Origin of the sequence: Streptomyces rubellus (assembly GCF_036323805.1) — a bacterium.
In the GTDB taxonomy this organism is placed as follows: Bacteria; Actinomycetota; Actinomycetes; order Streptomycetales; family Streptomycetaceae; genus Streptomyces.
In genome coordinates, this window is sequence record NZ_JAZDCX010000029.1 from 1 (window position 1) to 56,154 (window position 56,154).

Sequence of the window (56,154 nt, forward strand, 5' to 3'; positions counted from 1 at the left end):
CGCGGGTGGGTGGCGGCCGGCCGCGCCGCGCCGGTCTCAGGCGGCGGCGCGGCCGGCGGAGAAGGGGCCGTCGGCGAAGGCCAGGGCGGCGAAGCGCTCGCCGATGCGGCGGTGGGCGGCGGCGTCCGGGTGGAGCCCGTCGGGCAGCGGCAGCTCGGCGAAGTCGGCCTCGCCGTAGAGGTCGAGACCGTCGAGGTAGTGCAGATGGGGGTCCTCGGCCGCCCGCTGCCGCACGATCCGGGCCAGTTCCTCCCGGATGACGCGCAGGGTCAGCTTCCCGGCGGCGCGCTCGGCGGGATCGCCGGTGGCCCGGAACCGCAGCTTCCCCTCGCCGAGCGCGTCGAGATCGAAGGCGAGCGGGCCCGGGGTGTCCTCGTGGAGCGGGCAGTGGACGGGCGAGACGACCAGCAGCGGCGCGGTGGGATGGCCCTCGCGGAGGGTGTCGAGGAAGCCGTGTACGGCCGGGGTGAAGGCGCGCAGCCGCATCACGTCGCCGTTGACCAGGTTGATGCCGATCTTGACGCTGATCAGGTCGGCGGGGGTGTCGCGCATCGCGCGGGCGGTGAACGGGTCGAGCAGGGCACTGCCGCCCAGACCGAGGTTGACCAGCTCCACCCCGCCGCGGGCGGCGGCGAGCGCGGGCCAGGTGGCGGTGGGGCTCGCGGCGTCGGAGCCGTGGCTGATCGAACTGCCGTGGTGCAGCCACACCCGGCGGCCCCGGTCCGGCGCGGGCTCGACGGGGGCGTCGGTGCGCAGGGCGAGAAGCTCGGTGGTCTCGTTGTGCGGCAGCCAGATCTCGACGTCCTTGTCGCCGCCGGGCAGATCGGTGAAGCGCAGGGTGCCGGCCGGGCCGGGGCGGTGCTCGACGGCTCCGGTGGCCATGTCGACGGTCACGGTGTCGCCGCCGGAGACGGTGGCCTGGCCGGTCAGGCGGCCGTCGACGAGCAGGTCGTACACGCCGTCGGGGCGGGGCGGGGCGCCGGCGTAGACCCGCTTGGTGGGCCGGGTGTCCAGCTCGACGGCGGTGGCCCGGGTGCGGAAGGCCAGCCGTACGCCGGAGGGCTGGGACTCGGCCATGGCGAGCTGCCCGTCGGCGCACTGGGCGCGGGCCCTGGCGGGCAGCCGGTGCGGCAGCAGACCGTGCTCGGTGCGCTCCAGGTCGAGGGCGCCGCGCAGGAGTCCGGCGGTGATGGGCGTGGTGATCCAGTGGTGCTCGGGGTGCATGGTCCCAACCTGTCGATGAGGTGTCGGTCGCTGGGGGCGGGCCGCCCGGTCCCGTCCGCGCGGGGCCGGCGGGGTGCCGGTGCGGGTCAGGGCGCGGGCCAGTTCCGCAGCAGGGCGTCGAGGGCGTCCAGGATCCGTGTCCAGGTCTCCTGGGTGTCGGGCGCGCTGTGGCTGAACCCGCCGCCCAGTTCCAGGCTGACGTAGCCGTGGAAGACGCTGCCCAGCAGCCGGACCGCGTGCGTCTGGTCCGGTTCGGCCAGGTCGTAGCCGCGCAGGAGGGCCCGCGTCATCCGCGCGTGCCGGACGCCGGCGCTGGTGGCCGCCGTCTCGGGGTCGAGCCGGAGCTGGGCCGCGGCGTAGCGGCCGGGGTGCTCCCGGGCGTAGTCGCGGTAGACGTTCGCCAGGGCGGTCAGGGCGTCCTTGCCGGCCCGCCCGGCCAGGGCGTCGGCGGCCCGGTCGGCGAGCTCCTCCAGGGCGAGCAGGGCGATCCTGGTCCGCAGGTCATGGGAGCTTCTCAGGTGCGAGTACAGGCTCGCGACCTTGACGTCGAACCGTCTGGCGAGCGCCGAGACGGTCACCTGGTCGAAGCCGACCTCGTCGGCCAGTTCCGCTCCCGCCCGGGTCAGACGTTCCGCGGTCAGTCCCGCGCGTGTCATGGCCGTCCTCTCGTTCGCCTTACCTGATTATGCATTTACCTAAAAGTGTTAGGCAAATCGGTGTGACTCTTCGCCGGATCGTTTGTGGTTGTGGAGAGGAAGCAGAGACGGCCCGCGCCGAGCGGGGCCGGCGGGCCGCCACCGCGTCCTGCCGCCGAAACGCCGAGGCCCGGCGCTCGCGCGCCGGGCCGCAAACGTTTGCGGTCCGGGTGCCGGAGGCGACCGGGCATGAGCGCTCCCGCCGACTCCGGCGACCGGCTCCGGACCCTCGGGAGCGGGAAGGATCCCCTGGGCGCTCCGGCGGGCCGCGACGGCCGAGCCGCCCATGAACCCGGCGCAAGCCCTTGCTGCGGCGGAACCGGCTCGTTAGCTTCCGCTTTGTCGCTTCGGCCCTCGTGCGACGCGGGGGCCGTCCCCACAGGCGAGGGATGCACGCATGACACGGATACGGAGAAGGATCTCCGACGCCCTGACGACGGCGTTCTCGTCGGCCGGCCCGCGGCCCGGCGGCGGCGCGGCGACGGCCGACGCGCCGGACGCGCACCCGCCCGATGACACGGACACCGTCCCGGACACGCCCGGCTTCGAGTCACCGGGCGTCACCGGCGACGGCCTCCCGGCCTGCCACGAGCGGCTCAGAGCCGAGCTGACCTTCCCGCTCGCCTGGGGCACCTCCCCGATCCGCGACTTCCGCACCTGGCGCCAGGTCGCCCGCACCAAGGTGGAGGAGCACCTCTTCCAGCCGAGGGACGACACCCCCTTCCACGCGGAGGTGCTCGACGAGCGGGTGGCGGAGGGCGTCCGCCACCGGATCGTCCTGTTCAACGTGACCCGCTTCAGCCGGGTACGGGCGACGGTGCTGCTGCCGCGGGGGAGGGGGCCGTTCCCGGCAGTGCTCCTGCTGCACGACCACGGTTCGAGGTTCGACATCGGCAAGGAGAAACTCGTACGGCCCTGGTACGACGAGACGCGGCTGTCCTCGGCACGGGACTGGGCGGAGAAACGCTTCGGCGGGCGCTTCGTGGGCGACGAACTCGCCCGGCGGGGCTACGCGGTCCTCGCCGTCGACGCCCCGGGCTGGGGCGACCGCTGCGGCCTGGCCTACGAGGGGCAGCAGGCGCTGGCGGCCAACCTGTTCCACCTCGGCGCCTCACCGGCCGGCCTGCTGGCCCGCGAGGACGAGCGCGCGGCGGCCTTCCTCGCCCGTCTCCCCGAGGTGGACGGCGAGCGCGTCGCGGCGCTGGGCTTCTCGATGGGCGCCTACCGGGCCTGGCAGGTGGCCGCGCTCTCGGACCATGTCGGCGCGGCGGTGGCCGCCTGCTGGATGACGGGCCTGAAGGAGCTGACGGTGCCGGGGAGCAACACCCTGCGCGGCCAGTCCGCCTACTTCATGCTCCACCCCGGTCTCCCGCGCCATCTGGACATCCCCGACGTGGCGAGCATCGCCGCCCCCGGACCGATGCTGTTCCTGGCCGGGGAGCGGGACCCGCTGTTCACACCCGAGGGAGTGGAGACGGCGTACCGGAAGCTGCGCGCCGTCTGGCGCTCCCAGAACGCGGACGAGCGGCTGCGGACGGAGCTCTGGCCGGGCCTCGGCCATGTCTTCGCCGCGGCGATGCAGGACGCGGCGTTCGCCTGGCTGGACGAGTGGGTGGGCAGGACCGCCCCCGGCCCGGGACCGCGGCGGTGAGCAGGCGGGCGGAGGAGCCCGGGGAGTCCGGGGACTGCCCGGACTCCCCGGCGGGGCCCGGCGCGCGGGGAGGACGCCCGGGGCCCGGCACCGGTCCGCCCGTACCGCGCCGCGCTACGGGCGGGGGCCGACGGAGAACGCGTAGAACGTCCTGCTCGAGTCGGCCCCGCGGACCCGGGCGTAGCCGTTGCCCCAGTAGACCGTCCCGCCGGTGACCGCCGGGCCGGACATGGAGGCGCCCTCGCCCTCGAAGTCCCACAGCAGTTCGCCGGTGGCGGCGTCGAACGCGTACATGTGGTTGTTCAGGGACCCGGCGTACAGGACGCCGTTGGCCACGCTCACCGCCGCGATCGCGGTACCCCCGTGCGGTTCGGGCACCTGCCAGATCACCTCTCCGGTGGCCGGGTCGAGCGCGCCGAAGGAGCTGTGGTCGATGACCTCCCCGCTCGGCAGCTCGTGCTCCATGCCGTTCACGTTGCTCTCGGCGAAGTAGATGCGCTCACCGTCGCTCGCGGTGCCCCACTGGATCCCGCCCAGTTCCGAACCCGGGCCGACGGCCGAGCTCCACAGCACCTCGCCGGTGGTCGCGTCGAGCATCCAGTACTCGCCGCTCTTCTGCCCGGCGCCGACGGCCTTGCGCGCCTCGCCGTGCGCGCCGCCGGAGAGGGTGAACAGATGGGCGCCGTCGGCGAAGTCGTGGTCCGGGCCCGGGATCGGGCAGTTGTCCGGCGGGAAGCCCGGCAGGCAGTTGATGTTCCAGGAGTCGAAGCGGTCCTGACCGGTGGACCACTTGATCTCACCGGTCTTCATGTCCAGGGCGATGAAGGAGTTGATCCGGTTCTCCGGCGGCAGGCACTCGGACGGCTTGCCGCCCGCCTCCTGGCACTCGGTCACGCTCCGCGGGACGGTGTAGTTGTTGCCCGAGGTGACGTAGACCGTCCCGCTCTCCGGGTCGACCGCCGGGCTCCCGCTCCAGATCGCCGCGCCGCTGAAGCCGTCGGCCGGGTCCTCCTGCTCGGGGATGGCGTACGTCTTCCACAGCACCTCGCCGGTCCCGGCGTCGGCGGCCACCACGTTGCCCCGGAAGGTGCAGCACGGGTAGTCGGGGTCCGCCGCGGCGGGTTCCTCGTCGGAGGAGACGCTCTGGTACACCACTCCGCCGTACACCGTCGGCGACTGGGTGAGGATCGCGCGCGGGTGGTCGTCCACCGGGGTGCTCCAGCGCAGGTCGCCGGTGGCCGTGTCGACGGCGAGGAGCCGGGCGCCCTGCTGGGTGCCGAGGTAGACGGTGTCGCCGACGACGGCGGGGCTGCTGCGCGAGACGGCGCCCTCGATGCCGGTGTACTCGGCGACGCTGCGGGACCAGATCACTTCCCCGGTCTCCGCGTCGACCTTCCAGAACCTCCCGCCCCAGTCGGGGTAGTAGACCGCGCCGTCCACCACGGCGGGTGTCGCGGAGACGTCGCCCTCGGTGGTCGCGGTCCACTTCACCGCGAGGTCACCGGCGTTCGACGGCTTCAGGTGCCGCTCGAACGGGTTGGAGCGCGAGTTGGCGAGGTCGTGTCCGCCCATCGGCCACTGGTCCGGCCCGCCGGGGCGGCCGGGGTCGGCGGCGGTCGCCCCGTCCGGCGCGGTGTCCGGGGGCGCTGCGGCGGCGGCGGGCGAGCCCGCCGTACCGACCAGGACCGCCAGGAACAGGGACAGAGCCGGGGATAACAGGCACCTTTTGCGTCGCATGGTCACCGTCCTGCCCCCTCCGACGGGGGCGCGAGATACCGATACTGACGACTACTGACGACTACTGACGACTTCCGACGGCGGGGAAGCTAGTGCGGAAGGGGGGAGTCCACAACGGCCGGTCCGCCGGTCAAGGCGCGCCGCGGCCATTCCCGGCGGGCCGCGCCCGGGCGCTCCCGCCGCCGGGACCGCGGGCCGTGGACCAGCGCGGACCCCGCGGCGGTACGGAGGACGCCCGCCGTCCCCGCGCGCCGGGCATCCTGGCGGTGTGGCCGACACCCCGCCGTAACCCCGAAGCCGCCCGCCCGCCGCCGGGGCGTCACCCCCGGCGGCTCCCGCCCGTTCCGCCCCGCCCCGAAACTGGCCGGGTGCCGCCCGTCGCCGTACCGCGCCCGGTACGGCGACGGGCGGCACCCGGCCCTACGGGTGTCCCGTGACCAGAGCCGCACGGCCACCACGCGGTCGCCGCACAGCTCGCGCATGTCGTCCTCGTCGGAGGCGAAGACGGTGACCGGTCCGGGCTGCCGCAGGGCGACGGCGGCGTCGATGGCGTACTTGTGACCGTGCAGGCCCGTCTCCTTGAGCAGTTCGACGGCCCCCTTGGCGAGGTCTTCGGGCGCCGGCTCGATGTGGATGCGGGACAGTGCCCACTGCCAGGCGGGTTTGTGTCGTGTCGGGTCGTACGCCTCGATCATGGTCATGGAGGTGGTCATCACCCGGATGCCTTGACGTTCGGCTTTCTTGATCCGCAGACCCGTGCGACGGTCGCCGCGCACCCACTGGGACAGGCCCTCGCTGTCGAGCAGGTGGGCATGCTCTCTGACCGTGGTCATGCGGCATCCTGATCCAGGTGGGGTGCCTGTCCGGCATCGGCCTGTCGTTCGCGGGCCAGCTCGGCGTGTTTGCGCTCGATCTCCCGGTACTCGGCTTCGGCCTCGGCCATCAAAGATGAAAGATCACCCTATTGGGTGCGCCCTGTTGCCGACGCCCGTGTGGCGGCCGCGCCCCGGCCCGCTCCCGGACCCGTCGGACCCCGGCAGGACACACCTTCACCCGGCCGTTCACAGCTCCAGCAGCATCCCGTCCGCGGCCACCTCGGCGCCCGCCCGCTCCACGGCCCGCCGCTGCGGGGAGTCCTCCACCAGGACCGGGTTGGTGTTGTTGAGATGGGTGTACAGCCAGCGGGCGGACGGATACGCCGCGCGCCGCGCCAGGCTGTCGGAGATCGGCAGATGCCCCATGGCCAGGGCCGTGGGACCGGCGCCGGTCCGCTCGGTCATCTCGTCGTCGGTGAAGAACGAGCCGTCCAGCAGGACGCAGCCGGCCCCCTCGGCCGCCGCCGCGAGCGCGGGCGACCAGGCGGCCAGACACGGTGCGTAGACGAGCACCCCGCCGGTGCGGGGGTCGGTGAGGCGGTACGCCACCACCCAGTCGCCGGCGTCCGGCGCTCCGGCGGCGTACCGGGGCCGCTTGCGGCCCACGGGGACCGCCCGGACGGTCAGCCCGCCCGCCAGCTCCAGCTCCGTGTTCCCGACCGGGCTCCACCGGAAGCCGCCGTACGGGTCGATGACGCCGCGCACCGGCAGCGCCTCCAGCACGGCCGCCGTGCCGTGCACCGTGAAGTCCCGCGCCTCCCGCAGCGCGGCCAGCCCCAGGGTGTGGTCGAGCTCGGCGCTGGTGAGGAGGGCGCCGCGCAGGGGCGTCCGCCGCCGGGCCGGGCCGGGCACCAGCTCGGGCGCGGCGAGAATCTGGCTACGGATGTCCGGCGAGGCGTTGACCAGCCACCACGCCGTGCCGTCGCCGCTGACGGCGAGGCAGTCCTGGGTGCGCCCGGTGGCGGCGGCCCGTGCCGCGCCGCACACCTCGCAGGCGCAGTTCCACTGCGGCAGCCCGCCCCCGGCCGCCGTACCGAGCACCCGTACCCGCATGTCAGCCGCCACCGCCCGGACGGCGCGGCACCGGGCGACGGGCCCCGTCACCGGTGCGGGCCTCGGTGAGCGCCGCCGCCACCAGGCCGTGGTGCGGCGACAGTTCGCACACCGGGTCGGTGGCCGCCGCGTCGCCGGTGAGCTGGAACGCCTGGCAGCGGCAGCCGCCGAGGTCCTCCTCCTTCAGCGGGCAGCTCCGGCACGGCTCCCGCATCCACCCCGTGCCCCGGAAGCGGTCGAACGCCTCCGACCGGTACCAGGCGTCCGCCAGCGAACCGGTGCGCACACCGGGCGGCTCCAGGCCCGGGAGCTGCGCTGCGGCCAGACACGGCAGGACGTCGCCGTTCGGCGCGATCACGAACATCCGGCTGCCCCAACCCGCCATGCACGCCTTCGGCCGGGCCAGATGGTGGTCCGGGACGACGTAGACGATCTGCATCCGGTCGCCGTACCGCTCCCGGGCCTCGGCGGCGTCGCGCTCCGCGGTGGCGATCTGCTCCTCGGTGGGCATCAGCACCGCGCGGTTGCGCAGTCCCCAGCCGTAGTACTGGGTGTGCGCGAGTTCCAGGCGGTCGGCGCCCAGTTCCGCGGCCAGCCGGGTGATGTCGAGCAGCCGGGTGACGTTCCCGCGGTGCAGCACCGCGTTGACGGTCAGCGGCAGGCCCGCGGCGGTGACCGCGGCGGCCACCTCCGTCTTGCGCGTGTGCGCCGGCATGCCGGCGACGGCGTCGGCCGGACCGGCCACCGCGTCCTGGAAGGAGAGCTGGACGTGGTCCAGCCCGGCGGCGGCCAGCTCGGCCAGCCGCCCGGCGTCCATCGGGATGCCGCTGGTGACCAGGTTCGTGTAGGCGCCCAGCCGGTGCGCCTCGCCGACGAGGTCCGCCAGATCGCGGCGGAGCGCGGGCTCGCCGCCGGAGAAGTGCACCTGGAGCACTCCCAGGCTGCGGGCCTCGCCGAGCACGCGGAGCCAGTCGCCGGTGCCGAGCTCGTCGCGGTAGGGGCGCATGTCGACCGGGTTGGAGCAGTACGGGCAGTGCAGCGGGCACCGGTACGTCAGCTCGGCCACCATGCCGATCGGGGCCGGATCCGGCGGTGGGTCCGGCGGCGGCCCGCCCGCCGGGGCGCCCGCTCCGGCGGGCGGAGCGACCGGTACGGGCGCCGGCGGGTCGAAGTCCACCAGGTGCCGGCCGGCGACCTCCGCCACCACCGCCGCGACGTCCCCGGCGGCGACCCCGTCGTACTCGGCGGCCAGATCACCGGCGATGGCGTCGACCGTCCGGGTGCCGTCGCACCGGGTGAGCACCGCGGCGGCCGACTCGTTGAGCAGCAGCACGCCCTCGGGGTAGAGCAGCGCCGGCCGGCCGCGCACCCCGTCGTACGCCAGGCGCACCCCGCGGCCCAGCGCCGGGCGGCCGCCGGGCGGGACCGGCACCGGCGGCGTCACCGTACGCCCGCCGGCCGGCCCGCCGCGTACTCGACGGCGTCCAGCACGCCGCGCAGCACGTCGCACTTGAAGCCGAGCGCGGCGACGGCGCGGTCCTGCTGCTCGCGGGTGGCGCAGTGGTCCAGCACCAGGCCGAGGGTGTACTCGGCGTCCCCCTCCACCACCGGGATCCGGGTGGCGAAGTAGGCGTAGCCCTCGGGTTTGATCCAGGGGTAGTGGCGCTGCCAGGCGGCGATCCGGTCCGCCATGTGGCCGGGGGCGAACAGTTCCGTCAGACCGGCCGCGACGCCCTCGATCCACGGCCGCGTCCGGCAGAAGTGGACGTAGGAGTCGACGGCGAACCGCACCCCGGGCAGTACGTGCCGCTCCTCGCGGACCTCCTCCCGGGACAGGCCGACGGCCTCGGCGAGGACGAGCCAGTCCTCCAGCCCGCCCTCACCGTCGTCGCGGCCGTCCTGGAACAGGATGCGTTCCGCCCACCGCCGCCGCACCGCGGGAAGCGGGCAGTTGGCGATGATCGCCCCGTTCTTCTGTGACAGGCACCGCTGGTAGTACCAGCGGTTGGCGACCCAGGAGCGGACCTCGTCCTGGGTGCACCGGCCCTCGTGCAGCCGGAGCTGGAACGGGTGGGTGTCCCAGTACCGCACGGACAGCCCGCGCAGGGCCGCCGTGAAGCCGGCCCGGGTCAGCGCTTCGGCCACGCGGGACGGGCCCCGGCGTAGGCGGTCACCTCGGCGCGCACCTCGCGGCACTCGACCACCGGGGGCTGCCAGGTGCGGCGGGCGGTGGCGGGCGGCGGCGCGGTGGCCGGCTTCTCGGTGCTCACGGGGATGTTCATGGGGGTCACCTTCCGATGCTCGGCGGAGTTCTCCGCACGCCGGTGGATCCGGAATACGGAAACCGTTGCGGGTTTGACGGAGTCAGCTGCGCGTCAAGCGTTCGGCACGTGCCGAATGGGAACGTATGTTTCCGCTGATCCACCGTCAAGGTCGAGAATCGGCCGCCGGGCGCCGGGGCTTCCCGGCCGGGCGGCGGGCGCCCTCCGGGCCTGCCCGGCCTACTTGGACTCGATCCGTCCGAGCGGGTCCGGGTCGGCCGCCAGCGCCTCGCGGGCCGTCCGCCAGGCGGGGTCCCCGGGGTGGAGCGCGCTGCGGAGGTAGGCCCAGGTGAGCCGCTGGACCACGGCCACCCGCTCGGGGTTCTCGTCCGTGGTCTCGGCGACGTCGTAGCCGGAGACGCCGCCGAGCCCGTGCTCCGCGCCGAACAGGGTGAGCAGGGACTTGGGACCGGGGGAGAGGACGTACGGGTCGGCGTGCCAGTCCGGGCCGCTGACCGTCAGATGGGCGGAGGCGTCCTTGTCGCCGGCGACCACGAGCGTGGGGGCCGTCATCGTGGAGAAGTCGGTGCTCAGGAGGAAGGGACAGCTCTCGGCCATGGCCGGGACGAGGGCGTCGCCGCCCCTGCCGGTCGAGGCGAGCAGCACACCCGCCGTGATCCGGGGCTCGGTGAGGTCGACTTCCGTTCCGTCGTGCGGATCGGTGAGCCGGGCGCCCAGCAGCAGGCTCGCGGTGTGCCCGCCCATCGAGTGCCCGGCCACGGCGATCCTGCCGTGGTCCAGGCGCCCGGCGAGCCCGGGGACGGCGGCCTCGATCTCGTCGAGCCGGTCGAGGACGCGCCTCATGTCCTCGGCCCGTGACCGCCAGTGCTGCGGCGCACCGGCGGCGCCGGTGGCCGGGACGAGCGTCCTCAGCGTCGCCGAGTCCAGATGGGTGGGCTGGATCACGACGAAGCCGTGCGCCGCCCAGAAGTCGGCGAGCGGGGCGTAACCGTGCAGCGAGGAGAGGTGGTTGGAGAGCCCCAGCCCGTGGGAGAGGAGGACGACGGGCAGGCCGCTCCCGGCCACGGGTGCGGAGACCTTCACCTCCAGGTCCACGGCGCGGTCGGGGGCCGGCAGCACCACCGGGCCGACCGAGAGGACGGGAGTGGGCGCACCGGCGGTGCCGGCTGCGGGAGTCGATTCGCTCATGGTGAGTGCTTTCCTTCGAGGAGTTTCCGCCACCGGCTCCACCAGGGCGGCAACCGGACGGAGGTCGGACGGCAGTCGGCCGGGACCGGCGGCGGACGGGGCGGTCGGGAACGCCCGGTTTCGGCCGCGCCGAAAGCGGAACGTCGTTCCGATCAACATACGGATCAGTGTTCCGTTTTGTCAAAGGGTGTCGGCGGGGCGGCGCGGCACCCGCCGCGGGCCGGGAGAACAGGGGGTGCCGGAACGAGAACCGGCGCTGGGCCGCCCGTGTGCGCGAGAGCGCTCTGATCTGGCCTCAAGCGGTGGTGCATACGGCGATTCACGCGGGGGCGGAGCCCGCGGCGGCCGGGACGGCCACCGGCCGCGGGGAGGCCCGGGGCGCCGGCCGGGTCCCTGCCCCGGCGGTCCGGAAGGAGGCGCGGGAACCGTCCCGCCGACCGGCGGTCGGCGGGCACGTCAAGGGCGCGTCAGCGGGGCGGGAGCGACACGGGAGGGCGCGGGAAGCTCACAGCCGGGTGGCCGTGCGGACCAGCTTGGCGAGGGCGAGGGAGCGGCTGTGCGCGGGCCAGGCGATGTGGGTGACGACGGGGCGCGCGTCGGTCAGGGGGACGGCGGTGTGCTCGGCCCACAGCCAGGCGCGGGCGGACTCGGGGAAGACCGCCACGGTGCGGCCGAGCGCGATCAGCTGGGCGAGCTGTGTCTGGTCGTGGATCTCGGGACCCGGCCCGGGCGGATACGTGCCGTTGCGCGCCCAGCGGGCGAGCGGAAGATCGGGGATGTCGGTGACGTCGGCCAGGGACAGGGCCCGGTGCGCGGCGAGCGGGTGCCCGGCGGGCAGGATGGCGATCTGCCCCTCGGTGGCCAGCTCCTCGCTGTCGAACCCGGCGAGGGAGTTGAACGGCTTGTGCATGAGCGCCACGTCGGCGCGGCCGTCGCGCAGCATCTCCCCCTGCTCGCACGTGCCGCTCGGCAGCACCTCGACCTCGGCGGCGCCGGGCTCGGCCGCGTAGGCGTCGAGCAGCTTGTGCAGCAACTCGTGGGACGCGCCGGCCTTCACCGCCAGCACCAGGCGTTCCCGGGGGCCGCCCGGACCGCCGGCGCCACCGGCGCGCCGGGTGCGGCGGACGGCGGCGGTGACCGCGTCGAGGGCCGCGCGGCCCTCGCTCAGCAGCACCTCCCCGGCGCCGGTCAGGGCGACACCGCGGCGGTCGCGTTCCAGCAGGGTGACGCCGAGGCGCCGCTCGAGCTGCCGGATCGCCCGGGACAGCGGTGGCTGGGCCATGCCGAGGCGTTCGGCGGCGCGGCCGAAGTGCAGCTCCTCGGCGACGGCCACGAAGTACCTCAGCTCGCGGGTCTCCACGGTGTCCATGTCACCAGCGTACGTCGGTGATACCCGCGGGGTATGACAGAGCGCCGTACCGGTATTGGATGCGCACCCGGTCCGCGGGCGAGCATCGACGGCATGGGCGAAACGCGGATCGCGCCGGTGACGAACGGCGGACCGAGTGACAAGCAGCCCTCCGCGGTATCCGGTTCAGCAGGAAAGGCACAGCCATGAACACCCCCTCCGCATCGCTGCCCGGCGGCACCTGGACCCTGGGCGGTCTGACCGTCACCCGCTTCGGCTACGGCGCCATGCAGCTCGCCGGCCCCGGGGTCATGGGCCCGCCCGCCGACCGCGACGGCGCGCTCGCCGTGCTGCGCGAGGCCGTCGCACTCGGGATCACCCATATCGACACCGCCGGTGTGTACGGGCCACGGGTCACCAACCAGCTGATCCGGGAGGCGCTGCGCCCCTACCCCGAATCGCTGCACATCGTGACCAAGGTCGGCGCCGAGCGCGACCAGCAGGGCGGCTGGCCCCCGGCCCGCAAGCCCGAGGACCTGCGGCGCGCCGTCCACGAGAACCTGGCGGACCTCGGCCTCGACGTGCTCGACGTGGTCAACCTCCGGCTCGGCGACGCCCAGGGTCCCCAGCCCGGCTCGCTCGCCGAGCCCTTCGAGGCCCTCGTCGAACTCCAGCGGCAGGGCCTGATCCGGCACCTCGGGGTGAGCAACGCGACGGCGGAACAGGTCGCCGAGGCGCAGCAGATCGCGCCGATCGTGTGCGTGCAGAACATGTACAACCTCGCCCACCGCCAGGACGACGGGCTGATCGACGAACTCGCCGGCAAGGGCATCGCCTACGTGCCCTTCTTCCCGCTCGGCGGCTTCACCCCGCTGCAGTCCACGGCCCTGTCCGCCGTGGCCGACCGGCTGGACGCGACGCCGATGTCGGTCGCCCTGGCCTGGCTGCTGCGGCGGTCGCCGAACATCCTGCTCATCCCCGGGACCTCGTCGGTGGCGCACCTGCGCGAGAACGCCGCGGGAGCGGGACTCCAGCTCTCCGACGAGGACCTCGCCGAGCTGGACGAGATCGGCCGCTAGCGGGACGCGGCCCGGTCCCGCGGCCGCCCCGGCGCCGAGCAAGCGAGCAAGCGGCAGGCGGGCGGTCCGGGCCCGGCCGCACGACGCGCCGCCGACGAGGGGGCCTGCCGCCGCGCCTCCGGCCGCCGCCCGCTCCCGCTCCCGCACCGGCGGACCGCCGTCAGCCGTGTACGGCCCCGTCGCCGTGGCCGGTGACACCGCCGGTGACGCGGAGCGCGCCGCCGGTGTCCAGACCCAGGCGGGCGGCCAGGGCGAGGGCGTCCTCGAAGGTCACGCCGTCCCCGGCCGGGTCCCCGGCCAGCCGGACGGCGGCCAGGGCGGGCGGGACCGCGCGGCGGTCGAGCAGCGCGTCCCACTGCCGCCGGGCGAGGGCGAGGTAGCGCAGCCCCGCCAGACCGGCCAGGACGGCCAGGTCAGGGGTCTCGGCCCCGGAGAGGTCGAGACCGTGCAGGTGGGGGACGGTGCTCAGCGGGGTGAGGTCGACCGGGGCGGTGGTGCGCAGGGTGAGGGCGGCGAGCCGGGGGTGCCCCGCGAGCGGGGTGAGATCGCCGCCGTCGAGGGCGGCCCGGAGGGACTCGACGGGCAGGCCGCGCACGGGCGACAGGTCGGCGGTGGTGGAGCGGTTGAGGTTCAGCAGGCGCAGGCCGGGCGCGGCGGTGAGCGGGCCGAGGCCGACGAGGCCGGCGGCGTCGTTGATGTGGATGGCCTGGAGGGTGGGCGGGACCTCCGCCGGGATGCCGCCGACGATCTCCCGGGTGCCCGGGGCGCGGGCGGGCCCGCCCAGGAAGATGCGGCCGTCCTCCTCCTCGTAGGAGCCGTGCTCCAGCAGCTCCAGATGCTGCCGGAGCAGGGAGGAGACGGAGTCGGCGACGTACTCGGGGCCTTCGTCGTGGTCGCGGCCGGTGGCGATGACCTGGCCGGGCCGCCCGTCGCGGGCGGGGGCCGTGTCCACGGCGAGGTGGTTGCCGCCCCCGTCGGCGGCGAACCGGATCCAGCCGGGGTGGTCTCCGCAGCGGCGGACGGTGTCGGCGGGCGTGGCGTCGAAGACCACCGCGTTCCACTCCAGGTCCCAGCCGAGCCAGGGGCGGTCCTGCCACTCGCGCCACTCGGTGTTCTCGGCGACCAGGCTCTCCAGGGACAGCCAGGCGTGGCCCCCGATGAGATGGCGGTGCCGGTGCCCGATGCCGTCCCCGTCGGCGATCAGGTACAGCGCCCGCAGATCGGCGGGCAGCGGGCGGCCGATGCGGCGTTCGGCCTCGTCGAGCGCCGCGGTGGTGGCGGGCGGGGGCAGCTCCTCGGGGTGGCCGAGGACGGCGGCGCGCCGTTCGAGGTACGCGCGGAACCTCGTCGCGGCCGACTCCGGGTCACCGGCCGGGGCGGCGGTGCCCGCCGCCTGCCGCAGCCCGGGCTGCGGCAGGCGGTAACCGGGAGCCAGGACGATCTCGTACCCGCCGCCCTGCCCGGACACGCGGCCGACGGCGTCCGTGAACACGGTGAGCCGGTACTCACCAGAGGACCGGCAGTCCATCTCCCAGCTGACGGGCTCCCAGCCGCGGTCCTCGCGCACCGCCTCCGCGAGCTCCTTCAGCAGGGAGTGCATGTCGGACGGCAGTGCGGAGGCGCGGACACCGGGGACCGTGTAGCCGCCGGTCATGCTGCTTCCGCCGCCGCCCGCCCGGCCCGAGAGGACGGCACGTGCCCAGCCCTCCGGCGCGTCGGTGACGGTCTTCCCGGCCATGCGGCGGGCCACCTGCTCGACCATGTGCTGCTGCTCCCCGTCGTGTCGGCGACACCGGCCATCCTGGCAGGCACCCCTGACACGGCCCCGCCGCCCACCCCACGGCTACGGCGACGGCGGCGGCGATGCGGCGCCCCCGGAAACCGCGGGCGCCGGGGGCGACGGCACTGCCGCCACCCCCGGCGCCCGGCCCGGGAACCGGGCCCGTCTCCGTCCCCGTCCTACGGGCGGCGCGGGGCGGAGAACGCGTAGAACGTCCGGCTCGGGTCGCCCAGGCCGATCCGGGCGTAGCCGTTGCCCCAGTACACCGTCCCGCCGGTGATCGCCGGACCGGCCGCCGAGGCGCCCTCGCCCTCGAAGTCCCACAGCAGCTCGCCGGTGGCGGCGTCGAACGCGTACATGTGGTTGTTCAGCGAGCTCGCGTACAGGACGCCGTTGGCCACGCTCACCGCCGCGGTCGCGGTGCCCTGGTGCGGCTCGGGCACCTGCCACAGGATCTCCCCGGTGGCCGGGTCGAGCGCCCCGAAGGAGCTGTGGTCGATGGTCTGGCCGTCCGGCAGTTCGTACGGCAGACCGTTGATGTTGGTCTCGGTGAAGTAGATGCGCTCCCCGTCGGTGGCGGTGCCCCACTGGATGCCGCCGAACTCGCCTCCCGGGCCGACGGCCGAACTCCACAGCACCTCGCCGGTGGTCGCGTCGAGCATCCAGTACTCGCCGCTCTTCTGCCCGGCCCCCACCGCCTTGCGGCCCTCGCCGTGCTCGCCGCCGGACAGCGTGAACAGGTGCGCGCCGTCACCGAAGTCGTGGTCCGGGCCGGGGATGATCGGGCAGTTGTTGGGCGGGAACTGCGGCAGGCAGCCGGTGTTCCAGGAGTCGAAGCGGTCCTGACCGGTGGACCACTTCACCTCGCCCGTCTTCATGTCGAAGGCGATGAACGAGTTGATCATGTTCTCCGGCGGCAGGCACTCGGTCGCCGTACCGCCCGCCTCCTGGCAGTCGGTGACGCTCTGCGGGACGGTGTAGTTGTTGCCGGTGGTGATGTAGACCGTCCCGCTCTCCGGATCGATCGCCGGGGTGCCGCTCCAGGTCGCGGCGCCGGAGAAGCCGTCGGCCGGGTCCTCCCCCTCGGGAGTCGTGTACGTCTTCCACAGCACCTCGCCGGTCCCGGCGTCGGTCGCCACCACGCTGCCCCGGAAGGTGCAGCACGGGTAGTCCGGGTCGCCCGCGGCGGTCTCCTCGTCGGAGGAGACACCCTGGTACACCACTCCGCCGTACACCGCCGGGGACTGGGTGAGGATCGCGTACGGGTGGTCGTCCACCGGCGTGCTCCAGCGCAGCTCGCCCGTGGCCGTGTCGACCGCCAGCAACCGGGCGCCCTGCTGGGTGCCGATGAAGACGGTGTCACCCACCACGGCGGGGCTGCTGCGCGAGACGGCGCCCTCGATCCCGGTGTACTCGGCGACGCTGCGGGACCAGAACACCTTCCCGGTACGGGCGTCGACCTTCCAGAACCTCCCACCCCAGTCGGGGTAGTAGACCGCGCCGCCCACCACGGCCGGGGTCGCCGAGACGTCCCCCTCGGCGGTCGCCGTCCACTTCACCGCGAGCTCACCGGCGTTGGACGGCCCCAGCCGCCGCTCGGACGGATTGGAGCGAGAGTTGGCGAGATCGTGCCCGCCCATCGCCCACCGGTCCGGCCCACCGGGCCGGCCGGGCCCGGTGCCGGACGTACCGTCCGGCACGGCGACGGCGGTCGAGCCCGCCACTCCGACCAGGACGGCCAGCAGGAACGATAAGGAAGCCAGCAGGTACCGCTTGTGCCGCATGGACATGCCCCACCCCGCCCGTCCGGGCGCTCGGAGAACCGGCTTGACGGCGAGAAAGCTAATGTCCACCCGGAGAAACCACAACGGGGCGATCCGGGCATCCGGCCCCGCCCCGTGGCCGGTTCCCGAGGGTGTGCCCACGGCGGAGCGGCGGAGTTCCCAGGACGGTCCCTCCGAGGCCCCGCCCCGGCTGCGATCAGAGGTGACCGACCAGCGCCGCCCCGAAGTTCTCGACCGCGAGGTACGGGTTGAGGTGGGGGTGGCGGCTGCCGACGGCGACATCCCGCCAGTACCTCTGGAGCGCGTTGGAGGTGTCGAACCCACTCGCGCCGTGCAGGTCGAGCATGAGCTCCACCGCGGCCCGGCAGTCCCGTCCGGCGTCCGCGAGATCCATGTGCAGACGGGGCCTGTCGGCAGCGGACAGGTCGTTCGTCTCCGCCTCCCGGGCGACCGCGAACATGGTCCGCTCGGCGCGTCCCACCAGATGGGTCGCCTCCGCCAGCCACTGCCTGGCCGCAGGGGACTCACCCATCCGGGAGTAGTCGCTCATGAACGGCTTCCGGTCCGAGGCGAACATCTCGCCGATCGCGTCGAGCGCACCTCTGGCCGCCCCCACGACCGGGCCCAGCGTGGTGATCGCGTACAGCAGGAGGTCCTTGAGCGGGAAGGGCTCCACTGCCGCGACACGCTCGGCCGTCACCAGCAGGTCCGCTGCGACCGGGGTGTGGCTTCCGGTGCCGCGCATACCGGCCGTGTGCCAGGTCCGCTCGACGGTCAGGTCGGCCACCGGTATCACGGCGAGCGAGAAAGTGCCTTCCACCAGCACGGCGAGCACGGCCCAGGCCGCGTCCTCGCAGCCCGAGACGTTCGGCCAGCGGCCACTGACGCGTACGCCGTCGGCCACCCGCTCGCCGCGGCCCGCGGGAAGGCCCGATCCGCAGGCGAGCGCGTCCGGATCGGCGAAGAAGTCCCGCACCGACGCCTCCGGGAAGGACATCGCGACAAGGTTCTTCGCGGTCGCGCAGGTCCCGGCGACCCAGGCCGTGGACGGGCAGGCCCGGCCGAGAGCGGTCAGACAGCGGGCCACGCTGCTCACGTCCGCCCAGGCGCCTCCGGATTCCCGCGGCGTCCGCAGGGCGAAGACCCCTTCACCACGCAGTGCGGCCAGGCTTTCCGGGGCCGGGCGGTCGGCCGCCTCCGCCTGCTGGGCGTGAGCGCGGAGGGTCTTGCTCGTCGTGTTGTCCGTCAGGTAATCGATCACGACGTCGACCCAATCACCCGCCGCCGGTGGCCGGACATGTCCGAGCGGTACCGGCTCATACGAGGTTGGCCGCCCGCGCCGATACGATCGCCCGCATGGACCTGGTGAGCGAAGTGATCCGCACGGTGCGCGTCGGGCGTCCGGGCGGCCGCGTCATCAGGCAGTCGAATTCCCGGGGGCTTCGGTTTCCCGCCTTCGCCGGTACCGGGTTCCACATCATCCTGCGGGGCACCTGCTGGCTGATCACCGCGGACGAGGAACCGGTGCCGCTGCGTCCGGGCGACGTCGTGCTCACCGCCACCGGTGCCGAGCACGGCCTCAACCGGGTCCCCTGCGCCCTCGAGGACCTGCCGCCGGCCGTGATGGGGCGGATCCCGCCGGCGCCGGGACCGTTCGACTTCGAGTTCCTGTGCGGGGTCTACCGCCTCGAGCACGGCTCCGCCCCGCAGTACCTCAGCACCCTGCCCCCCTTGGTGACGGTGTCGCCGGACTACGACCGCCTCCCCCACCTGCGGACGCTGACCGAACTCCTCAGCACCGACGTGTCCGGCACGCAGCCGGGCACAGCGGCGACACTGCCCGCGTTGCTGGACCTGATCCTCGTCCACGTGCTCCGCCAGTGGCACGAGCAGCAGGGCGCGGCCGCATGGCCGGAGATGGACGATCCGGCCGTCGCCGCCGCTCTCCGGGTGATCCACGAGAACCCGCGGAGGCAGTGGTCGGTGGCCCGGCTGAGCGAGGCGGCAGGGCTGCCCCGGGCGGCGTTCACCAGGCGCTTCACCGCGGCGGTGGGCCGGCCGCCGATGGCCTACCTGATCAGCTGGCGGCTGAGCCGTGGCGCACGGCTGCTCCGGGAGACCGACGCCACGCTGGCCACGATCGCCCGCGAGGTCGGGTACTCCACGGAGTTCGCCTTCTCGGCGGCGTTCAGACGCGAGTACGGGGTGTCGCCGGGGCGTTTCCGCCGCACTCCGGCGGACTCCTTCATCTCCGACGGCGCTTGCCCCGGACCCGGGAACGCGCGCTGAGGGCCTGCCGAACGAGCGACCCTGTCCCACGTTCGGCGGTGACGGAGAGCCATGGCGGCGACGGAGCGGCTGCCGATCACGGACCCGCAGGTCCGCGCAGCACAACGGTCGTCCTCTGGGGGCCGGCCGATCGGCTCGGCGTCCGTCCGTGGGAGATCCGGCGCGACAGGCTCAGCGACCCCGGTGCGCTGCCGACCGCGTCGAGAGGCGGGGCCGGCGGTCAGCTTCGAAGGTGCTGTAGGCCGACCGTTGGCAGGGGCCCCGGCTGATCTCGGGCGGCAGTACGAGGCCGAACTCCCGCTCCAACGCCAGCAGCGCCGTCTCGGATGCAGACCACTCGTCGGATTCTTCGTTCTCTTCCCGAAAGAACCCGACGGCTGCGAGGGCACTGTTCAGCCGGGCGGGGTCGGCGCCCTTCGCGGGCTCGAACATCCAGTCGTCGTAGTGGGCTGTGAGTTCTCCGTTACTCGCTCGAGCGATCAGGGTCGTGCTGTCGGGGAGCTTCCGGATGGAGACGGCCCCGGCGCCCGTTGGCCACGAGCGTCGCGTCACCGATTCGCGCCCCACCTGGGCAGTACCGGGGGCCAGCGTAGCTGCGGACATCGGTGAACAGCATGTAGTCCGTCGGGTGTCTCCCCGGTGCGACGCTCACGATCCCTCCGCGAGCCCGCTGTCGGCTTGATCGCCGGCACCCCCGGCCGTCAGGCAGGTGGCCAGCTCCGCAGGGCCATGTCGGCCACCCGCTGGAGGTCGTCGCGGGTGGCGCCACCGGCGGCCTGGACGGCGATGCCGTTCGCCACGGTCATGAGATAGCGGGCGAGCAGCCCGGGATCGGTGCCGGGGGGCAGGTCACCTTCGTCGACGGCCTGCCGGAACCGGTCGCGGAGAAGGGAGAGGTGCCCGTTGCGCCAGGCGACGAGGGTGTCGCGGGCACCGGCTCCCGGATCGCCGGCGGCGAGGGACCCCTGGACGCCGAGGCATCCGGCCGGGCAGCCGGGGCGGGTGGTGGCCCGGACGGAGCCGTTGAGGAACGCGGTGGCCACCTGCCGGGCGGTCGGCTCCCGCAGGGCCCGGGCCCCGTACGAGGCGGGGCCTTCGGTGTAGCGCTCCAGGGCCTTGCGGAACAGCTCCTCCTTGTTGCCGAAGGCCGCGTACATGCTGGTGCGGGTGATGCCCATGGCGTCGGTCAGGTCGCTGAGGCTGGCGCCTTCGTAGCCCTGTTCCCAGAAGACCCGCATGGCGCGTTCGAGGGCCTCGTCGGTGTCGAACCCCCTCGGCCGGCCGACCGGTGTCTTCCGCCGTGTCTCCATGCCATCGATCATACCTCTTCCGTACCGATCGGTGCAGATGTGCTACGGTCTCTTTAAGTATCGATCGGTACTTAATTTTCTGGAGGTCATCGACATGGGACAGTTCGAAGGCAAGACCGCCGTCGTCACCGGCGGCAGCACCGGGATCGGCCTGGCCACCGCCGTCCGGCTGGCAGCCGAGGGCGCGCACGTGTTCGTCACCGGCCGGCGCAAGGCCGTGCTGGACGCGGCGGTCGAGACCATCGGCCCGGCGAGCGCCACCGCGGTGGTGGGTGACATCTCCGACCTGGCCGACCTGGACCGGCTGTACGACACGGTCCGCGCCCGGGGCCGGGGTCTGGACGTGCTGTTCGCCAACGCCGGCGCCGCGTCGTTCGCGACGCTGGAGCAGATCACCGAGGAACACCTCGAGGAGATCTTCGGCGTCAACGTCCGGGGCACGGTGTTCACGGTGCAGAAGGCGCTGCCGCTGCTCAACGACGGCGCGTCGGTGATCCTGAACTCCTCGGTGCGCGCCGACGACGGTGTCGCGGCGTTCGGCACGTACGCGGCTTCCAAGGCGGCGGTCCGGTCCTTCGCCCGGACCTGGGCCAACGAACTCAAGGACCGCGGCATCCGGGTCAACGCGATCTCCCCGGGCACCATCGACACTCCCGCACTCGACGCCGTGGCCGCGGGAGACGGGCCCGTCACCAAGGCACAGTTCGCCGCGGGTGTCCCACTGGGCCGGATCGGTCGCCCGGAGGAGGTCGCCAACGTGGCGGCCTTCCTCGCCTCCGAGCAGAGCAGCTTCATCCTCGGCGCCAATCTGTACGCCGACGGCGGCGAGAACCAGCTATGACCGCGCGGACGGCATCCGTCGCGTGATCACCGGCGGTGCCCGGCCCCGTTCCTCCTCCGGTCCGGGGCGGCAGGGGCGCCGCCGCCCCGCCCGCTCGACGCGCCCCTCCGGCCGGCCTCGCCCACCACCGGGCGGGGACTGGGCCGCAGCCTGGGACCGCTCATTCCCCCACCGGCTTCCCGGGCGTCCGGGGTCGCCGTACGGGATCGGGCATCTGTCTTTCCGGCCGGACCGTTCCACACGAGCGGCATGGTCGTGAGTGACTCCGAGGGACCCGAGGACACCCATCGCTAACGGCCTTTCCCAGGTGGCCGGGCTGACTCACGGCATCACTACTTCTCCTGCGTCCAGGCGAGCTTGATGCGCATGTCGTCGAACCGCCAGCCCGCCGGGGTCCGTACGGCGGTGCCCGTGGTGCGCAGACCGCTCGTCCGGTAGGGGGGTTCGCCGTCGCGGTGGAAGTACACGACCTGGTTCGCGGTGGCCTCCGCACGGTCACCGTCGACGTGCACCAGCACGTCCCCGTGCATGTGGAAGGTGTGCTCCCGCTCGACCTGGATCCGCCCGAGATGGGCGATCACCTCGTCGAGACCGTGCAGCTCGCCTCCCGGCGAGTGCACCACGACGTCGCGGTGGTAGACGGCGGCGGCGTCCTCGGGGCGGTGCTCGTCCAGCAGGTTGGCCAGGCGGGCGAACAGTCCGGCGATCTCGGCTCGGTCGGTGGTCCGGGTGGTGACGGGCATGACGACTCCTTTGACGGTCGCTCCAATGTTGGTGCAACCAACACTACAGGCAGAGTGTTGGTCGCACCAACACTCGCGCGGATAGGATGGCCGCCATGGACGAGACCCCCGAGCGCCTGACGGCGAAGCCGAGTTGGCTGATCACCCAGTTGGCCGTGCACGCCCGCCGGCTGGTGTTCGACGGCTTCGCCGCCGCCGGGGCGCGCGGGTACCACTACCGCGTCCTGGCGGCACTGCACGAGTTCGGTCCCGCGAGCCAGGCGGAGATCGGCCGCCGGTGCCGCATCGACCGCAGCGACGTCGTGGCGGCCGTCAACGAACTGGTCGAGCAGGGTTTCGCCGACCGGACACCGGACCCGGACCACGGACGGCGCAACAGAGTGACGCTCACCGGGGACGGGCTCCGGCAGTTGCGACGCATGGACGGCGTACTCGACCAGGTGCAGGACGACCTGCTCAAGTCGCTGTCGGCCGAGGAGCGGCAGACTCTGACCCGCCTGCTCGGCCGAGTCCTCGCCCAGCACGAGCCGGAGTGACCACCGCCCCCGCCCGGCTCAGGGCACCAGCACCACCCTGCCGAACACCTCCCCTGCGTCCATCTGGTGGTGGGCCGACGCCGCCTGGTCCAGCGGCAGCACTTCGTGAACGACCGTGCGCAGGTCCCCGTGCGCGGCAGCGGCGAACTGGGACGACCGCACGGCCTGCCGGTCGGGGCCGGGCACGGTGTCGGAGCTGAACGTGGCGAACGACAACGACCTGCGGAAGGCGTCCATCAGCCGCATGCCGAAGTCCGCCGGCGGCTGCCCGCCGACCGTGCCGACGGCCACGTACCGTCCGTTGGAGTTCAGCCTGTCCAGGAAGAGGGGGAGCCGGGGGCCTCCCACGACATCGATCACCACGTCGAAGCCCGCCGGTGCGTCCGGGCCGCCCTCGCCGGAGCGGTCGAGGACATGGGTCGCGCCCAGCTCCCGAAGGCGGGCGCCACGCTCTGCCGAAGAGGTGGTGACCGCCACCGTGCCCGCGCCGCCCCCGGTCGCGAGCTGGACCGCCGTGATCCCGATGCTGCCCGCCGCACCGCGCACGAGCACCGTCTCGCCGGGTGTGAGACGGGCCCGGTCCAGGGCGAAGTGGGCGACTGTGCCGGAGCCGCCGAGGGTCACCGCGTCGGCGGCGGTCAGGCCGTCGGGCAGCGCGAGGACGTCCTCGACCGCGGCGACGGCCTGCTCGGCATACCCGCCGGACAGACCGGTGAACGCCCACACCCGGCGCCCGGTCCACGAGGCGTCCACGCCCTCTCCCACCGCGGTGACCCTTCCCGCGACCTCGCTGCCGAGGAGATGGCCCTCCCGGAAGCCGTGGGCGGCAAGCGTTCCCCGGCGGATCACGGCGTCCACGCCGCCCACCCCGATCGCCTCCGTGGTGATCCGCACCTGCCCCGGGGCGGGAACGGGCACGGGCACATCGACGACCTCCAGGCCGTCGGGGGCTCCGAAGGTCCTGATCACGACGGCTTTCATCTCTGCTCCTCGGGCCGGGGGAGGGACCGATCGCGGCCGCCGCGGCCGTGGGAGCCGAGCCGGCCCCACGGCCGGGGCATCGCCTGCGAAGTGCCGGGACAAGGCGGCGGCACCGCCATCGGACCGTAACGGACGCCCCCGTCCGTTTGGCTAAAGTGAGGGACGATGACCAGCCATCTGCCTCGGACCGTGCGCTCCGACGCCCGCGACAACCGGGCCCGCGTCCTGGACGCCGCCCGCGCGGTGTTCGGCGAAGAGGGCCTGAACGCGCCCATGCGCGAGGTCGCCCGGCAGGCGGGGGTCGGCCCCGCCACGCTGTACCGGCACTTCCCGACCAAGCAGGCACTGATCGCGGAGACCTTCGCCGAGCAGCGGCGGGCCTGCCAGGCCGCCGTCCGCGACGCCCTCGCGGACCCGGACCCGTGGCACGGATTCCGGAGCCTGGTCGAGCGGATCTGCGAACTCCACGCGCACAGCCGGGGATTCGCCGACGCCTTCATGACGGCCTTCCCCGGGGCCATGGACTTCGCCGCCGACCGGGAGCGGACGCTGCGCGCGGTCGGCGAACTGGCCCGCCGCGCCCAGGAGACCGGCCGGCTGCGCCCCGGCTTCGTCGTCGACGACCTGGTCCTCATGCTCCTGGCCCACCGGGGCATCCAGGACACGCCGCGTGCCGTCCGGCTCACGGCCTCCCGCCGCTTCGCCGCCTACGTGATCGAGGCGTTCCGCGCCGCACCGGAGACGGGAGCGCCCACGCCACTGCCGCCGGCACCACACCTGCCGCTCACGCACTCGCCCGGCAGGCCGTAGACCCACCATCCGGAGGGCTGTCCCGCCTTGCGCCCGACAGCCTTTGTTCCCGGCTCCGGGCCGCAGCCAGGTCGGAAAGGACTCCCTGTTCCTCCTCCGACGCCGGGGCGGCAGGGGCGTCACTGGTACAGGCCGCGTTGTGCGGGTGGGTGGTGCGGACTGGGTTGGTCACATGGTGTGACGATGACCGGCTTGTTGCGTTGAGCGGTGAGGAAGGTGCGCCATGTGACGCGCAGAGGTACGGGGAGGCGGCTGCCATGAGGGCGGACAACGACGACGGTGCCAGGAACAGCGGCAGTGGGGCGCAGGGCCGTCCGAGCGGTGAGGCGGAGCTGTCGGACAGCCTCAGGACGTTCGGCGCGGTGCTGAAGGTGCTGCGGGAGGAGGCGAATCTGACGCAGGAGGAACTCGCCCCGCGGGTGCGGTACTCGGCGCACTACATCGCCAAGATCGAGCAGGGCAAGCGGTACCCGCCGAAGGACCTGCCCGCCCGTGCGGAGGAGCCTCTGGGTTACGTCGCCTCCCGCGTCCTGACGGCGGCCTACCGCAGCCTGACCCGCCGCACGGGGCTGGCGTCCTGGTTCCAGTACTGGGCGACCGTCGAGGAGGAGGCGCTGTCGCTGTACGCGTACGAGTGCCGGGCGATTCCCGGCCTGCTGCAGCCCGAGCCGTACATCCGGGCGATCTTCGAGCGTCGCCTTCCTCCCATGACCGAGGAGCAGATCGAACGGCAGGTGGTTGCGCGCCTGGCCAGACAGCAGCTCCTGAACGAACGGCCGAACACCACCTTCTGCTTCCTGATCGAGCAAGCCCTGCTGGAGCGGCGCCTGGGAGGTGCCGACGTCACACGGGCGCTCCTCGACCACTTGCTGGAGGAGGGAAGTCGCCGCAACGTGGAGATCCAGATCATGCCGTTGCGGCAGGAGAAACACTACGGCTTCGAAGGGCCCTTGTACCTCGCCGAGATGCCCAATAACCAGTGGGTCGGGTACTACGAGTGCCAAGAGGACAGTGCTCTCGTCAGTGCCCCAAAAGCAGTCAGTGCGATGCTTCAGCGTTATGGAAAAATGCGCTCGCAGGCTCTCAGTCCAGAGGCGTCCGCAGGCCTGCTGAAGGAGATGCGAGGAGCGCTATGAGCACTACCGAACTGCACTGGTTCAAGAGTAGCTACAGCGGCGGCGGGGGCGACAACTGTGTCGAGGTGGCCATACGTCCCGAGGTCGTTCTCGTCCGCGACTCGAAGGACACCCGGCGGCAGCCGCTGTCCGTGTCCTCGGCCGCCTGGGCGGACTTCCTCGGCCACGCCGCCCGCTGACGCGTAGGTGCGTGCTGTCCGTGCGGCAGGGTCGAGCCCTGCCGCACGGGCCGGTCCGGGCCGTGTGCCCTCCACGTGACCGCCCGGGGCCGAGTGGCAGGATGGCGGGCATGGGCACCGGCACCTTCTCCCTCTCCCGCGGCGACGTGATCGAGCTCGTGGACGAGCCCGGCCGCACCGTCGCCCTGACCTTCGACGACGGTCCCAACCCGCCCGACACGACCGCGCTCCTGGACGTGCTCGCCCGTGAGCGGGTGCGGGCGGTGTTCTGCCTGGTCGGCGCCCAGGTGGAGGCCCACCCCGAGCTCGCGCGGCGGATCGTCGCCGAGGGGCACCTGCTGGGCAACCACTCCTTCCACCACGACGACCTCGAGGAGTGGGAGCCCGAGGCGGTCCGCGCCGATCTGGAGCGGACGCTCGCCGCCATCGAGGCCGCGGTGCCCGGGGCCGAGGTCCCGTTCTTCCGGGCCCCCTACGGGCACTGGGGCCGGACGATCCGCGTCGCCGGGGAGCTCGGCATGCGGCCCCTCGGCTGGCAGCTCTCCGTCTGGGACTGGGAGCCGCCGGGCGCCGACGAGCTCGTCCGCCGGATGAGCGGCGTGGTCCTGCGCGGGATCATCCTGCTGCACGACGGCGGCGGCGACCGCAGCCAGACGGTCGAGGCGGTCGCCACCCTCATCCCGCGCCTGCGGGCCGAGGGCTGGACCTTCACCGTCCCGGGGCAGTGGCGCGGTGGCGGCGCGGCCGGGCCCGCCGACGGGCGTTGATCGGACGTTGATGGATCGTTGATCGGCGGCGGGCAGGCTGCCGCGCATGGCAATCGATTACTCCGGCCCGGTGAGGCAGCTGCCCGGATGGTGGGAGCGCGCCCTGTGCGCGCAGATCGGGTCCGAGCCCTTCTTCCCGGAGCCGGGCAGGACGCCCGTCGAGGCCAAGAGGATCTGCCAGTCCTGCGAGGGACGTGTCGAGTGCCTCGAGTACGCCCTCACCCACGACGAGCGCTACGGCGTGTGGGGCGGTCTGTCGGAGGAGGAGCGCCGCCGCCTCAGGCGCGGCGAGCGGCGGGACCGCTACGGGGACGGCGTGCCCAGATCGGCCTGACGGGAGTGCGGGGGAACGCGGTGGGCGGGCACGCGGTAGCCGTCCACCGCGTCCGCGTACGGCCGCACCGGGGAGTGCCCGGGAGGGCGACACGGAGGCACGGCCCCGTTGCCCGGCCGGGGGCGGGCCGGTAGGAAGGGGCCATGGTCTCTCTCGGCGTGGTGTTCCGCCCCCAGCTGCCCCCCGAACGGCTGCGTTCGGTCGCCCGCGCCGCGGAGGAGGCGGGTCTGGAACAGCTGTGGCTGTGGGAGGACTGCTTCCTGGAGAGCGGCATCGCCGCCGCGTCCGCCGCCCTGGCCTGGACGGAGCGGCTGCGCGTCGGGGTCGGACTGCTGCCGGTGCCGCTGCGGAACGTCGCGCTGACCGCGATGGAGGCCGCCACCGTGCACCGGATGTTCCCCGGGCGGGCCGTCCTCGCCGTCGGCCACGGGGTGCAGGACTGGATGGGGCAGGTCGGGGCGCGGGCGGAGTCGCCCCTGACGCTGCTGCGCGAGTACACCGACGCGCTGCGGGGCCTGCTGCGGGGCGAGCGGCTCACCGTGGACGGCCGCTACGTCCGGCTGGACGGCGTGGCGCTGGGCTGGCCGCCGCCGCAGGCGCCCGCCGTGCTCGGCGGGGCGAGCGGCCCCCGCTCGCTGCGGCTGGTCGCCGAGGCGGCCGACGGCGCCGTCCTCACCGCCGGCAACCCGCCCGAGGCGGTACGGCGGATGCGCCGCATGCTGGACGGGACCCCGCCGCCCGAGGGCGGCGGGGTCCGGCGCGAGCTGGTCGTCTACCTCCACGCGGCGACCGGCCCGGACGCGGACGCGCGCATGCGGGCCGAGCTCGAGGCCTTCGGCGACGCCCCGGAGACCGCCGCCACCGGCGACGCGGCGACGGTCGCGGCGGCCGTGCGGCGGCTGGCGGCGGCCGGGGCGGACACCGTGGTCCTCCAGCCCGCCGCCGACGAGCCGGACGTGGAGGGGTTCATCCGCTTCGCGGCCGGGGAGGTCCGCCCGCTGGTCGGCTGACCCCGCGGGCGGTCCGTCACCGTGGCGTCCCCCGGGTGAGCCGGGCCAGGCAGGCGTCCAGCGGCTGGACGTAGCCGGGCAGCGGTTCGGCCAGGTCCCACCAGCACACGGCTGCGATCTCCCCGTCGTGCTCCCCGTCGGTCTCCCCGCCGCGCTGCTCCGCCGGCCGGAACGGGCGGGGCGCCGCGGTGCACCCCGTGAACAGCGCCCCGTACTCGGCCCGGCGCTCCGGGCCGAGCCGGAAGGCCGCCCAGCCGGCGAACCGCGGCGGCCGGTCGGGCCGCTGCCCGCTCTCCTCCCGCAGTTCGCGCAGCGCCGCCGCGCGCGGACTCTCCCCGGGCTCGATCAGCCCGCCCGGCAGCTCCCACCACCGCCGCGCCCGGCTGAACACCATCAGCACCCGGCCGCCGTGCCACAGGGCGGTCAGCGCCAGCGGCAGCGGCGCGTCGGCCGGGGGCGCGTCCTCGGTGCCGCGCACCAGGGACAGCAGGACGTTCCCGCGGTCGTCGGCGGCGAGCGGCCGCATCAGTCGCAGGGCTCCCCGCCGACCTGGAAGGAGCCGCCGCGGTGCCGGGGGATCAGCTCCACCTGGACCCGGTGGACGGCGTCCCGGCTCACCCCGCCGCCCAGGTCGGCCGTCACCACGCCGATGCGCAGCCCCGCCCTGCCGGTGCCCTCGCGGCGCACCTGGACGGCCACCTCCAGATGGACCCGGTCCACGGCGAAGCGCAGGCCCCCCGCGCTGCCGTCGCCCTCGCGCTGTGCCGCCGTCAGGTCCTCCCGGACCTGACGGATCACGTCGTCCAGTCCGATGTCCGGACCGGTGCCGCCCGTACCGCCGGAGTTCGCCACCGCTCGGCCCCCTGCCTCTCTCACAGCTCGACACCAAGAGGCTACAGAGAGAAGCCGTTCGCGCGTATGCTGCCGACGCATGGGGGACGGCAGTGCGGACACGACTGCGGGTGACACCGCGCAGGGGGTCGACGGCACCACCGCGCGGCGGTCGGGAGGCAGCGCCGGCCGCGCCGGACGGGCGGCGTGGCGGGCGCGCATCCGCTCGTCCCGGACGGGGAAGGTCATCGGGTCGGGCGTGCTGCTCGGCGGCGACACGGTGCTGACCTGCGCCCACGTACCCGCCGACCGGAACTCCGCCGTCACCGTGGAGTTCCCCGAGATCGCGGGGGCGGAGGCGTCCACCGCCACCGTCCTCGACGGGTGCTGGGTGCCCGCCCAGGGCCGGAACGGCGACCGCGGCGACCTGGCCCTGCTCCGGGTGCACCGGCCGCCGCCGGGCGGCCACTCCGCGCCGCTGCGGCGGGCGTCGCTGCGCAACGCCCGGGTGGAGATCTGCGGCTACGCCGAGTCGGTCCGGCACGCCCAGGGCGCGGCGCTCCAGGCCACGGTGAGCATGAACTTCGGCGAGCGCGTGCAACTCCACGTACAGCCGGCCCACCTGCCGCGCAGCGGCTTCAGCGGCGGGCCGGTGCTCGACATGAACGACCCGCCCAGCGTCCTGGGCATCACGGTCACCGGGTACTTCGACTCCGCGGGGGTGGAGCCGCTCACCCTGGCGCACATGATCCCCGTCGAGACGATCGTCAGGTACCTGCCCCGGGTGCGGGACTGGGGGGTCAGCGGCCGCCGGGGCGTGGAGCCGCCCCTCGCCTCCCGGGCCGGCCGGCTGAGGGCGACACCCGAGGTCGAGTACGCCGAGCGGCTCGCCTCCTGGTTACGGGGCGAGGACGGCTCCCCGGTCTACGTCACCGAGGTGCGGCCCGACTCCGGCCGCGACCACACCCTCCAGCGCGCCCTGGCCCTCGCCGACCGCGAGATATCGGCGCGGGCCACGACCGTGCTGTCCACCGACCCCCTCGGCACCGTGCCCCCGGTCGGCAGCCTCGACCTGGCCGTCGACGTCCGCGGCGCGACGGTCGGGGAGGTGGTCGTCCAGGTGGCCGAGCGCATGAACCTCAAGGAGTCCGACCCCGGCCGGGCGCTGGAACGGCTGCGCGGCGAGCACCTGCCGCTGACCGTCGCGCTGCTGGGGGTGGACCGGGCCGCCGATCCGGAAGGGCTGGTCGGGCTGTGCGGCGAGTTCGCCGACCGGGGCTGCCGCCAGCTGCTGGTCCACTACGGTCCCGGCCCCCGGATCGACCAGGAGGAGCTGGCCCTGCGGCACCGCATGGGCGAACTGGCCGGACGGCTCGGTGCCCTCGACGAGCGGCTGCGGGAGCTGATACCGGCCGCGCACCGGCTGGCCGGCGTGTCCCCGCCGCACCGTGCCGTGACCCGGCTGCACATGGACCTGGCGCTGCTGCGGCACGCCCACCGCGGCGGCGACGGCCCGCCGCCGCGGCAGGTCCATGCCGCGCTGGAGGCCCTGGAGCGGCGGGCACGGCGGGCGGAGAGCGACGCCGCCGAGACCCGCGAGCGGGCCGAGCGGGGCTACGAGCGGCGGGCCGTGCTCCGCGGGGAGCTGCGGACCTACCGCCAGCTGGCCGTCCGGCACGGCCGCATCGAGGACGTCGACCTGGACCGCGAGTACCGCACGGCCCACCGGGCGCTCCACACCGGCCGGTTCGAGGAGCAGGGGGCCGCGGCGGCGGTCGCCCGCTATGTGGCCGTCGTCCGCCGCGCGCTGGGCTGGCCGCCGCAGGACGCGGAACCGGCGCGGGACACCGACCCGGCGGGGGCGGCGGCCCCGGCGGCCCCGGTGGCCCCGGCGGAGCAGGCCCCGGAGCGTGCCGGGGCGGAGGGCACGGGTGCGGAGGGGGAGCGGTGAACCGGGGACCGGTGCCGGACAGCGCGCCGTCCGGTGTGCCGGGCGGCACGGAGACCGGCACCGCCGCGGAGGGCCGCGGACTGCTGGCCCTGCCCGGACTCCCGCCGCCCGCCGACCCGTTCGCCCTCGTCCGGACGGACCCGGCCCCGCCGCGCCAGGGGCGCCCCTGCGGGAACCGGTCGTGCCGCCTGCCGGTCGGCCGGCACTACCCGGGGACGGTGGTCCGGTACGAGGGCTACTGCGCGGAGTGCGGCACCCCGTACTCCCTGCTGCCCCAGCTCAGACCGGGGGAGCCGCTGGACGGCGGGCGCTACGAGGTGCGCGGTCCGCTGGCGCACGGCGGTCTGGGCTGGGTCTACCTGGCGGTCGACACCCGGCTGCGGGACCGTCCGATCGTCCTCAAGGGCGTGCTCAACCCGCACGACGCCGAGGCGCGGGAGCGCATGCTGGAGGAGCGGAACCAGCTGATCGCCCTCAGCCACGAGTCCGTCGTCCGCATCTACGACTACGTGCCCCACCGGCCCGAGGACGGCCGGATCGCCGCCGACTACATCGTGATGGAGTACGTCGGCGGGAAGTCGCTGCGGACGGTCCTGGAGGACACGGAGCGCGGCCGGCCGCCCTTCGGCCCCGGCCGGCCGCTGACCCTGGAGCACGTCGCCCGCTACGGCTGTCAGATCCTGGCCGCGCTGGCGTTCCTGCACGACCGGGGGCTGGTCTACTCCGACATGAAGCCCGACAACGTCATACACCGCGGCACCGGGGTGGTGCTCATCGACCTGGGCGGGGTGCAGCGGCTGGACGACGGCCGTACCCCCGTCACCACCGAGCGCTACGCGGCCCCCGAGACCGGCCCGGGCCGGGGGGCGCCCACCGTCGCGCACGATCTGTACACCGTCGGCCGCACCCTGGAGGAGCTGGCCGGGGCGGCCGTCGACGGACACGCCGAGTACGCCGGGGACGCCGGGGGCGGAGCCGGGGACGACATCGGCCGCGGGCTGGGCCACCACTCCTTCCGTCTGCTGGTGGAGCGCGCCACCCACCGCGACCCCGGACGCCGGTTCGCCTCCGCCGCCGGGATGGCCGAGCAACTGGAGGGGGTGCTGCGGGAGTTGCTCTCGCTGCGGACGAAGCGCCAGTACACCCGGCCGTCCGAGGTCTTCGAGCCCACCCCCGCCCTGCTGGACGCCGGACTGGGCGGCATCCCCGGCCCGCCGCACTGGCGGGACCGCGCGGCCCGGGGGTACCGGGGGAGACTCACCGCCCCCGTCCTGCACCCCGGCTGCCCCACCCCCTCCAGGGTCGCCGTGGGGCTGCCGGTCCCGCTGCCCCACCGCGGCGACCCGGCCGCCGTCCAGCTGCGGCTGCCCGCGCCGCCGGACCCGCGGGCGGCCGTACGGCAGATGGAACGGCTCCTGGAGGCCGAGGCGGAGTCGGAGGCAGAGGCGGGGACCGTCCCCGGGACGGCCGGCCCGGGGACGGACCGGCGGAGTGTGGAGGTACGGCTGCGGCTGTGCCGCGCCCATCTGCACATCCGGGAGGAACTGCCCGTCGGCCACCGCGACCGGGTCCGGGAACTGTCCCGCGCGGAGGGGCGGCTGCAGGACGCGGAGGAGGTCCTCGGCACCGACCGGGAGGACCGGCCCGCCCCCGACTGGCGGCTGGCCTGGCACCGCGGCCTGCTCCGGCTCGCCCGGGGCGACGCGGAGACGGCCGAGGGGCACTTCGAGGAGGTCTACGAGGCCCTGCCGGGGGAGTACGCGCCCAAACTGGTCCTCGGCTACTGCGCCGAGTGGCGCGGCGACCTGGACCGGGCCCGGCGCCTGTACAACGCGGTGTGGCGGCGCAACACCCAGCAGGGCAGCGCCGCCTTCGGCCTGGCCCGCGTCCATCTCGTCCGGGGCGAGCGCCGGGCGGCGGCCGAGGTGCTCGGCCGGGTGTCCGCCGTGTCCCGGCACTACGACGCGGCCCGGATCGCCGCGGTGCGGATCCGGGCCGCGCGGCTGCCGGACCCCGGCGGCCTGCCCACCTGGCGCGACCTGGCGGCCGTACAGCGGGAGCTGCCCCGGCTGGTGCTCGACGGCGGGGCGTCCACCGGCCCCGAACGCGACCGGCTGACCGCCGAGCTGCGCGAGTGGGCGCTGGACTGGGTCCAGCGGACCGCCGGCGACGGGACACACACCGGGGACCAGGCGCGCCGGGAGGACCGGGCGCACCTGGCGGACCTGGCCGGCGACCTGTACGGCGGGCGGCGCGGCGAGCCGGTCGCCGAGCGGGAGCTGCGGACCCTGCTGGCCCGGTCCCTCGGTGCGCTCGCCCGGCTGCCCGGCACCACCCGGGCGGAGAGCGAGCACCTCGTGGACTGCGCCAACGCGGTGCTGCCCCGCACCTGGTTCGTCCTCCCGGGCCGGGAGGCGGCCCGGTGAACCGCCCGCCGCCCCGCCCGGCCCCTCCGCCGCCCGCCGGCCCGGTGCCCGGCCGGTCCCGGCTGGAGCTGAACGTGTCGTCCTCCACCCACGAGCTCTACGCCGGGCACGACGGCCGGGGCGCGCCGGGCGACCACGAGGTGCATGTGATCGTGGAGGTCCGGGCGGCGGGCCTGGGCACGGTGCCGCGCCGGCCGGCCGAGCACTGCGAGATCGTGGTCATCGACTGCTCGGGCTCCATGGCCCATCCCACCCTCGACAAGATCGCGGCGGCCCGGAGAGCCGCCGCCGAGGCCGTCGGGATGCTGCCGGACGGCACCCACTTCGCCCTGGTGGAGGGCACGGACACGGCGCGCGTCGCCTACCCCTGGGGAGATCCGTCGGCTCCCGCCACCGTCGCCGCCTCACCCGCCACCCGCGCCGAGGGCAGCCGTACGGCCCGGGTGCTGGACGCCCACGGCGGCACCCGGATATCGGCCTGGCTGGATCTGGCCCGGCGGCTGTTCACCGCCCGGCCCGAGGCGGTCTTCCGGCACGTCCTGCTGCTCACCGACGGCCGTGACGAGCACGGCCGGGCCGAGGAGCTGCGGCGCGTCCTGGACGACTGCGCGGGCGAGTTCAGCTGTGACGCCCTGGGCATCGGCGACGACTGGGACGCCGCCCAGCTCCAGATGGTCGCCGACCGGCTGCACGGCCGGGCCGAGGCCGTCGTCGCCGGCGGCCCCGGGGCCGCCGGCGAGACGGGCGCCCAGCTCACCCGGCTGTTCCGGGAGCTGGTCGGGGCGGCCACCCGCCGGACGCTGCCCAGGCTGGTGGTGGGGGTGCGCGTCGGGCCGTATCTGACGGTCACCCTCTTCCGGCAGGTCTACCCGACGGTGGCGGACCTGACGGACACCGCCGTCCAGGACGGTGACCGGCTGCGCGTCGGCACCGGGGCGTGGGGCGACGAGACCCGCTGGTACGAGCTGCGGCTGCGCGTCGACCCCGACCACGCCGGACCGCCGGGCGCGGGCACGGGCGCGGTACGGATCGCCTCCCTGTGGCTGGAGGCCGAGGGGGAGGCGGCCGGGGGAGTGGAGCTGCCGGAGGAGGTCCCCGTCACCGTCCGGTGGACCGACGAGCCCCCGCCCCTGACCGACCCCGGCGGCGCCGGCTGGCACTTCCTGCGCCACGCCGAGCTGGGGGAGGCGTCCCGGGCCGGTTCCGCCGCCCTCGTCCGGGGTGACGTGGCCACCGCCGAACGGGAGCTGGGCCGGGCCGTGCGGCTGGCGGACGAACTCGGCGACACCGAACAGCTCGCCCGGCTGGGCGCCCTGGTGGTCGTCGAGAACGCCGCCACCGGCCAGGTGCGGATCCGGGACGCCGTCGAGCCGGGGAACATCCAGGCCGTCATCGCCGGAAGCACCCACACCACGACCCCGCCCCCCGTCCTCCCGCCGGCCGGCAGGAAGTCCGCCGGCGGGAGGACGGGGGGCGGCGGGCCGTCCGCCGGCCGGCGGCCCGCCGACGGACGACCCGTCACCTGCCCGTGGTGCGCCGAGGTCGTACAGCCCGGCAGGTACTGCGTGAGCTGCGGACGTCCCCTGCGGAAGGAGGAGTGATGGGTACCCGGCGGCTGCTGGTGCGCCGGCTGCGCGAGCTGCTGGTGCTGGCCGCGCTCGCCACGGCGGCGCTGGCCTGGGCGTACGACGACATCCACCGGCACCCGGAGGAGGTGCGCGACCGGACCGCGCCGGCCGTCCTGGAGGTCGCCGCCGCCCGCAGCGCCCTGATGAGCGCCCATCTGGCCGCGCGGAGGTACCTGGACTCCGGCCTGGCCGACGGGACGGGCACCGACGAGGAGTACCGCATCCAGATCACGGCGGCGGTGCAGAACCTCTCGCAGATCGCCGACCGGCAGGTCGCGGGCGAGAACGGCAGACGCACCCTGAGCACCGTCAACGCCCTGCTCGCCGTCTACCAGGAGGCGATCGGCCAGGCGGTGGAGCACGCGGACGGCCTCACGGCACTGAGCGGATCGTGGTTCCTGCGCGCCGAGGACGTCCTCTACCGGCAGGAGACCGGCATCCTGTTCCGCCTCCAGGAACTCCAGCAGGCGCAGCGCCACAGGCTGGCCGAGCAGACGGTCTTCACCGGCGGCCGGTGGACGCCCTGGGCGCTGACCGGGACGGCGCTGCTGGTCCTCGCGGCGGCGCTGGCCGTGACCCAGCGCCAGCTCCACCACCGCTTTCCGCAGCGGCTGAACCCCTGGCTGCTGGCGGTCTGCGCGCTCCTGCTGGCGTCCGCGCTGCCCGCCTGGTGGGCCTGGCAGACCCAGATCCGGCTGGACGAGGCCCGCAGGGAGCTGACGGCGGTGATCGCCGCCCAGCAGCGGGCCGTGGCGGACGACAAGGCGGGCCGGGAACTGACCGCCCGGCAGATGGTGGCCCTGGTGGACAGGACGGCCGTGGCCCGTGAACGGGTCCGGCGCGGCATGGGCGCCACGTCCGGAGGTACGGGACGGGCCGTGCTGATCCCGGCCGGCGGTGCCGTGGCCGCGGCACTGTCCTGGGCCGGGCTGCAGCGGCATCTGGTCCAGTACAGGTTCCGGCCGTGAGGCGGGGACCCGGCGCGCGGAGCGCGCGTGTGGTCCGGGGCGCGCGGGGCGCGCGTGCCGTCCGTACGGCCCTGCTCGGGCTGCTGTGCCTGCTCCTGGCCCCGGCCGGACTTGCGGGCTGCGTCCGGGAGGTCGGCGGGGCCCGCCACACCCTGGTCGTCCTGGGCTCCTGGACGGGCAGGGAGCAGGAGGCGTTCGGGGAACTGCTGGACCGGTTCGAGGAGCGGCAGCGGCGGGAGGGCGTCCACGTCGAGGTCAGGTACCAGGGCACCACCGCGAACCGGGAGGTGCTGCTCTCCGACGTGCTGGCCGGGGATCCCCCGGACATCGTGGTGCTGCCGTCCCTCGGCGATCTGATCGACTACCGGCAGCGGGGCCGGCTCGAACCCCTCCGCCGGGACGTCGACGTCCGGGGCGCCTACGACCGGGGCCCCTGGCTGGCCCGGCCCCAGGGCATGGGGAAGCGCTACTGGCTGCCGGTGCGGGCCGATCTGAAGAGCATCGTGTGGTACACGGGCCGCGAACCGGACGCCTCCGACGCGGCCGTGGACAGCTGGTGCGTCGGCATGGGCTCCGACGCGACCTCCGGCTGGCCCGGCAGCGACTGGATCGAGGACATCCTCCTGCAGCAGTCCGGCCCCGAGGCATACGAGCGGTGGGCGAACGGGGAGCTGGCCTGGGACTCGGAGCCCGTCGTCAGGGCCTGGAACACCTGGGCCGACTTCATGTCCGGCGACGGCGGACGCGCGGCCCGGGCCGCCCTGGACTCCGACCACCGCGGCCCGGAGGGCGGCAGCGGACTGCTCTTCGACCCCGCCCGGGACTGCCGGCTCGAACACCAGGGCAGTTTCGCCCGGCACCTGTACGGCGAGCGGTTCCGCGACGCCGACTTCGTGCCCGCCCCGCGGCTGCTGCCCGGGATCACGAACCGCGGGAGCCGCGACCGGGAGGTGTCCGGTGACTTCGCGGCGATGTTCCAGTACAGCCCGCGGGCCGAGGAGCTGATGCACTTCCTGGTCTCCCTGGAGGCCCAGCTGCTGTGGACGAAGCACGACACCGCCTGGCAGCGCGGCGAGATCCCCTTCTTCTCCGCCCACCAGGGCATCGGGCAGGAGGCGTACCCGGAACGGGACGTGGTCGGCCGCCGTGTCGTACGGGAGCTGGAGGAGGCCGGGTACCTCTGCCTGGACGCCTCGGACACCATGCCGCCCGCGGTCCGCGGGATCTTCCACCAGAAGATCCTGGAGTTCCTCGCCGACCCCCGGCAGGAGCACCTCGCCGAGACCGGTCCCCGGCAGCGGCGCCTGGTGCCGCTGCGGCAGATCCAGGAGGTGCAGGAGCAGTACCCGCGGAGGAGCGGGCCGCTGGACGTGTGCGCGGCCCGGGCCACCGGGATGCCGTGACCGGGGGTGGCGGGCGCCGCCACTCCCACCGCCTCTCACCGCCCGTACGCGGCGTCCGGCCGGACGGGAGCGCCGGACCGGCCCGATCCCGTCCGGGACGCCCCGGGACTTCTGTTCGAGGTCGCCGCAGAAAGGGCACAAGGGGCGAACCGTTCCATCGCAATCCAGCCGTTTTCCGGGTGGGCGTGTTCCGGATCGCCGGTGCCGTACCGCCGGTACGGCAAAGTCGGGCAAATGGAGTAGACCAGAAACCGTGCAGCGTGCCGGAAGGTGGCGGTGTTTGCGGCGCGTACGGCGGCGCACGGTCCGGCCGTTACGCTCCGGTGAATTCCGGTCACTGTGCGGCGAACAGCTGTCGGCTTCTCGGCGGCGGGACGTTCCCGGCGGCCGGGAACGGCGCACTATTAGGGCTGGGTGCCCGACAGGCCGGATGCTGCGGATTCCAGCGGATTCCAGCGGGACCGGCCGCCGCCGGGTGTCTGCGGTGACCGCCGTGCGGCAGTCGGGGAGGGGAGCCCCGCGTACGCCGGCCACCACTGCCAGGGGAGAGCAGTCAGTGCGGCCGTGCCCGGTCCGGGCACCCGTGCTGCAACACCGGACGGTGCCGCCCGATCGTCACGCGCGCCGTCCTGGGGGGAGAAACGGACGATGAAGCACGTGTTCCGTGCTGCCGCGGCCTGTCTGGCCACGGCCGTACTGGTGGCCCTGACGCCGGCCGGCCCGGCCGCTGCGGACCCCGATCCCGCACCGCGCGTCGACCTGCGCGTCCTGGTCGTCGACGACGGCGGCCCCGCCGTCGGCGCGATCACCGCCGCACTGGACGGCGCGGGCACCCCGTACACCGCGCTCGAGCTGTCCGACGCCGGACGGCCCACCGTCGACGAGGACTTCCTGTCCGACACCGTGGACGGCCGGCCGCGCGCCAAGTTCCAGGGCGTGGTGCTGCCCAACGAGAACCCCTTCGGGGCCGGCTCGGCGGAGATGGCCGCCCTCGCCGCGTACGAGACGGAGTTCGGCATCCGGCAGGTGGACGCCTACACCTACGCCAGTCCCGCCGTCGGCCTCGACTGGGCGCAGGATCCCGGCTACATGGGCACCCTCGACGGGACGACCGCCGAGGTCACCGCCGCGGGGAAGGCCGGACCGTTCGGGTACCTCGACGGCGAGGTGCCCTTCGAGGACAACGACCCGCAGATCGGCGAGAGCTACGGCTACCTGGCCGTGCCGCTGGCCGACCCGCCGGGTGACGCCGTCTTCACCTCCTACGTGGACGCGCCCATCCCGGGCAGCTCCGCGCGCGGCTCGCTGGTCGGCGAGTACGCCCACGACGGCCGCGGCGAACTGGTCGTCACCTTCGTCTACAACCAGCACCAGCGGCAGTACCGGCTGCTGGCCCGCGGCATCGTGGCCTGGCTGACCCAGGACGTGCACCTGGGCGTCGACCGCAACCACTTCGCCGTCCACGTCGACGACGTCTTCGCCGCCGACGACCGCTGGAACACCGAGCTGAACTGCACTCCCGGCGACGTGGACTGCGGCGGTTCGGACGCCGGACTGGAGCCCGACCCCGTCCGGATGACCGCCGCGGACGCCCAGTACGCCGCGCAGTGGTCCGACCAGCACGACTTCACCCTGGACATGGCCTTCAACGGCGGCGGCAGCGTCACCCACCGCGCCGGGAACGGCGGCGCCGACCCGCTCGCCGACCGGCTCCTGGCCGACCAGGCCGCCTACCGCTGGATCAACCACACCTACGACCACCCGTTCCTGGGCTGCGTCCAGGACACCACCGTGGTGCCCTGGCGGTGCGAGACCGACGCCCAGGGGGACACCGTGTGGGCGAGCCGGGCCCTCATCGCGGCCCAGATCCAGGACAACCTCGACTGGGCGAGCGCCAACGACCTGACCCTGGAGGACCCCGCCGAACTGGTCACCGGTGAGCACTCCGGGCTGGTCACCCTGCCGCAGCAGCCCACCGACAACCCCGACCTCGGCCCCGCGCTGGGCGACACCGGGGTCACCTGGCTGGCCGGCGACTCCTCCCGTGAGAGCGGACAGCGCGCCCTCGGCCCGGCCCTGACCGTGCCCCGCTACCCGATGAACATCTTCTACAACGCGGGCCGCACCGAGGAGCAGGTCGACGAGTACAACTGGATCTACACCCGCGCCGCCGACGGCGGCAGCGGCATCTGCGAGACCTCGGCCAACACCACCTGCCTGGACGCCCCGCTGGATCCCCGGACCGGCTACGAGTCCTACATCGTGCCGCTGGAGGCCCGGATCGCCCTGCGCCACGCCCTGGCCAACGACCCGCGTCCGCACTTCATCCACCAGTCGAACCTGGCCGAGGACCGCATCGCCTACCCGGCCCTGGAGAAGGTCCTGGCCGACTACGCGGACCTGTTCGCCGACGACGCCCCGCTGGTCAACCTCTCCATGAGGGACATCGGGGAGGAGATGCGGCGGCGCGCGGCCTGGCGGATGGCCGTGGACGCCGGGGAGGTCACCGCCCACCGGATCGGCGACACCGTCACCGTCACCGCCCCCGACGGGACGCACGTCCCCCTCACCGCGCCGCAGGGCACCACCCGGCAGGTGAACGGCACCGGCCAGGAGTTCGGCGGCCCCTACGCAGGGCTGCGCTCCGGCTGGTCCGGGCCCGCCGGGCCGGGGCAGCCGGTGGTCTTCGACCTGGCCGGCACCCCGCAGGCCCCGCAGCCGCCCGAGGACCCGGGCACCGGGGGCTACCAGTGCCTGCCCGAACTGCTGAGCCTCCTGGACCTCCTCGGCCTGCTGGAGGCCGTGTGCGGAGTGCTGGACCAGAGCGCGGAGACCGAGGTGCCCGACGGGGTCGCCGAGCCGGTGCCGTACGGCCCGGGAGACACCGTCGCCGACGCGGACACCGGCGCGGAACCCGCCGCCACCGCCGCCGACTAGGCCCCGGTCCAGCCCGGACGATCCCGCTCTGCGCACAGGAGACAGAGAACCGCCATGCACGGACCGCTGGCCGAGCCATGCCTCGGCACCCCCTCGGTGACCCTGCTCACCGAGGGGACCTATCCCCACCACCACGGCGGTGTCAGCGTGTGGTGCGACCAGTTGGTGACCGGCATGCCGGACATCGACTTCCGCGTCGTCGCCGTCACCGCCACCGGACGGGAGAGGCCCGTCTGGGAGCCGCCCGCCCACGTCCGCGAGATCCGCACCGCCCCGATGTGGGGCCCGCCCCCGCCCGGGCGCGCCCCGCGCGGCAGCCGGCTGCGCCGTTTCCGCACCGAGCTGGAGGCCTTTCTGACCGGTCTGCTCGACCCCGGGCAGGAGGAGCTCTTCCCCGCGTGCCTGTACGCCCTGGCCGAGTACGCCGAGCGCGGCGAACTCTCGCCCGCGCTGCGCTCGGAGGACGCCGTACGGGTCCTCGCCCGGCTGTGGAACCGGCCCGCGCTGGCCACCGCCGCCGCCCGGCCCACCCTGCGCGACGCGCTGACCGCCGTCGACCTGCTGGAGCACGCGCTGCGCCCGCTGGCCGTGCCCCCGGCGACCGACGGGGTCACCCACGCCGTCAGCGGCGGGCTGGCCACCCTGCCCGGCCTGGTGGCCCACCACCGGCACCAGGTGCCGTTCCTGCTCACCGAGCACGGCGTCTACCTGCGCGAACGCTATCTGGGCAGCCGTGCGGAGCCGTACCGGTGGCCGGTGAAGGCCCTGCTGCTGGGCTTCTTCCGGCTGCTGGCGGAGGAGGGCTACCGCAGCGCCGCGCTGGTCACCCCCGGCAACCGCTACAACCGCCGCTGGGAGGAGCACGGCGGCACCCCGCCGGAGCGAATACGCACCGTCTACAACGGCGTCGACCCCGCCGCGTTCCCGCCCGCCGGACCGGAACCGGAGACCCCGACGCTCAGCTGGGCCGGCCGCGTCGACCCGATAAAGGACCTGGCCACCCTCGTCCGCGCCTTCGCGCTGGTCCGCGAGCAACTGCCCGGCGCCCGGCTGCGGATCTTCGGCGGCACCCCGCGCGGCGCGGAGTCGTACCGCACCGGACTGGAGAAGCTCGCCGCCGAGCTGGGCGTGGCCGAGGGCGTCACCTTCGAGGGACGGGTGGAGGACATCCGCGACGCCTACGCGGCCGGGAACGTGGTGATGCTCTCCAGTGTCAGCGAGGGCTTCCCGTTCACCCTGATAGAGGCCATGTCCTGCGGACGCGCCACCGTCTCCACCGATGTGGGCGGGGTCCGGGAGGCGGTGGGGGAGACCGGGCTGGTGGTGCCGCCCCGCGACCCGGCGGCCATGGCGCGGGCCGCGCTGCGCCTGCTGAACGACCCGGCCGAACGGGCCCGGACGGGGGAGGGCGCCCGGCTGCGGGTGATCGAGCAGTTCACGCTCCGGCAGACCATCAGCGCCTTCCGGGACATATACCACGAGCTCGCCGAGTCCACCGGGCACAGCGGTGGGCACGGCGGCGGGGAGCACGGCGGGCGGCCTGCGGCGGCACTGGCGGCGGGAGGAGACGGATGAGCGGGACGCTCAGACTCGTTCCCGGCGCACCGGCCCCCCGGGCTCCGGGGCCCCGCGCCCGGCACCGGCCCGCCTGGGCCACCGACCCGCTGGACGCGCTGGCCGGAGAGCTGGCCGAGGTGTGCGCCGCGGCCGTCCACCCGGACGAGATCGCCGCCCACCTGGAGGCCGGCGGGCTGACGAGCGAGCAGATCCAGCGCCGCTACGGGCGGCGCGACACCTTCGAGGCCGCGGCCGAACTGTTCGACCGGGTACCGCGCGCCTACCCCGAACCCCCGCCCGCCCCCGACCCGTGGCGGGCCGACGCGGGCACCTCCCTGCTGCGGGGCCTGGTGTTCACCCTGCCCGGACTGGGCTACGCGCTGGGCGCGCCCTTCCTCACCGGCCCGCCCGACCGGTTCGGGCTCCCGGCGGGCACGGCGGCGCTGGCCTTCTCCGCGCTCACCGGCTGGGCCTGGAACCAGGCACTCGCCCACCGCGCGTACGCGGCCCTGGCGGCGGGCGGCCGGGGCGCCGCCGGACGGGTGCTGCGCGGCGGCGCCCCGCTGGGCGCGCTGGTGGCCTTCGCGGCGGCGCTGCTGGTGGCGGCCGCGGTACCGGCGGGCGGCGCCGCGCTCGCCTTCGCGGCGGGCCAGGCGGGGTATCTGGCCGGGGCCACGGCGCTGCTGGTGCTGGGCCGCGAGCGGCTGCTGCTGCTCGCCCTGGCGCCGCTGGCCGCGGGCGCGGCCCCGCTGCCGTGGACCGATCCGCCCCCCGGACTCCGGGCCGCCGTCCTGGCCGGCACCGTCTGCGCGGTGACGGCGGCGGCGGTGCGGGAGACCGCGCGGGCCGCGGACGGCACCGGCGGCCCGGGCGGCGCGGTACGGGGGTGGACGGCGTCGCTCCCCTACGGGCTGTTCGGACTGGGCTGCGGGGTGCTGACCACACTGGCCGCCCTCGGAGACGTGCTGCGGCAGGGCGCGGACGCGGCGGTGTCCGGGCATGTGATCGTCGCCCTCAGCCTCAGCATGGGCGCGGCCGAGTGGCTGCTGTACCGCTGCCGCGGCGGGGCACTGGCCGCGCTGGCGGCGAGCACCACCACGGCGGGGCTGCCGTGGCGGACCGGTCTGGTCCTGGTCCGGTGCCTGGCCGGTTACCTCGCCGTCCTGGCCGTGCTCGTCCTGGCGGCCGGAGCGCTGTGGCCGGGCGGCGCCCGGCCGGAAGTGACGGACCCCGTCCGGACGGCCGCCGTCCTCGCCCTCGGCGCGGTGCTGTGGACCGGGCTGCTGCTCCAGGCGTTCGGGGCCGCCCGGCTTCCGGCCCTGACCGTCCTGGCGGCGGCCGGAGCGGAGACCGCCGCGTTCGGGTGGGGAGTGCCCGGGCCCCTCGGCCCGGCGGGCCCCGCCGCCGTCCCGCTCACCGTCTGCGGCACCGCCGCCGCCGTCCTGATCGTCGCCGCCGCCGTCCTGACCGGCCGGGTCACCTCCCACCGCTGACCGGTCCCGTACGAACCGCACAGCCGCACCACGGCACCACGGCACCACGAGCGAGAGCACACCGAGAGAGCAGCCGACAGAAACGGAGTACGCCCATGTCCGCAGCACCGCCGGTGGCAGTCACCGGAGCCGAGGGGTTCATCGGCTCGCACCTGGTCGAGGCGCTCGTCGCCGCCGGCCACCGGGTCCGCGCGATGGTCCAGTACAACTCCTTCTCCTCCTTCGGCTGGCTGGAGACCCTGCCGGCGGAGGTGCTGGACGGCGTCGAGATCACCCTCGGCGACGTCCGCGACCCCGGCTCGGTGAACGGCCTGGTCGAGGGGGCCGAGACGGTCTACCACCTGGCCGCGCTCATCGCGATCCCGTACTCGTACCGCGCCCCGCACAGCTATGTGGAGACCAACGTCACCGGCACCCTCAACGTGCTGGAGGCCGTACGGCACCAGGGGATCCCGCGGCTGGTGCACACCTCCACCAGCGAGACCTACGGCACCGCGCGGACCGTGCCGATCACCGAGGACCACCCGATCAACACCCAGTCCCCGTACGCCGCCTCCAAGGCGGGCGGCGACCGGCTCGCCGACAGCTACCACGCCAGCTTCGGCACCCCCGTGGTCACCCTGCGGCCGTTCAACACCTACGGGCCGCGCCAGTCGATGCGCGCCGTCATCCCCACCGTGATCGCCCAGCTCGCCGCCGGGAAGCGCACCGTCACCCTCGGCGACCTGCGGCCCACCCGGGACTTCAGCTACGTGAAGGACACCGCCGCCGCCTTCCTCGCCGTGGGCACCGCTCCCGCCGAGGCCGTCGTCGGACGCACCCTCAACGCCGGGACCGGCGGCGAGATCGCGGTCGGCGACCTGGTGGCGCTCATCGGCAAGCTCATGGACACCGAGGTGGACATCGTCCAGGACGAGCGGCGGGTGCGGCCCGCCGACTCCGAGGTGATGCGGCTGGTCTGCGACGCCTCCCGGCTGCGGGCGGCCACCGGCTGGGCGCCGCGCCACAGCCTGGAGGAGGGGCTGGCCCGCACCGTCGACTTCTTCCGCGACCCGGCGAACCTCGCCCGCTACAAGACCGACCTCTACAACGTCTGACCCGTGGCGCGCCCGCACCACGACCGCCGTCACACCCGCCGCCGCCCGTACCTCACGGAGAGGACAGCACCGATGCACGCAGTCATCATGGCCGGAGGGAAGGGCGTCCGGCTCCGCCCGTACACCACCGCCCTGCCCAAGCCGCTGGTACCCATCGGGGACCGGCACGCGATCCTGGAGATCGTGATGCGCCAGCTCGCCGGCGCCGGATTCACCAGCTGCACCCTGGCCATCGGCCATCTGGGCCACATCATCCGCGCCTACGTCGGCGACGGCTCGCAGTGGGGCCTGAGGGTCGACTACACCACCGAGGACAGCCCGCTGGGCACCATGGGGCCGCTGCTGACGATGCTCGACCGGCTGCCGGAGCACTTCCTGGCGCTGAACGGCGACATCCTCACCGACCTGGACTTCGGCGACGTGCTGCGCACCCACCGGGACTCCGGGGCGCCGCTGACCATCGCCACCCATGTCCGCACCGTCGACATCGACTTCGGGGTGCTCAGCACCGAGTCGGGAAGGGTCACCGGCTTCGCCGAGAAGCCCCGGATGGACTACCGCGTCTCCATGGGCGTCTACGGGGTCTCCCGCACCGCCCTGGCCCGCTACACCCCCGGACTGCCGCTGGGCTTCGACGAGGTGGTGCTCGACCTGCTGGCGGAGGACGCCCCGCCGTACGCCTACGAGTTCGAGGGCTACTGGCTGGACATCGGAAGGCCCGACGACTACGACCGGGCCAACGCCGAGTTCACCGCGCACCACGGCCGGCTGTTCAGGGGAGTGTGACCGTCCGGCATGCGCGTACTCGTCCTGGGGGCCACCGGCCAGCTGGGCAGGCACACCGCGGAGCACCTGCACGCCCGGCCCGGCGTGCAGGTGCTCCGCGCGGGCCGCGCCCCCGGCCCCGCCCCCCGCGGAGCGGCACCGGACCTGGCCGTGGACCTGGCCGCCGCGGACCCGGCCGAACTGGCCGGCCTCCTGGCGGACCTGAGCCCGGACGCCGTGGTCAACTGCGCGGGCGCCGTCGGCGGCGACGCCCTCCACCTCACCGGGGCCAACGCCCGCGGCCCGGCCGCCCTGTGCGCCGCCCTGCGCACGGCCGTGCCCGGCGTCCGGCTGGTCCATCTCGGCTCGGCGGCGGAGTACGGGCCGGGCGAGCCCGGACACCCGCTGGCCGAGGACCATCCCACTCGCCCGGTCGGGCTGTACGGCGCCGCCAAACTGGCCGGCACCCTGGCGGTCACCGGCTCCGGTCTGGACGCCGTGGTGCTGCGGGTGTTCAACCCGGTCGGCCCCGGCGCCCCGCCCTCCTCGCTGCCCGGCCGGCTCGCCGCCGAGCTGCGGCGGGCGGTCGGCGCGGGAGCCGGCGGCGCGGGAGCCGGCGGCGGGGGCGAGCACGGCGTGGTGCGGGTCGGCGACCTGTCGGCGTACCGCGACTTCGTCGACACCCGCGACGTCGCCGCCGCCGCGACCGCCGCCGCGCTCGTCCCCGGCCCGCTGCCCGGGGTGCTCAACATCGCGGGCGGGCGGGCCCGCCCCGTGCGGGACGTCGCCGAGGCACTGGCCCGGGCCGCCGGGTTCCGGGGGCGGATCGACGAGCGGGGCGACGGCTCGGCGCGCTCGGCCGCCGTCGCCTGGCAGCAGGCCGACGTCTCCGCCGCCGCCGAGGCGCTGGGCTGGCGGCCCCGGCGCCCCCTGGAGGAGTCCCTCGCCGACCTGTGGACGGCCGGCGCGGGGACGGCCCCGTGAACGCCGTGAGCGCCGCGGGTGCGCTCGCGCGGGAGCCCGCCGGGGCGCCGGGCCGGCTGCTCGTACCGCTGTACGTCCACCCGGCCGCGGACCCGGCGGCCTGGGCGGCGCTGCCCGGGGCCGCCGGGCGGCTGTACGGCGTCGTCCTCAACGTCGCGGACGGCCCCGGCCCGCGCCCCGACCCGGCCTTCGCCGCGGCCGCCGCCCGGCTGCGCCGCGCCGGGGTGCCGCTGCTGGGCTACGCGGACACCGACTACGGCACGCGCCCGGTGCGCGCGGTGCTCCGCGACGTGCACCGCCACCGCCGCTGGTACGGAGTGGACGGCGTCTTCCTCGACCGGGCGGCGGCCGGCGCCGCGTCGCTGCCCCGCCACCGCCGCCTGGTGCGGGCGGCCCGGCGGCTGGGCGCGGCCACGGCCGTCCTCAATCCCGGCACCCACCCCGACCCCGGGTACGCGGCGCTGGCCGATCTGCTGGTCACCTTCGAGGGGACCTGGGCGGACTACCGCCGCGCCGAGGTCCCCCGGTGGACCCGGGGCCACCCCCCGCACCGCTTCTGCCATCTGGTGTACGCCGTGCCCGGGTACCTGGACGCCGCGGTGGCCCGCCTGGCGCACGAGCGCGGCGCGGCGGTGCACTGCGCGGTGCCGGGCCGGGGCCCCAACCCCTGGCGGTCGGTGCCCCCGGCCGCCGCCCGCCGCCCCGGAGGGCCGCCGCCGTGAACCGCCGCCTCGCCGCCCTGCTGCCGCCGCTGTGCGCCCTGCTGGTCCTGGCGGGATGCTCGGGCACCACCGCGCCCGAGCCCGCACCACCGGACACCCGGTCGCCGGACCGTGCCCGCTGGCGGCCGGCCCCCGGCACCACCTGGCAGTGGCAGCTCCAGGGGCGCGTCGACCTGGCCGTGGACGCCGAGGTCTTCGACATAGACGGCTTCGAGAACGGCGCGGACACCGTCGCCGCCCTGCACGCCCGGGGCCGGAGGGTGATCTGCTATCTCAACGCCGGGGCCTGGGAGGACTTCCGCCCCGACAAGGACGCCTACCCGCCCTCCGTCCTGGGCCGGGCCAACGGCTGGCCCGGCGAGCGCTGGGTGGACATCCGCCGGCTGGACGTGCTGCGCCCGGTCCTGGCCGCCCGGCTGGACATGTGCGCCGGGAAGGGCTTCGACGCCGTCGAGCCCGACCTGCTCGACGGCTACCGCCACGACACCGGCTTCCCGCTCACCGCCGCCCACCAGCTGGCGTTCAACCGCATGGTCGCCGGACTCGCCCACGAGCGGGGGCTGTCGGTCGGCCTGAAGAACGACCTCGACCAGATCCCCGAGCTGGTGGACGTCTTCGACTTCGCGGTCAACGAGGAGTGCGCCGAGTTCGGGGAGTGCGCGAAGCTGACCCCGTTCACCGAGCGCGGCAAGGCCGTCCTCCACGCCGAGTACGCCCTGCCCACCGAGGAGTTCTGCGACGTCTCGCGCCGTCTGGGCCTCAGCTCGATCCGCAAGCGCCTCGCCCTGGACACCTGGCGCCGCACCTGCTGAGCGCGCCCGGCTCACGCCGTCCGGGCGCGCGCCAGGATCGCGCCGGTGTCCGCCCCGGCCGGGAGCGTGCCGAAGGCATGCCCCCAGTCCCCGCCGAGCCGGGAGGCGCAGAACGCGTCGGCGACGGCCGGGGTGCTGTGCCGCACCAGCAGGCTGCCCTGCAGCACCAGCGCCAGCCGCTCGGCCAGCACCCGGGCGCGCAGTTGCGCGCCGACCGGGTCCCTCAGCTCCGGCAGCAGGTCCCGCACCCCGGCGGCGGCCGCGTCCAGCCGGGCGTCGGCGCCGGCGGCGGCGTCCACCTCGGCCAGGACGGCGTCCAGCGCGGCGGGCTCCCTCGACAGGGCGCGCAGCACGTCGAGGGCCGCGACGTTCCCCGAGCCCTCCCAGATCGACAGCAGCGGCGCCTCCCGGTACAGCCGCGGCATGCCCGACTCCTCGACGTAGCCGTTGCCGCCCAGGCACTCCAGCGCCTCGGCCGCGTGGGCGCTGCCGCGCTTGCACACCCAGTACTTGGACACCGCCAGGGCCAGCCGCCGGAAGGCCGCCTCGGCGGCGTCCCCGGCGTGCGCCGCGTCCACCGCCGCCGCCAGCCGCAGGCCCAGCGCGGTGGCGGCCTCCGACTCGACTGCCAGGTCCGCCAGGACCGAGCGCATCAGCGGCTGGTCGATCAGCGCCGCGCCGAAGGCCCGCCGGTGCGCGGTGTGGTGCAGGGCCTGCCGCAGCCCGGCACGCATCCCGGCCGCCGTGCCCAGGACGCAGTCCAGCCGGGTCATGTTGACCATCTCCACGATGGTGCGCACCCCGCGCCCCACCTCGCCGACCGGCCAGACGACGGCGCCGTCGTACTCCACCTCGGCGGAGGCGTTGGAGCGGTTGCCCAGCTTGTCCTTCAGCCGCATCAGCCGCATCGCGTTGCGGGTGCCGTCGGGCAGCACGCGCGGCAGCAGGAAGCAGCCCAGCCCCTCCTCCGCCTGCGCCAGCACCAGGAAGAGGTCGCTCATCGGGGCGGAGGTGAACCACTTGTGGCCGGTGAGCCGCCAGGTGCCGTCGCCCGCGGGGACGGCCCGCGTGGTGTTGGCCCGCACGTCCGAGCCGCCCTGCTTCTCCGTCATCGACATGCCCGCGATCAGCCCGGACTTCTCCAGCGGCGGACGCGGCCCGAACTCGTAGGAGCGGGCGGCCAGCAGCGGCTCGTACCCGGCGGCCAGCTCCGGCTGTGCGCGCAGCGCGGGGACGGCGGCGTACGTCATGGAGACAGGGCAGCCGTGCCCGGCCTCGGCCTGGGACCACAGGTAGAACTTGGCGGCGCGCACCAGATGCGCGCCGGGCCGGGGCTCGGCCCAGGGCGCGGCGTGCAGCCCGTGCTCCACGGCCGTGCGCATCAGATGGTGCCAGGACGGGTGGAACTCCACCTCGTCGATCCGGTGCCCGTACCGGTCGTGGGTGCGCAGCCGGGGCGGGTACTCCTCGGCCAGCCGCGCCCAGTCCTGCACCTCGGGCGTACCGGCCAGCGCGCCCAGCGCCCGCACCTCCGCCTCGCCCCAGCCGGCGCCGTGCCGGTGCAGCGCCTCCGACAGGGCGGGCTCGTCGGCCGCGGTGAAGCCGGTCAGCTGCGGTGGCTGGTTGGTCACTTCGTGGGTGGCGCTCACGACGGCCTCCGTAGGGCGGGACGGCGGGTTCCGCACTCCGACATTACATATTCTGTGTGCATGAAGAAAGTACGTAACATCCGCTGCGGCTAGGATCGCCCTGCCCATGGACACCACGGACGGCATCCCCGACCCGGCCGCGCCACGCCCGCTGACGGCCCGCTCGGTCGTGCTCAGCACCCTGCTCGGCCACCACCCGCCGGCGCTGCCCGCCCGGGCCCTGGTACGGGTGGGGGAGGTCTTCGGGATCGCCGAGGGCACCGTACGGGTGGCGCTGTCGCGCATGGTCGCCGCCGGTGACCTCGTCCAGCGTGCCGACGGCTCGTACGGCCTGACCGCACGGCTGCTCGCCCGCCAGGCCCGTCAGGACGACAGCCGCTCGCCCCGCACCCGTGACTGGCGCGGCGTCTGGGAGATCGCCGTCGTCACCGCCGAGCGCCGGGCCGCGGCCGACAGGGGAGCCCTGCGCCAGGCCATGACCGAACTGCGGCTGGCCGAACTGCGCGAGGGCACCTGGCTGCGCCCCGCCAACCTGTCGCGGTCCCGCCCGGCCGTGGTCACCGGCCAGTGCACCTGGCTGACCGGCGCCCCCGAGGGCGATCCGGCGGCGCTGGCCGCCCGGCTGTGGGATCTGGACGACTGGGCGGCACAGGCCCGGACGCTGCTGGCCGCCGCCGGTGCCGCCGAGGAGGCCGGGGACCTGGCCCGGCGCTTCACCGTCTCGGCCGCCGTGCTGCGCCATCTGCTCGCCGACCCGCTGCTGCCCGCCGAACTGCTGCCCGGCGACTGGCCGGGGGAGGAGCTGCGGCGCCGCTACGACGCCTTCGAGGCCGACTTCCGCACCGTCCTGCGGCGCCACACGGCGGCCTGACGGGGCCCCGTTCGTCCGCGCACCGGGCGCCTGGTCCCCTCTCCGTGGCCCGAGCCCGTGCCCGGGGCGCGGGTGGGGTGCGTGCGGGGGTCGGGGCCAGTCCGGGGCGACCATTCCGGACGGCATTATTTACGGCCGTGATCGTGTCACGCTCTGTCACCCGCTCATTGGCCGCAAATAACGCTTGAGTGTCCGGAACGGTCACCCCTCCCCGTCCCCTCCCGCCGTCGCCCGACTGCCGGTCCGATTCCCCCGCGCTCCAGACCAGGCCCACTCCCGGGACGCTCCTCCGGCCGCGGGCCGCACACCCCGGACCGAACCCGCCCCCCGGGAGGGCCACCCCTGGGCCGAGCCCGCTCCCGGAACGGCCGCCCGGAGCCGGATCGGGGGGTCGGTACGGACCGGCCCGCCGGACATGCCCGCGAGCCACCCCGGCCTGCCAGGGGACACCCCCGCACACCGGGACGCACAGCAACCCGGCCGCCCTCACGGACCCGGCCGAACGACTGGCACCCCACGACGGGAGGTGTGCCTCGGCCGTCCTCACAGGCGCGGGCGCACGGCCCGCACCGCGGCACGCGCTGGTCACCCTCGCGTGCAGGGGCGAGTGGTCGGTAGTCCGGCCGCGGCCGGGGGCGTCACTCCACGTGCACAAGCGAACGGAACGGGCCGCAGGCGCGACGGGGCGTACCCGGCGACGGCGGGGAGGGGACGGGGAGGGGCGACCGTTCCGGACACTCAAGCGTGATTTGCGGCCAATGAAAGAGTGACAAAACGTGACACGATCACGGCCGTAAATCATGCCGTCCGGAATGGTCGCCCCGGACTGGCCCCGACCCCAGCGCCCACCGCACCCGCACCCGCACCCGCACCCGCACCCGTGCCCGCACCCGTGCCCGCACCCGTGCCCGCACCCGCACCCGTGCCCGTGCCCGCACCCGCACCCGTGCCCGGGCGGGCAGTGCGAGACCCGCGTCACGCGCTCAGCGCGGGGCGAGCACCACCCACACCTGGCCCCGGGCGAAGTTCAGCCGCTCCCCGTCGGGCGTGGTGAACTCCGTGCCGCTGTCCGGCGACAGCCGCGACCAGCGCGCCTCGTACGCCCGGCCGCCGCGCAGCACGGTCGCCTCCCCGGAGCCGACCGTCTCCGAGTACGGGCTGACGCCGCCGCCGCGGTCCCGGAAGCGGGAGTCGCGGATCTCCACCCGCTGGATCACGACCGTCGGGGCGCCCAGCCGGTCGCCGTCGGCGGTGCGGGCCGGGTCGCCGTCCATGGACACCAGCCAGCGCTCCTCGTCGGCCGACCAGGTGAAGGTGTAGCGGGCGCCCGGGAAGCGGACGGTCTCCTCGGTGACGGCCCGCCCGCCCTCCGGGGCCGGACCGAAGCGGAAGCCGATGTCGTCGGCCCCGCTCACCTCCTCGGGTGCGGCGCGCAGCGCGGCCTCCGGGTCCAGGTAGAGGTTGTGCGGCGCGGGCCGCTCGGCGCTGCGGGAGTACGCGTCGGGGGCCTCGGAGGGCGGCAGCAGGTGCAGTGGGGAGTCCTCCAGCACGGGGATGAGCCGGGACTGCGCCCCGGAGTAGGCCAGGGCCGGTTCGCCGAACTGCCGCAGCAGTTCGATGTCCGCCTCCCGGGCGCTGCGCACCGGGCCGACGGAGGACGGCAGCTCGCTGGAGAACACCGTCAGCAGCCGGGTCAGACCCCACTCCACCTGCTCCACGTACACCAGGTCGGCCGCGTCCAGACCCGTGTGGGGGCGGGCGCTTCGGGCGTTGTCGATCTTCACGGCGAGCACCGGGGCCGAGGGCTCCTCGACGCGCTCGCCGGTGAACGGGGAGCGCTCGGTCTCCCGGCTGCCGCCGTCACCGTTCCCGTTGCCGTTCCCGGCCGGGCAGCCCGCCAGCACGGCGGCCAGCACCACCGTCAGCAGCACCGCCGGCAGCGTCCGAGCCGTCCGTGCCGGGATCCGCCCGCTGCTTCCGCTCTCCCCGTTGTTCGCCACTCGCTCACTCGCCGTTCCTCCGGTCGGGCACACCCGCGTGTCCCCGCGCTCCCTTCCATCCCTTGACCGCGCCGCGGGTTTTCATGTCCGCTCCCCGGCCGTCGCGGGCCATGCGGGTGACGTCCCGCTCCGGGCCCGCCGGCGCACCGCCCGCGGCGGTGGCGGACCACCGGGAGCGGGTGTTCAGCCGGTGCGCATCCGTGCTTCCCGCGGCGGTCACGCCCAGTCCAGCCGGTCCGGCGATGAAGGAGGCGACCCGTTCGCCGCCCGGCCCAGGAGGACCCGCCGTGTCCGTCCCCACCGCCCCCGCTCCGGTCCCGTCCCCGTCTTCCGCCGCCTCCGGCCTCCCCGCCGTTCCCCGCCCCGCGCCCGTGCCCGCCGTCGAGCGGAGCGTCGGCGACTACGTCGTCGGCCTCGCCCGGGACGAGGCCGACGTACGGGCCGCGCAGCGGCTGCGGCACCGGGTCTTCGCCGGTGAGCTGGGTGCCCGGCTCGCCACCGCCGACCCCGGCCTGGACATCGACGGCCTCGACGCCCACTGCGACCACCTGCTGGTGCGCGAACGGAGGGGCGGGCAGGTCGTGGGGACCTACCGGCTGCTGCCGCCCGGACGGGCGCGCGCGGCCGGACGGCTCTACGCCGAGGACGAGTTCGAGCTGGACGGACTGCTGGACGGCGCCGGGCTCCGCGGCGACCTGGTGGAGGCCGGCCGCTCCTGCGTCCACCCCGACCACCGCGACGGCGCCGTCATCGCGCTGATGTGGGCGGGCATCGCCCGCTATCTGGTCCGCACCGGCCACAACTGGCTCGGCGGCTGCTGCTCCCTGCCGCTGGACGACGGCGGGGCGCTGGCCGCCGGGGCGTGGGAAGTCGTCTCCGCGCGGCACATGGCCCCCGCCGCCCACCGGGTGCGGCCCCGGCGCCCCTGGGACCCCGGCGCCGTCGAACGCGCCCCGCGCGCCGGTTCCCGGGCCGCGCTGCCGCCGCTGCTGCGCGGCTATCTGCGGCTGGGCGCCAAGGTCTGCGGCCCACCCGCCCACGACCCGGACTTCGGTGTCGCCGACCTGTACGTCCTGCTCTCGCTGCGCGACACCGCACCGCGCTACCTGCGGCACTTCCTCTCCCTGCTGCCGGAGTGAGACATGGGCGGGAGACCCTACGGGGCGGCGACGGCCGGCTCCTGGCTGCCGGTCTCGCCGTGCAGCGTCACCGGGTGCCTGCCCGGCCGCCCGGCGGTGGTCGGGCCGCTGCGGCGGGCGGCGCGGCGGACGGCGCTGGCCGCCGTCCTGGTGGCCGGGGTGGTGGCGCTGCCCGTCGTACGGCGCCGCGCCCCGGAACGCCGGGCGCGGCTGGTGCGGCGCTGGGCCGGGGCGGTCGCCGCGGCGGCCGGAGTCCGGGTCCGGATCACCGGGGTGCCCGCGGCCGGCCCGGTGCTGGTGGTGGCCAACCACGTCTCCTGGCTGGACGTGCCGCTGCTGGCCGCCGTGGCACCCGGGCGGATGCTGGCCAAGCGGGAGGTCGGCGGCTACCCGGTGGTGGGACCGCTGGCCGCCCGCGGCGGCACCCTGTTCATCGACCGGGAACGGCTGCGGGCCCTGCCGGAGACGGTCGGCGCGCTCACCGGCGCCCTGCGCGCCGGGTCCACCGCGGTGGTCTTCCCCGAGGGCGGCACCTGGTGCGGCCGGGAGCGGGGGGTGTTCCGCCCGGCGGTGTTCCAGGCCGCGCTGGACGCCGGGGTGCCCGTGCAGCCGGTGGCGCTCCGCTATCTGCGGGACGACGGGCGGCCCGGCGTGACCGCCGCCCGGACCACCCAGGCGGCCTTCGTCGGCGACGACACCCTGATGGCCTCGCTGCGCCGGGTGGTCGCCGCCCGCGGGCTGGTAGCCGAGGTGACCGTGCTGCCGCCGCTGCCGGTCGGCGCCCACCCCGACCGGCGGGCCCTGGCCCGCGCGGCGCAGCGGGCGGTGGCGGCGGCGCTCGCGGGGGAGGGCGGGGAAGGCGGCCGGGAGCGGGAGCCGGTGGGGAGCGGACGGGAGGGGCGGTGGCGGATGCCCGCCACCGCCCCGGCCCGGGATCGGGCCCGGCCGCGGGCCCGGTGACGGCGGCGCTCACGGGGAACGGCCGCCGGGGGCGAAGGCGGTGGGAGCGGTGGCGGGCATCCGCCCCCACCGCCCGGAACCGGACCGGTGGCTGCGCCGGATCCGGTCCGGGATCCGGAGTCGGGCCCGCAGGGCCGTCACCCCGCGGCGGCCTGCCGGGTCAGCCGGATGGTGTCCCGGTACCACAGCCCGCTGTCCTTGACGGTGCGGCGCTGTGTGTCGTAGTCCACCCGGACCAGGCCGAAGCGCTTGTCGTACCCGTACGCCCACTCGAAGTTGTCCATCAGCGACCAGGCGAAGTAGCCGCGGACATCGGCCCCGGCGGCGCGGGCCGCCGCCACCGCGCGGATGTGGTCGGCGAAGTAGGCGGTGCGGTCGGCGTCGTGCACCGCGCCGTCCTCGGCGACCGTGTCGTCGAAGGCGGCGCCGTTCTCGGTGATCACCACGGGCAGGCCGTAGTCCTTCTGCAGCCGCACCAGCAGCTCCGTCAGGCACTCCGGGACGATCTCCCAGTCCATCGCGGTGCGCGGCCTGCCCCGGGGCACCACCCGGGTCACCGGCAGACCGTCCTCGCCGGTGGTGGCGCCGTCCTCGGTGGTGCCGGAGAAGACGTGCCCGGTGTAGTAGTTGACGCCCAGCACGTCCAGCGGCGTGGAGATCGTCTCCAGGTCGCCGTCCTCCACCGGCAGGGTCACCCCGCGCTCGGCCAGGTGCTCCAGCACGTCCTGCGGGTAGCGCCCGTACACCAGCGGGTCCAGGTAGAGCCGGGTGCCCATCCCGTCGGCGCGGCGGGCGGCGGCCCGGTCGGCCTCGCTGTCGCTCGCCGGGGTGGCGGTGCCCAGGTTGAGGGTGATGCCCAGCTCCTCGGGCGGGCTCCCGGCGGCCCGCAGCCGCTGCGCGGCCAGGCCGTGGCCGAGCAGCAGGTGGTGCACGGCCCGCATCGAGTCGCCGAAGTCGCGGCGGCCCGGCGCGTGTTCCCCGATGTCGTAGCCGAGCACGGCCGAGCACCACGGCTCGTTCAGCGTCGTCCAGTGCCGGACCCGGTCGCCGAGCGCGTCGTGGGCGATCTCGGCGTAGTCGGCGAACCGGTGCGCGGTGTCGCGGGCGGGCCAGCCGCCGGCGTCCTCCAGCTCCTGGGGCAGGTCCCAGTGGTAGAGGGTGATCCACGGGGTGATGCCGCGCTCCAGCAGCTCGTCGACCAGCCGGTCGTAGAAGGCGATGCCGCGCGGGTTGCCCTTGCCGCGCCCGCCCGGCTGGATGCGCGGCCAGGCCAGGGAGAAGCGGTAGGTGTCCACGCCCAGCGAGGCGATCAGCTCCACGTCCTGCGGCATCCGGTGGTAGTGGTCGCAGGCGGTGTCGCCGTTCTCGCCGCCGGCCACGGCGCCGGGGACCCGGCAGAAGGTGTCCCAGATGGAGGGGCCGCGGCCGTCCTCGCCGGTGGCGCCCTCGATCTGGTAGGAGGAGGTGGCCACCCCCCAGCGGAAGTCCGCGGGCAGTCCGGTGACGGGCTCGGCGGCGGGGCCCGCGGCGGTGGAGTGGCCGGTGGGGGAATCGGGTGCGGTGGCGGTCATGCTTCTCCCGGGCGGTGGTCGTCGTTCAGCCAGCAGGCTACGCTGCGGCCGCTTGAGGAACCGGCAGGCGCCAGTGGGGGCGTCTTCCGGTCGCAGGGGTCGAACGCCTTCGGGCAGCGGGGGTGGAAGGCGCAGCCGGACGGCATCGCCCGCAGGTCGGGCGGGGATCCGGGGATGCCGGTCAGTTCCCGGCGCGGGCCGTGCAGCGCGGGGAAGGAGTGCAGCAGCCCGGCGCTGTACGGGTGACGGGGGTCGCGGTAGATCTCGGCGGCTCCGGCCTGCTCCACGACCCGGCCGCCGTACATGATGGCGATCCGGTCGGAGAACTCGATCAGCAGCGAGATGTCGTGGGTGATGAAGACGACCGAGAAGTCCAGCTCCTCGCGGAGCCGGACCAGCTGCCGCAGGATCTGGCGCTGCATCACCACGTCCAGGGCGGTGGTCGGCTCGTCCATGATGACGACGTCCGGCTGGAGCGCCAGGGCCATCGCGATCATGACCCGCTGCCGCATGCCGCCCGAGAGCTGGTGCGGATAGGCGCCCAGCCGGTCGGGGGAGATCCCCACCAGCGACAGCAGCTCGCGCGCCTGCTCGGTCCGCTCGGCCCGGGGCATGTCCGGCCGGTGGGCCTTCAGCACGTCGGTGAGCTGGGTGCGGACGGTGTGGACGGGGTTGAGGGAGTTCATCGCGCCCTGGAAGACGATCGAGACCTCCTGCCAGCGGAAGGCGCGCAGCTCCTGCGCGGTCATGGCCAGCAC

Annotated in this window: 50 protein-coding genes (1 of these 50 only partly in view); 27 read left to right on the plus strand and 23 right to left on the minus strand. The window is 75.0% G+C overall.

Translation table 11 applies throughout. The annotated features are described in order from the left end of the window. Positions 1–36: 36 nt before the first annotated feature. Both V1L54_RS25965 and V1L54_RS25970 read right to left on the minus strand, forming a co-directional pair. A complete protein-coding gene (locus tag V1L54_RS25965) occupies positions 37–1,224 on the minus strand; it encodes a GDSL-type esterase/lipase family protein (protein ID WP_330120569.1) in 1,188 nt (395 codons plus the stop codon). An 86-nt stretch (positions 1,225–1,310) separates the two neighbouring features. Then, complete coding sequence (locus tag V1L54_RS25970) at positions 1,311–1,880, minus strand: TetR/AcrR family transcriptional regulator (RefSeq protein WP_330120570.1); 570 nt, start codon at positions 1,878–1,880, stop codon at positions 1,311–1,313. Positions 1,881–2,316: 436 nt separating this feature from the next. On the opposite strand from V1L54_RS25970, the gene V1L54_RS25975 reads away from it, so the two are divergent. Continuing rightward, the gene (locus V1L54_RS25975; protein ID WP_330120571.1) at positions 2,317–3,570 is read left to right on the plus strand and encodes a dienelactone hydrolase family protein; all 1,254 of its coding nucleotides are present in this window, start codon (positions 2,317–2,319) and stop codon (positions 3,568–3,570) included. 114 nt (positions 3,571–3,684) lie between these two features. Here the strand turns inward: V1L54_RS25975 and V1L54_RS25980 are convergent, their stop codons facing one another. From V1L54_RS25980 to V1L54_RS26015, 8 genes are all read right to left on the minus strand, one after another. After that, positions 3,685–5,307 carry an outer membrane protein assembly factor BamB family protein gene (locus V1L54_RS25980; protein ID WP_330120572.1) on the minus strand — a complete coding sequence of 541 codons (1,623 nt, stop codon included), beginning with the start codon at positions 5,305–5,307 and terminating at the stop codon, positions 3,685–3,687. 89 nt (positions 5,308–5,396) lie between these two features. After that, complete coding sequence (locus V1L54_RS25985) at positions 5,397–6,140, minus strand: hypothetical protein (protein WP_330120573.1); 744 nt, start codon at positions 6,138–6,140, stop codon at positions 5,397–5,399. Positions 6,141–6,368: 228 nt separating this feature from the next. Beyond that, positions 6,369–7,247 (minus strand): pyrroloquinoline quinone biosynthesis protein PqqB, encoded by an 879-nt coding sequence (gene pqqB, locus V1L54_RS25990; protein WP_330120574.1) that lies wholly within the window; start codon positions 7,245–7,247, stop codon positions 6,369–6,371. Then, entirely contained in the window at positions 7,237–8,667 is a 1,431-nt protein-coding gene (gene pqqE, locus V1L54_RS25995; protein ID WP_330120575.1) for a pyrroloquinoline quinone biosynthesis protein PqqE, read from the minus strand. Before pqqE ends, pqqB begins: the two co-directional genes overlap by 11 nt. 8 nt (positions 8,668–8,675) lie before the next feature. Continuing rightward, positions 8,676–9,380, minus strand: a complete 705-nt coding sequence (gene pqqC / locus V1L54_RS26000; RefSeq protein WP_330120576.1) for a pyrroloquinoline-quinone synthase PqqC — start codon at positions 9,378–9,380, stop codon at positions 8,676–8,678. Then, positions 9,365–9,517, minus strand: coding sequence for a hypothetical protein (locus V1L54_RS26005; protein WP_330120577.1), 153 nt, complete (start codon positions 9,515–9,517; stop codon positions 9,365–9,367). The genes pqqC and V1L54_RS26005 overlap by 16 nt, the downstream gene beginning before the upstream one ends. Before the next feature lie 219 nt (positions 9,518–9,736). Next, entirely contained in the window at positions 9,737–10,705 is a 969-nt protein-coding gene (locus V1L54_RS26010) for an alpha/beta hydrolase family protein (protein WP_330120578.1), read from the minus strand. 505 nt (positions 10,706–11,210) lie between these two features. Next, positions 11,211–12,074: a LysR family transcriptional regulator gene (locus tag V1L54_RS26015; protein ID WP_330120579.1), complete on the minus strand. Its 864-nt coding sequence runs from the start codon at positions 12,072–12,074 to the stop codon at positions 11,211–11,213. Positions 12,075–12,259: 185 nt separating this feature from the next. On the opposite strand from V1L54_RS26015, the gene V1L54_RS26020 reads away from it, so the two are divergent. Next, complete coding sequence (locus V1L54_RS26020; RefSeq protein ID WP_330120580.1) at positions 12,260–13,132, plus strand: aldo/keto reductase family oxidoreductase; 873 nt, start codon at positions 12,260–12,262, stop codon at positions 13,130–13,132. Positions 13,133–13,292: 160 nt separating this feature from the next. On the opposite strand, the gene V1L54_RS26025 is transcribed toward V1L54_RS26020, so the two are convergent. The 3 genes from V1L54_RS26025 to V1L54_RS26035 form a co-directional block, all read right to left on the minus strand. After that, positions 13,293–14,894 carry an SMI1/KNR4 family protein gene (locus V1L54_RS26025; protein WP_330120581.1) on the minus strand — a complete coding sequence of 534 codons (1,602 nt, stop codon included), beginning with the start codon at positions 14,892–14,894 and terminating at the stop codon, positions 13,293–13,295. 197 nt (positions 14,895–15,091) lie between these two features. Then, positions 15,092–16,702: an outer membrane protein assembly factor BamB family protein gene (locus V1L54_RS26030; RefSeq protein WP_330120582.1), complete on the minus strand. Its 1,611-nt coding sequence runs from the start codon at positions 16,700–16,702 to the stop codon at positions 15,092–15,094. 190 nt (positions 16,703–16,892) lie between these two features. After that, the gene (locus tag V1L54_RS26035; protein WP_330120583.1) at positions 16,893–17,957 is read right to left on the minus strand and encodes an acyl-CoA dehydrogenase family protein; all 1,065 of its coding nucleotides are present in this window, start codon (positions 17,955–17,957) and stop codon (positions 16,893–16,895) included. 95 nt (positions 17,958–18,052) lie between these two features. Between V1L54_RS26035 and V1L54_RS26040 the strand changes: the two genes are divergently transcribed. Next, positions 18,053–18,985: an AraC family transcriptional regulator gene (locus tag V1L54_RS26040; RefSeq protein WP_330120584.1), complete on the plus strand. Its 933-nt coding sequence runs from the start codon at positions 18,053–18,055 to the stop codon at positions 18,983–18,985. Between the two features lie 171 nt (positions 18,986–19,156). Here V1L54_RS26040 and V1L54_RS26045 read toward each other — a convergent pair whose 3' ends face one another. Next, complete coding sequence (locus V1L54_RS26045) at positions 19,157–19,417, minus strand: hypothetical protein (protein WP_330120585.1); 261 nt, start codon at positions 19,415–19,417, stop codon at positions 19,157–19,159. Between the two features lie 269 nt (positions 19,418–19,686). After that, on the minus strand, positions 19,687–20,295 hold the full coding sequence (locus V1L54_RS26050; RefSeq protein WP_330120586.1) for a TetR/AcrR family transcriptional regulator: 609 nt from the start codon (positions 20,293–20,295) through the stop codon (positions 19,687–19,689). A gap of 94 nt (positions 20,296–20,389) precedes the next feature. On the opposite strand from V1L54_RS26050, the gene V1L54_RS26055 reads away from it, so the two are divergent. Then, positions 20,390–21,136: an SDR family NAD(P)-dependent oxidoreductase gene (locus tag V1L54_RS26055; protein WP_330120587.1), complete on the plus strand. Its 747-nt coding sequence runs from the start codon at positions 20,390–20,392 to the stop codon at positions 21,134–21,136. A gap of 332 nt (positions 21,137–21,468) precedes the next feature. Here V1L54_RS26055 and V1L54_RS26060 read toward each other — a convergent pair whose 3' ends face one another. Further along, on the minus strand, positions 21,469–21,879 hold the full coding sequence (locus V1L54_RS26060; protein WP_330120588.1) for a nuclear transport factor 2 family protein: 411 nt from the start codon (positions 21,877–21,879) through the stop codon (positions 21,469–21,471). A 95-nt stretch (positions 21,880–21,974) separates the two neighbouring features. On the opposite strand from V1L54_RS26060, the gene V1L54_RS26065 reads away from it, so the two are divergent. Then, positions 21,975–22,415, plus strand: a complete 441-nt coding sequence (locus tag V1L54_RS26065) for a MarR family winged helix-turn-helix transcriptional regulator (protein ID WP_330120589.1) — start codon at positions 21,975–21,977, stop codon at positions 22,413–22,415. Positions 22,416–22,433: 18 nt separating this feature from the next. Here the strand turns inward: V1L54_RS26065 and V1L54_RS26070 are convergent, their stop codons facing one another. Beyond that, entirely contained in the window at positions 22,434–23,396 is a 963-nt protein-coding gene (locus V1L54_RS26070) for a zinc-binding dehydrogenase (protein ID WP_330120590.1), read from the minus strand. Between the two features lie 165 nt (positions 23,397–23,561). Here V1L54_RS26070 and V1L54_RS26075 point away from each other — a divergent pair, with 165 nt between their 5' ends. The 6 genes from V1L54_RS26075 to V1L54_RS26100 all read left to right on the plus strand — a co-directional run bounded on the left by V1L54_RS26075 (position 23,562) and on the right by V1L54_RS26100 (position 27,632). Further along, complete coding sequence (locus V1L54_RS26075; protein WP_330120591.1) at positions 23,562–24,206, plus strand: TetR/AcrR family transcriptional regulator; 645 nt, start codon at positions 23,562–23,564, stop codon at positions 24,204–24,206. Positions 24,207–24,463: 257 nt separating this feature from the next. Beyond that, positions 24,464–25,342, plus strand: a complete 879-nt coding sequence (locus V1L54_RS26080) for a helix-turn-helix domain-containing protein (RefSeq protein ID WP_330120592.1) — start codon at positions 24,464–24,466, stop codon at positions 25,340–25,342. Continuing rightward, entirely contained in the window at positions 25,339–25,521 is a 183-nt protein-coding gene (locus V1L54_RS26085; protein ID WP_330120593.1) for a DUF397 domain-containing protein, read from the plus strand. The genes V1L54_RS26080 and V1L54_RS26085 overlap by 4 nt, the downstream gene beginning before the upstream one ends. Before the next feature lie 110 nt (positions 25,522–25,631). Beyond that, complete coding sequence (locus V1L54_RS26090; protein WP_330120594.1) at positions 25,632–26,288, plus strand: polysaccharide deacetylase family protein; 657 nt, start codon at positions 25,632–25,634, stop codon at positions 26,286–26,288. Positions 26,289–26,334: 46 nt separating this feature from the next. Continuing rightward, a complete protein-coding gene (locus tag V1L54_RS26095) occupies positions 26,335–26,622 on the plus strand; it encodes a WhiB family transcriptional regulator (protein ID WP_330120595.1) in 288 nt (95 codons plus the stop codon). Between the two features lie 143 nt (positions 26,623–26,765). Beyond that, complete coding sequence (locus V1L54_RS26100) at positions 26,766–27,632, plus strand: LLM class flavin-dependent oxidoreductase (RefSeq protein WP_330120596.1); 867 nt, start codon at positions 26,766–26,768, stop codon at positions 27,630–27,632. 16 nt (positions 27,633–27,648) lie between these two features. Here V1L54_RS26100 and V1L54_RS26105 read toward each other — a convergent pair whose 3' ends face one another. Together V1L54_RS26105 and V1L54_RS26110 are read right to left on the minus strand one after the other, a co-directional pair. Further along, the gene (locus V1L54_RS26105) at positions 27,649–28,158 is read right to left on the minus strand and encodes an NUDIX hydrolase (RefSeq protein WP_330120597.1); all 510 of its coding nucleotides are present in this window, start codon (positions 28,156–28,158) and stop codon (positions 27,649–27,651) included. Next, positions 28,158–28,484, minus strand: a complete 327-nt coding sequence (locus tag V1L54_RS26110) for a trypco2 family protein (RefSeq protein WP_330120598.1) — start codon at positions 28,482–28,484, stop codon at positions 28,158–28,160. The genes V1L54_RS26105 and V1L54_RS26110 overlap by 1 nt, the downstream gene beginning before the upstream one ends. Before the next feature lie 79 nt (positions 28,485–28,563). Between V1L54_RS26110 and V1L54_RS26115 the strand changes: the two genes are divergently transcribed. The 13 genes from V1L54_RS26115 (at position 28,564) to V1L54_RS26175 (ending at position 47,206) form a co-directional block, all read left to right on the plus strand. Beyond that, positions 28,564–30,414, plus strand: coding sequence for a trypsin-like peptidase domain-containing protein (locus tag V1L54_RS26115; RefSeq protein ID WP_330120599.1), 1,851 nt, complete (start codon positions 28,564–28,566; stop codon positions 30,412–30,414). Continuing rightward, entirely contained in the window at positions 30,411–32,840 is a 2,430-nt protein-coding gene (locus V1L54_RS26120; protein WP_330120600.1) for a serine/threonine-protein kinase, read from the plus strand. The genes V1L54_RS26115 and V1L54_RS26120 overlap by 4 nt, the downstream gene beginning before the upstream one ends. Positions 32,841–32,914: 74 nt before the next feature. Continuing rightward, positions 32,915–34,441, plus strand: coding sequence for a vWA domain-containing protein (locus tag V1L54_RS26125; protein WP_330120601.1), 1,527 nt, complete (start codon positions 32,915–32,917; stop codon positions 34,439–34,441). Next, positions 34,441–35,436, plus strand: coding sequence for a GlnX family signal transduction membrane protein (locus V1L54_RS26130; RefSeq protein ID WP_330120602.1), 996 nt, complete (start codon positions 34,441–34,443; stop codon positions 35,434–35,436). Before V1L54_RS26125 ends, V1L54_RS26130 begins: the two co-directional genes overlap by 1 nt. 29 nt (positions 35,437–35,465) lie before the next feature. Further along, positions 35,466–36,839 carry an ABC transporter substrate-binding protein gene (locus V1L54_RS26135; protein ID WP_330120603.1) on the plus strand — a complete coding sequence of 458 codons (1,374 nt, stop codon included), beginning with the start codon at positions 35,466–35,468 and terminating at the stop codon, positions 36,837–36,839. A gap of 648 nt (positions 36,840–37,487) precedes the next feature. Beyond that, the gene (locus tag V1L54_RS26140; RefSeq protein WP_330120604.1) at positions 37,488–39,776 is read left to right on the plus strand and encodes a hypothetical protein; all 2,289 of its coding nucleotides are present in this window, start codon (positions 37,488–37,490) and stop codon (positions 39,774–39,776) included. Between the two features lie 54 nt (positions 39,777–39,830). Further along, positions 39,831–41,351, plus strand: coding sequence for a GT4 family glycosyltransferase PelF (pelF, locus tag V1L54_RS26145; RefSeq protein WP_330120605.1), 1,521 nt, complete (start codon positions 39,831–39,833; stop codon positions 41,349–41,351). Further along, on the plus strand, positions 41,348–42,826 hold the full coding sequence (locus V1L54_RS26150) for a hypothetical protein (protein WP_330120606.1): 1,479 nt from the start codon (positions 41,348–41,350) through the stop codon (positions 42,824–42,826). Before pelF ends, V1L54_RS26150 begins: the two co-directional genes overlap by 4 nt. A 95-nt stretch (positions 42,827–42,921) precedes the next feature. Next, on the plus strand, positions 42,922–43,923 hold the full coding sequence (locus tag V1L54_RS26155; protein WP_330120607.1) for a GDP-mannose 4,6-dehydratase: 1,002 nt from the start codon (positions 42,922–42,924) through the stop codon (positions 43,921–43,923). 72 nt (positions 43,924–43,995) lie between these two features. Beyond that, complete coding sequence (locus V1L54_RS26160; protein ID WP_330120608.1) at positions 43,996–44,709, plus strand: nucleotidyltransferase family protein; 714 nt, start codon at positions 43,996–43,998, stop codon at positions 44,707–44,709. Positions 44,710–44,718: 9 nt separating this feature from the next. Continuing rightward, complete coding sequence (locus tag V1L54_RS26165; RefSeq protein WP_330120609.1) at positions 44,719–45,672, plus strand: NAD-dependent epimerase/dehydratase family protein; 954 nt, start codon at positions 44,719–44,721, stop codon at positions 45,670–45,672. Next, positions 45,669–46,394: a spherulation-specific family 4 protein gene (locus V1L54_RS26170; protein ID WP_330120610.1), complete on the plus strand. Its 726-nt coding sequence runs from the start codon at positions 45,669–45,671 to the stop codon at positions 46,392–46,394. The genes V1L54_RS26165 and V1L54_RS26170 overlap by 4 nt, the downstream gene beginning before the upstream one ends. Next, on the plus strand, positions 46,391–47,206 hold the full coding sequence (locus V1L54_RS26175) for an endo alpha-1,4 polygalactosaminidase (RefSeq protein WP_330120611.1): 816 nt from the start codon (positions 46,391–46,393) through the stop codon (positions 47,204–47,206). The genes V1L54_RS26170 and V1L54_RS26175 overlap by 4 nt, the downstream gene beginning before the upstream one ends. Before the next feature lie 11 nt (positions 47,207–47,217). Here the strand turns inward: V1L54_RS26175 and V1L54_RS26180 are convergent, their stop codons facing one another. Continuing rightward, complete coding sequence (locus V1L54_RS26180; protein WP_330120612.1) at positions 47,218–48,855, minus strand: acyl-CoA dehydrogenase family protein; 1,638 nt, start codon at positions 48,853–48,855, stop codon at positions 47,218–47,220. 106 nt (positions 48,856–48,961) lie between these two features. Between V1L54_RS26180 and V1L54_RS26185 the strand changes: the two genes are divergently transcribed. Beyond that, complete coding sequence (locus V1L54_RS26185; RefSeq protein ID WP_330120613.1) at positions 48,962–49,726, plus strand: PaaX family transcriptional regulator C-terminal domain-containing protein; 765 nt, start codon at positions 48,962–48,964, stop codon at positions 49,724–49,726. Between the two features lie 983 nt (positions 49,727–50,709). Here the strand turns inward: V1L54_RS26185 and V1L54_RS26190 are convergent. Continuing rightward, positions 50,710–51,726: a DUF3048 domain-containing protein gene (locus V1L54_RS26190; protein WP_330120614.1), complete on the minus strand. Its 1,017-nt coding sequence runs from the start codon at positions 51,724–51,726 to the stop codon at positions 50,710–50,712. Between the two features lie 242 nt (positions 51,727–51,968). Here V1L54_RS26190 and V1L54_RS26195 point away from each other — a divergent pair, with 242 nt between their 5' ends. Together V1L54_RS26195 and V1L54_RS26200 are read left to right on the plus strand one after the other, a co-directional pair. Further along, entirely contained in the window at positions 51,969–52,865 is an 897-nt protein-coding gene (locus V1L54_RS26195) for a GNAT family N-acetyltransferase (RefSeq protein ID WP_330120615.1), read from the plus strand. 3 nt (positions 52,866–52,868) lie between these two features. Then, a complete protein-coding gene (locus tag V1L54_RS26200; protein ID WP_330120616.1) occupies positions 52,869–53,825 on the plus strand; it encodes a lysophospholipid acyltransferase family protein in 957 nt (318 codons plus the stop codon). A 137-nt stretch (positions 53,826–53,962) separates the two neighbouring features. Here the strand turns inward: V1L54_RS26200 and V1L54_RS26205 are convergent, their stop codons facing one another. Then, positions 53,963–55,396 (minus strand): GH1 family beta-glucosidase, encoded by a 1,434-nt coding sequence (locus tag V1L54_RS26205; protein ID WP_330120617.1) that lies wholly within the window; start codon positions 55,394–55,396, stop codon positions 53,963–53,965. After that, positions 55,393–56,154, minus strand: partial view of an ABC transporter ATP-binding protein gene (locus tag V1L54_RS26210; protein ID WP_330120618.1) — the 3' portion only. 285 nt of this gene lie beyond the right edge of the window; the window shows 762 of its 1,047 coding nt (coding positions 286–1,047); the start codon falls outside the window, past its right edge — the gene reads right to left on this strand; it ends in the stop codon at positions 55,393–55,395. The genes V1L54_RS26205 and V1L54_RS26210 overlap by 4 nt, the downstream gene beginning before the upstream one ends.

What these genes read in the sequence shown, in the direction of transcription:
- V1L54_RS25965 (WP_330120569.1), bottom strand. Translation starts at nt 1,224, where the DNA reads ATGCACCCCGAGCACCACTGGATCACCACGCCCATCACCGCCGGACTC.
- V1L54_RS25970 (WP_330120570.1), bottom strand. Translation starts at nt 1,880, where the DNA reads ATGACACGCGCGGGACTGACCGCGGAACGTCTGACCCGGGCGGGAGCG.
- V1L54_RS25975 (WP_330120571.1), top strand. Translation starts at nt 2,317, where the DNA reads ATGACACGGATACGGAGAAGGATCTCCGACGCCCTGACGACGGCGTTC.
- V1L54_RS25980 (WP_330120572.1), bottom strand. Translation starts at nt 5,307, where the DNA reads ATGCGACGCAAAAGGTGCCTGTTATCCCCGGCTCTGTCCCTGTTCCTG.
- V1L54_RS25985 (WP_330120573.1), bottom strand. Translation starts at nt 6,140, where the DNA reads ATGACCACGGTCAGAGAGCATGCCCACCTGCTCGACAGCGAGGGCCTG.
- V1L54_RS26005 (WP_330120577.1), bottom strand. Translation starts at nt 9,517, where the DNA reads ATGAACATCCCCGTGAGCACCGAGAAGCCGGCCACCGCGCCGCCGCCC.
- V1L54_RS26010 (WP_330120578.1), bottom strand. Translation starts at nt 10,705, where the DNA reads ATGAGCGAATCGACTCCCGCAGCCGGCACCGCCGGTGCGCCCACTCCC.
- V1L54_RS26015 (WP_330120579.1), bottom strand. Translation starts at nt 12,074, where the DNA reads ATGGACACCGTGGAGACCCGCGAGCTGAGGTACTTCGTGGCCGTCGCC.
- V1L54_RS26020 (WP_330120580.1), top strand. Translation starts at nt 12,260, where the DNA reads ATGAACACCCCCTCCGCATCGCTGCCCGGCGGCACCTGGACCCTGGGC.
- V1L54_RS26025 (WP_330120581.1), bottom strand. Translation starts at nt 14,894, where the DNA reads ATGGTCGAGCAGGTGGCCCGCCGCATGGCCGGGAAGACCGTCACCGAC.
- V1L54_RS26030 (WP_330120582.1), bottom strand. Translation starts at nt 16,702, where the DNA reads ATGTCCATGCGGCACAAGCGGTACCTGCTGGCTTCCTTATCGTTCCTG.
- V1L54_RS26040 (WP_330120584.1), top strand. Translation starts at nt 18,053, where the DNA reads ATGGACCTGGTGAGCGAAGTGATCCGCACGGTGCGCGTCGGGCGTCCG.
- V1L54_RS26045 (WP_330120585.1), bottom strand. Translation starts at nt 19,417, where the DNA reads ATGTTCGAGCCCGCGAAGGGCGCCGACCCCGCCCGGCTGAACAGTGCC.
- V1L54_RS26050 (WP_330120586.1), bottom strand. Translation starts at nt 20,295, where the DNA reads ATGGAGACACGGCGGAAGACACCGGTCGGCCGGCCGAGGGGGTTCGAC.
- V1L54_RS26055 (WP_330120587.1), top strand. Translation starts at nt 20,390, where the DNA reads ATGGGACAGTTCGAAGGCAAGACCGCCGTCGTCACCGGCGGCAGCACC.
- V1L54_RS26060 (WP_330120588.1), bottom strand. Translation starts at nt 21,879, where the DNA reads ATGCCCGTCACCACCCGGACCACCGACCGAGCCGAGATCGCCGGACTG.
- V1L54_RS26065 (WP_330120589.1), top strand. Translation starts at nt 21,975, where the DNA reads ATGGACGAGACCCCCGAGCGCCTGACGGCGAAGCCGAGTTGGCTGATC.
- V1L54_RS26070 (WP_330120590.1), bottom strand. Translation starts at nt 23,396, where the DNA reads ATGAAAGCCGTCGTGATCAGGACCTTCGGAGCCCCCGACGGCCTGGAG.
- V1L54_RS26075 (WP_330120591.1), top strand. Translation starts at nt 23,562, where the DNA reads ATGACCAGCCATCTGCCTCGGACCGTGCGCTCCGACGCCCGCGACAAC.
- V1L54_RS26080 (WP_330120592.1), top strand. Translation starts at nt 24,464, where the DNA reads ATGAGGGCGGACAACGACGACGGTGCCAGGAACAGCGGCAGTGGGGCG.
- V1L54_RS26085 (WP_330120593.1), top strand. Translation starts at nt 25,339, where the DNA reads ATGAGCACTACCGAACTGCACTGGTTCAAGAGTAGCTACAGCGGCGGC.
- V1L54_RS26090 (WP_330120594.1), top strand. Translation starts at nt 25,632, where the DNA reads ATGGGCACCGGCACCTTCTCCCTCTCCCGCGGCGACGTGATCGAGCTC.
- V1L54_RS26095 (WP_330120595.1), top strand. Translation starts at nt 26,335, where the DNA reads ATGGCAATCGATTACTCCGGCCCGGTGAGGCAGCTGCCCGGATGGTGG.
- V1L54_RS26100 (WP_330120596.1), top strand. Translation starts at nt 26,766, where the DNA reads ATGGTCTCTCTCGGCGTGGTGTTCCGCCCCCAGCTGCCCCCCGAACGG.
- V1L54_RS26105 (WP_330120597.1), bottom strand. Translation starts at nt 28,158, where the DNA reads ATGCGGCCGCTCGCCGCCGACGACCGCGGGAACGTCCTGCTGTCCCTG.
- V1L54_RS26115 (WP_330120599.1), top strand. Translation starts at nt 28,564, where the DNA reads ATGGGGGACGGCAGTGCGGACACGACTGCGGGTGACACCGCGCAGGGG.
- V1L54_RS26130 (WP_330120602.1), top strand. Translation starts at nt 34,441, where the DNA reads ATGGGTACCCGGCGGCTGCTGGTGCGCCGGCTGCGCGAGCTGCTGGTG.
- V1L54_RS26140 (WP_330120604.1), top strand. Translation starts at nt 37,488, where the DNA reads ATGAAGCACGTGTTCCGTGCTGCCGCGGCCTGTCTGGCCACGGCCGTA.
- pelF (WP_330120605.1), top strand. Translation starts at nt 39,831, where the DNA reads ATGCACGGACCGCTGGCCGAGCCATGCCTCGGCACCCCCTCGGTGACC.
- V1L54_RS26150 (WP_330120606.1), top strand. Translation starts at nt 41,348, where the DNA reads ATGAGCGGGACGCTCAGACTCGTTCCCGGCGCACCGGCCCCCCGGGCT.
- V1L54_RS26155 (WP_330120607.1), top strand. Translation starts at nt 42,922, where the DNA reads ATGTCCGCAGCACCGCCGGTGGCAGTCACCGGAGCCGAGGGGTTCATC.
- V1L54_RS26160 (WP_330120608.1), top strand. Translation starts at nt 43,996, where the DNA reads ATGCACGCAGTCATCATGGCCGGAGGGAAGGGCGTCCGGCTCCGCCCG.
- V1L54_RS26165 (WP_330120609.1), top strand. Translation starts at nt 44,719, where the DNA reads ATGCGCGTACTCGTCCTGGGGGCCACCGGCCAGCTGGGCAGGCACACC.
- V1L54_RS26185 (WP_330120613.1), top strand. Translation starts at nt 48,962, where the DNA reads ATGGACACCACGGACGGCATCCCCGACCCGGCCGCGCCACGCCCGCTG.
- V1L54_RS26195 (WP_330120615.1), top strand. Translation starts at nt 51,969, where the DNA reads ATGAAGGAGGCGACCCGTTCGCCGCCCGGCCCAGGAGGACCCGCCGTG.
- V1L54_RS26200 (WP_330120616.1), top strand. Translation starts at nt 52,869, where the DNA reads ATGGGCGGGAGACCCTACGGGGCGGCGACGGCCGGCTCCTGGCTGCCG.
- V1L54_RS26205 (WP_330120617.1), bottom strand. Translation starts at nt 55,396, where the DNA reads ATGACCGCCACCGCACCCGATTCCCCCACCGGCCACTCCACCGCCGCG.